This is a genomic window from Acinetobacter sp. KAM396, from assembly GCF_021602765.1.
GTDB classification, from domain to species: domain Bacteria; phylum Pseudomonadota; class Gammaproteobacteria; order Pseudomonadales; family Moraxellaceae; genus Acinetobacter; species Acinetobacter towneri_A.
Genome location: NZ_BPPH01000004.1, coordinates 57,672 through 115,342, shown reverse-complemented (window position 1 = coordinate 115,342; position 57,671 = coordinate 57,672). Strand labels below are relative to the sequence as shown.

The following is a 57,671-nucleotide window of genomic DNA, read 5'->3' as shown; positions in this document are numbered from 1 at the left end:
GTTTGAAAGAAAAACGTTAAAAGCTTTATTCTCACCCGATAAAATCCCATTAAACAAGAGGAAGCTTATTTAAGCTTCCTCTTGTGAAAAATTGTGGGACAGCAGTGGTGTAAAAGCCTCTTTTTTCATTTGTATCAACATGATAAATCTTGTTGAAGGTGTTCGGCTTTATTTAAACTCTATGCCAAACTACGAATTAAAAATAAGTTGTGAGAATAAAAGATGTATACGGGACGTTGTTTATGTGGACAGGTTAATTTTTCCATTCAACAGAAAATTCATACAATTTATCATTGTCATTGCAGTTTGTGCCGAAAGCAGAGTGGTACTGGTGCAAATGCTGCAACCTTAGTTCTTCAGCAAAATTTTAACTGGGAATCCGCTAAGAATACTGTCCATACTTATAAGAAGGACAGTGGCTTTACCTCATCTTTTTGTACTCAATGTGGATCCCCTGTACCTAATCAAGTGGGAAAAACGGATTATATGTGGATTCCTTTAGGTCTACTGGAAAATAATCTTCAACCAGAGCGGCGATTAAATTTTTGTCTTCAGTCGAAAACTGCTTGGATACCCACACTCGTTGCAGATCAGGATTATGCTGAATTACCAGAGTGGACGGTATTAGCATCACATTTTCAGTCGGATAGTTGATATTTTAGATATGCCATTTAAATTAGAAAAAGCCCAATAAGTTTATTGGGCATTGAATGAATTGAAACATTTTACAAAGATTTTAACTGCGCAGACCCAATCCAGTGCTTCGAGAATTGATAAGCGGCACGACCAGAACGCTGCCCACGCGCCTGACACCAGCGTAAAGCTTCGGCACGCGCTTCAGCGGTGAGCTCCATCTCCGCCTTTTGCAGATAATGCTCGACAATTTCTAAATACAGATTCTGATCCATTGGATAAAACGACAGCCACATCCCGAAACGATCGGACAGCGAAATTTTTTCCTCAATCGCTTCTTGGGGATGCAATTCAGTATATTGTGGTACATCTACACGAGTGACAGGTGTGTTTTCGTGCATAAATTCAGGCAGCAGATGACGTCTGTTACTGGTCGCATAGATAATAAAATTACTGGAACCTGATTGTAATGAACCATCTAAAACACTTTTTAAAGTACGATAATTTTCATCTTCTGCGTTAAAAGCTAAATCATCGCAATAGACAATAAATTTCTCAGGGCGATGCTGAATGATTTTTTGAATTTCTGGTAATTCAGACAAATCATCACGTTCAATTTCAATTAAACGTAATCCTTGATTGGCATACTCAGTCAGCAAGGCTCGTACAATAGATGATTTGCCCGTACCGCGAGAACCTGTAAGTAACACATCATTTGCAGGTAAGCCATTTAAAAACTGCAATGTGTTTTGAATGACTTTTTCTTTTTGCTTTTCGATCCCTTTTAAATCATCTAAATCTATTTTTCTTGGTTGTTGAATCGCCATCAATTGTTGATCTTGCCATTTGAATGCAATAGCAGAAAAGTCGGTTTCTTGTTTTAAAGCAGGTAAACTTTGCTGTAGTTGTTGGAGTACATGCGAAAGTGATAATAAAAAGTTGTCGGGTAAATCTAGGTTTGCCATGATAATTCAGCTTAAAAAATTCAGATCATATTGCTACACTTTAAGACTAGCGCAATTGACCTAGAGTTGACAATCAAAGTGTGTTGAGTCATTGACGCGTACGACAAATTTTTAGATATTGTTGTGTATAGTAGGCATAGGCAAGCGTAGTGCTGCGAATAAACTAAAGGATCGAGGAAGGCTATGTTATTTAAAGGTTTTACCGAAGATGTTAATCCGCATCAAGCCTATCGCATAAAAAAGCTCAAGCGCCAAATACAAAATGCCGAATCTTATGAAGAATGGAAAAGTATTGCCATTCGTATAGATGAAGAAACTGGTGCACAAGAATGGAAATATGACAACAGTTCACCATATTTTGACGCGGAAATTATTTCGCATCGTTTAAATTTATTACGCCGCTACCGCACTACCGACCGCAGTCGCGATTTAATTTATATATTGCGTGAAGGTTTAACTTTTGACATCGCCAATATTGCCCATCCAATGTTGTTCACTGCAACTTATGTGGGTACAAAAAAAATTATTGAAGATTATGTTGATGAGGTCAGCAAAAGTTTGGCTTTTGTCGCTTCAGATGAATGTCAGGCTTTCACCAAATCAGAAAAAATAGATTTTTTTCAGCAATGCCAAACGGCATACGGACAACCTGCATTGATGTTCTCTGGTGGTGCAACGCTAGGTTTATTTCACACAGGTGTTTGTAAGGCATTGTTTGAACAAGATTTAATGCCTAAAGTGCTATCGGGTTCGAGTGCAGGCGCAATAATGACTGCAATGTTAGGCATTTCAAAACCTGAAGAAGTACAACATATATTGGGGGGGGAGTCATTTTTCCACGAAGCATTTCAATTTAGACAAATGCGGGAAATTATTAAAGGCAATGGGGGAATTGCCGATGTGCATTATTTAAAAAAATTCCTCATCAAAAACTTAGGCGATACAACATTTCAAGAAGCTTTTCAAAAATCAGGTTTACATATTAATGTGGCGGTTGCGCCTTATGATGCATCACAAGACTCACGCATTATGAATAGCTTTACTGCGCCAGATTTATTGGTTTGGAGTGCAGTGTTGGCCTCGTGTGCTGTGCCAATTTTATTCCCACCAGTACGTTTAACCAACAAGCGCTATGATGGCGAACACACTCCGTATATGGGCAAAACCCGCTGGGTGGATGGCAGTGTGCGTAGCGATTTCCCGCAGGAAAAAATGGCACGTTTATATAATATTAATTACACTATTGCCAGTCAGGTTAATCCACATGTAGTGCCGTTTATGCAGGATGATATTAAGCGTTATCGCAAAGATATGCTGAGTTGGCCAGAACGGATTATTCGTCGTCAGGGCAAAGTGATTAGCCGTGGGGTAATGGATTTTGTACGTGAGCGTGCAGGTGCTGTACCGCCAGTGCGTCGTTTGTTAGATCATGGTTATGGCATTGTCGATCAGCGCTATTATGGTGATGTGAATATTGTAGGAAGCTACAACCTGCGCCATTACACATATATGCTGCAAAACCCGAAACCGCAATTGTTTAAAATTTTGCAGCGTGAGGGCGAACGCGCGACTTGGCCCAAAATTTCATCAATTGAAACGCATGCACGTGTTGGTAAAACTTTGCAACATTGCTTAGAGTTACTAACTGCACCTCAAAGAGCAGTATCTAGTGAAGTCTCAGCAGAAATTCGCCCTGGTGTAAGTGTTGTTTAATGTTTTGAATTTGGATATTGAACGGTTAGACTTTGCGCAGTTCGAGTTGCGTAGTAAAGCAAAAAGTTTGCAACATGGTCGGCATATCTATCGTTTTGAACACCAAGGGCAGTTTTATTGGCTTAAAGCCCAACAACCAGGTGTTCATGCGACAGTAGAGCAGGGCTTTGCACAAGAATGGAACTTTTATAAACAGTACGCGCAATCATTACATTTATCTTTTTTATTGCCATGTCAATTGATGGATGCTGTACCCATTCATATTCAGTCGCATGGTAATTCACATGACATTTCATTTCATTATTCACAGGTCTATTCACGTGCTTTGATTCTGCCTGAAGCAAAAGCCGTTCTTGCCATGGGTAATTTACCTGAGCATACAGAAGAGATTAAACACATATTTTGGCGTGTCTTTGAAGCGGTGGAAGCATTGCATCAATTGGATTGGATTCATGCCGACTTAAAAGCTGAACATCTTGTACAGTTTGATGGACAAATCAAGTTATTAGATTTCGAGCAAGTACAGAAAGTTACAGATATTCAATGTCAGGAGATAACCGCTACACTGCGTTATATGGCGCCAGAGTTATTTCACGGGCAGCCTAAAACTGCACAAAGTGATATTTATGCTTTAGGTATTATTTTTTATGAATGGTTAACGCAACAACGCTTACAGGCAAACAGTTATCATGATTGGGCGTATTTGCACTGTCAAAGATTGCATATTCAAATTCCTGCGCATCTACAAGCATTTTTACCACTACTGAATCACATGTTAGCAAAGCCCTATTCACAGCGTGCGTCGAGTATTGCTGAGTTGAAATTATGGCTTAGTGGCTGAATATTCAGAAGAAAAAATCAAAAAATAGGTTTTTGTTTTTTATTTAAACAGTCATTGTGCTTTTTTATAAAAAAGGCTTGTCATCAGGAAGTGATCTCTATAATATACACAGCCATCGGGGACGTGGCGAAATTGGTAGACGCACTGGATTTAGGTTCCAGCGCCGCGAGGTGTGAGAGTTCGAGTCTCTCCGTCCCCACCACTTAAACATCAAGCTAGCTTGATTTTAAGTTGCAGAGGATTGGTGTAATGGTAGCATGACGGTCTCCAAAACCGTTCGTCAAGGTTCGAATCCTTGATCCTCTGCCAAATCAAAATCCAACAACTGAGTTGGTACCCAATGTTGGGGACGTGGCGAAATTGGTAGACGCACTGGATTTAGGTTCCAGCGCCGCGAGGTGTGAGAGTTCGAGTCTCTCCGTCCCCACCATACATTAAAGAGCAAGGCAATGACCTTGCTTTTTTATTGCCTGTTATTTTAGCTTTGAATCCTTGCATCTCTTTGACAAAGCTTTGATACATTTCAAGATTTAAAATTCAGCATAAAAAACCCACAAACAGGTTATGGGCAAGATCATCTTTAAATGTTGATGAAATACGATTTGAATTTTTATTTTTGCATCCTATCAAGTTCAACCGTTATCGCATACTTATCGGTATTGTATCAATATTTATGCTTTTAAATGGTCTTCAAATTCCTCGCCTAATTTCATTGCTAAAGCGTTACCTGAAAGTTCACACGTAACCAAACCATACTCTTTTTGAAAGCTAAAAGTGAAACCGTGACCATCCGCCAAATTTTTGACTGAATAGCCTAATTTTTCTAACCAAATACGAAACGCAATTAAATTTTTTGCTTTAACAACTTTTTTCACGAGAGAACTCCCATCCATTCATTTAAATATTAATAGGGATATTTCTTGAATTTTTAAAGGGCAGCACTGTATATCTTTGATATTTTTTTCACTGATTTTGCGAAATCTAAAGTTCTTTTAAGAAAATAGAATATTTCAAAAGAATTCTAAATTTTTAAGATATTGATATTTATTATTTTTATTAAAATGGTGCAATTTATTTTAAGGTTTAAAATGTATTGCCTAAAGATGACTTGGAAATATTTTGTTAATAATTTTTAATTATAGACTGTATTTATTTTCAGCATTAACATAGAGGGGCTTTGTTGCATAAATATGTAAGCATCTGATTTAAATAAATTTAATTTTGGATCAAAAAGCAATCAAAACTTTTAAAATCATATAGTTATGAAATCTTTGTGCAACAAAGCCGCTGTAACATATGAAATATCGCACGTTTCATCAACTATTCGTCAATTTAAAAGTTATCTTTAAGTTCACGTAATTTCTGAAATTCTTCGACACTTTCGGCTCTTAAAAATGGATTGGTTGCCAGTTCTAGTTCGATGCTGCTCGGTAAAGTGGGTTGATTAAGCATGCGTAAACTTTCAATCTGTTGATAACGCTCTTGAATGGAAACATTGTCTGGTTCTACATGCAGTGCAAATTTGGCATTTGCCAATGTATATTCATGAGTGCAATATATTTGAGTACGCGGAGGCAGGGCAGCCAAACGGTTTAAAGATTGATACATTTGCAAATGTGTACCTTCAAAAACGCGCCCACAGCCCATCGCAAATAAAGTGTCGCCACAGAACAATACATCCAACGCATCTATAAAATACACTATGTGCCCCAAGGTATGTCCCGGAACGGAAATAACATCAACCTGTAAATCATGAAAATTAAAATGGTCTTGGTTTAGTAATGGATGTGTGATAAACGGAATTTTGCTTAATTCTTCACGTGGCCCATAAACGGGTAAATTGCGTTTTGCAATGAGTTCAGGCACACCGCCAATATGGTCTTGATGCCAATGCGTCAACCAAATTTGTGCAATATCTAAACCATGATTTTGACAAAAATTTTCAACAGGTTTGGCATCGGTCGGGTCAACGACCACCACTTGTTTGCTGGCACAATGTTCAAGCAACCAAATATAGTTTTGTGATGGCTTTTGCGCATCAATAAGATGGACTTGGTAGTGCATGCTCGATTCCTGGAACTTAATTGTTTGTGACTATTACAGCATGCTTTTACTGGTGTGTAAAAGTGTCTCCCAAAGTAGCATGTTATTGCTTTGCTGTGTAACTGTGTGGTGATGAATAAAACGTGTAAAGATAAAATAGAGATAAAAATCAAATCCATAAAAAATGCCGTGTTTAACACGGCATTTTACAACAGAGATTCGGTGAAGTCTTAGCGGATTTTTGCCAAGAAACGACCTAAACGTGTCATTGCTTCACGTAATTCATTTTCTGCTGGCAAGAACACCACACGGAAATGATCAGGCGTTGGCCAGTTAAAACCTGTACCTTGAACCAACAAAACTTTTTCTGCTTTGAGTAAATCGAGCATTAACTTTTCGTCATCTTCAATTGGATAGACGTTTGGATCAAGTTTCGGAAAGCAATACATTGCGCCTTCAGGTTTGACACAAGACACACCAGGAATGTCGTTCAGCATTTCCCATGCAATGTTACGTTGTTCGTATAAACGACCACCTGGACGAATTAAGTCATTGATAGACTGATAACCACCCAATGCCGTTTGAATCGCGTATTGCGCCTGATGGTTGGCGCACAAACGCATAGACGCCAGCATGTCTAAACCTTCAATGTAGTCTGCAGCACGTGATTTATCGCCTGTAATTGCCATCCAGCCCGAACGGAAGCCTGCGATGTGATACGATTTAGACAAGCCATTGAATGAAATACAGAGCTGATCACCTGCTAAAGCCGCAACTGCAACATGCTCAATGCCGTCATAAATAATTTTGTCATAAATTTCATCGGCAAATAAAATTAAGTCATATTTTTTTGCCAACGCTACAATTTGTTCCAACACATGACGTGGATAAACCGCACCCGTTGGGTTATTGGGGTTAATAATGACAATACCACGCGTATTTGGCGTGATTTTACTTTCCATATCAGCAATGTCTGGATACCAAAAGTTTTCTTCATCACATTTGTAATGAATGGCAGTACCGCCCGATAAATTTACTGCTGCAGTCCAAAGCGGGTAGTCAGGCATAGGCACCAGCATTTCATCGCCATCGTCCAACAAGCCTTGCATTGCCATAACAATCAGTTCAGATACGCCGTTGCCAATATACACATCATTGACATGCATATCGAAAATGCCTTTTTGCTGATAGTATTGACAAATTGCTTTACGTGCAGGGAAAATTCCTTTGGAGTCGGTATAACCAATTGCATTGGGTAAGTTCAATGCAACATCATTAATAATTTCCTGTGGCGCTTCAAAACCGAATGGGGCAGGGTTGCCAATATTCAGTTTAATAATTTTATGGCCGGCCTCTTCCATTTCATTGGCCGCTCGTAACACAGGTCCGCGAATGTCGTAGCATACATGCTCAAGTTTTGATGATTTTTTTATTTCGCGTGGTGTCGTGTTACCTAGTACGGACATAGTTGCATCCAATGATAAGAAGATAAATAAATTATAGATTACTGAAATATCACAATCTATGCTGAAATTTAGCTAGATATTTTGCAAGCTCTAGCGTAAATATAGAAGTACTGAAGCATGACACTGAATGTCAAAGATTTAAAGGAGTTAGTGATGGGAAAACTCAATAAAACAGACCGAGAATGGCAAAGAGAGTTATCACCAGAGGAATTTCGGATTACACGTCAAAAAGGTACAGAGCCTGCTTTTACGGGGAGATATTGGAATACTCAACAAGAGGGTATTTATACCTGTCGTTGTTGCGGTACAGCGCTTTTCTCATCAGAAACAAAATATGACAGCGGTTGCGGTTGGCCAAGTTTCTTTCGTCCCCTTCAGCCAGGGGTGATTGAGGAGCATCAGGATGACTCGCATGGTATGCAGCGTACCGAGATTGTTTGTCATCATTGTGACGCACATTTAGGGCATGTTTTTAATGATGGCCCACAGCCAACGGGATTACGCTATTGTGTCAATTCGGCTTCTTTAGAACTCAAAACAGAAGAAAAAAATGATGAGGAAAATTATCCATGACTAACATTTATCAATTTGAAGCCGAGTTGTTAGATGGACAAAATAAAGCCTTTAGTGATTATGAAGGGAAAGTTTTGTTGATTGTAAATACAGCCAGTAAATGTGGTTTTACGCCTCAATTTGCAGGTTTAGAAAAGTTATATCAACAATACAAAGATCAGGGGCTAGAAATATTGGGCTTCCCGTGCAATCAGTTTGGTGGGCAAGATCCGGGCTCCAATGAGCAAATTGGGAGCTTCTGCCAAAAAAACTATGGTGTCAGTTTTCCAATGTTTAATAAAATTGATGTAAAAGGTCCTGAAGCACATGCGATTTTCCGTTACCTGACCAACAACAGTAAAGGTATTTTGGGTAATGGAATTAAATGGAATTTCACTAAGTTTTTAATTGGTAAAGATGGCAAGGTATTGAACCGCTTTGCTCCGACCACCAAACCTGAGGATTTACAGGCGGAAATTGAAAAGGCTTTACGATAAAGGTTCGCGCTTGTGCAAATAAGATAATTAAGGCGATAAGATGATCGCCTTAAATATAATTGAAATCATTAACTTATAAAATTGCTTTAAGACGTTGAATTACTTGTTCACATTGTGCCAAATCTGCAACCAAAGCTAAGCGAACATGGTTTTCACCTGGGTTACCTTGTGCAGTTTCACGAGATAAATATCGCCCTGGAAGCACTTTAATATGCGCTTTTTCCATCAACATTTTCGCAAAGTTTTCATCATGATCGACTTTGAGCCAGTAATAAAAACCTGCATCTGGTTTTTTTAATGGCAATAAATGCCCAAGCTCCGTTTGAAATAATTCAAACTTGGCGCGATATTGTATACGGTTATCTTCAACGTGCTGTTCATCATCCCAAGCTGCAATAGAGGCTAATTGGTGTTGTACAGGCATTGCCGCACCATGATAGGTACGATATTGCAAATAAGGTTTTAATAAGTTGGCATCGCCCGCAACAAAGCCTGAGCGCATACCAGGTAAGTTTGAGCGTTTAGACAAAGAATGGAATACGATACAGTTTTTGTAGTCATCGCGTCCAAGTTCGGCACAGACTTCCAGTAAACCTGTAGGCGCTTGGTCAAACCATAATTCTGAATAACATTCATCGGATGCAATGACAAAATTATATTGATCTGAAAGGGCAATCAGCTTTTTAAATTGTGCTTTTGAAAGGACTGCACCCGTTGGATTTCCCGGTGTACAGACAAACAATAATGCGGTTTTCTCCCAGACTTCTGCAGGTACGGCATCAAAATCACCCAAGTAATTATTGTCTTCGGTGCAATTGATGAAATAGGGTTGAGCGCCTGCCAATAAAGTTGCCCCTTCATAAATTTGATAAAATGGATTGGGCATCACTACATAAGGTGCATCTTCACGTCGAATCAAGGCTTGTACGAAGGAAAAAATCGCTTCACGTGTTCCTGAAACTGGGAGAACTTGTGTGTCTGGATTAACTTGCTTTAAATGAAAGCGTTGTGTCAGCCAATTGGCAATGCTGTGACGTAACTCAGGCAGACCTTTGCTGTTTGGATAAGTTGATAAATGCTGAAAATTATCAATAATGGCTTGCTTGACAAATTCAGGTGCAGGATGTTTAGGCTCACCTATAGTCAGTGGAATTAACGGCAAATTTGCAGGTTGTACGTCCTGAAATAGTTTGTTTAGCTTTTCAAAAGGATAAGGATGTAATAAGGACAAACTTGAGTTCATGGATGTTCCGTAAATTGAAGTTAATGTTGACCACAGACCTGATTAGAGGCCTCATCTAAAGCAGCTTTGAGCTGGATTGCAAAGGTATCTGCTTCAGATTTATTCATTGGTTTGCCATCTTTTTTGGTGACAAAGAAAATATCTTCGGCACGTTCGCCCAAGGTGGCAATTTTGGCGGAGTGAATATCTAAGCCTTGCATCATAAACAAGCCACCAATTTTGGCGAGTAAACCTGGATGATCTAGTGTGGCAATTTCAACCATATTTTGATTCAGTGCTGCATTGAACGTCACTTCTACTGTGTTTTCAATGTCAAAATGACGTAATTGACGCGGAATACGACGTTGCATTAGACCCGGATATTTATCTGACTGGCTCAAGGCATTCACTAAAGCCTCAATCACCATTTCTTCACGTTCAGGGTCTGTTAAGAGTGTGCCAAAACGGTCTAAGACCACGTAAGTATCCAAACTAAAGGCTTTGGTCGCAGTAATAATTCGTGCATCCTGAACGTCAAGGTTCATGCGGTCTAAAATAGCGACAGTTGTGGCAAATAGGTTGGGTTGGTCTTGCGTGTAAATAAAGATTTGTACTGCGTCTTGTGCTGATTTTCGGTGCGCGCGCATGAGCACTAATGGTGCAGGATTATCGCCATGCTCCAAAATCGCGCGGGTATGCCATGCAATTTCATCGGCAGATTCTTTAATAAAGTATTCATCGCCCAGTTCTTGCCAGACTTTTTCAACAGCACTGAGTTCAAAATCTTTAACCAGTAACTCGCTTGCCGCAAATTTGGTGTCTTCAATCAGCATTTGATAATCGACGGGACGCCCAAGTCCTGAGCGAATGACATCACGCGCTTGCGTATAAAGTTGGCGCATTAAGGATGCACGCCATGAGTTCCAGAGTGTTGGATTAGTCGCATTAATATCAGCAACCGTTAAGGTATAGAGATAATCTAAATGCTCCATATCTCCCATTTTTTCGGCAAATTCCTTGACCACATCGGGGTCAGAAATATCTTTTTTCTGTGCTGTGACTGACATCAACAAGTGATTTTTGACTAACCATGCCACAAGGTTACATTCACGTTCAGTAAATCCGTGTTTACGGCAAAACTCAATCGCATCTACCGCACCAAGTTCACTGTGATCACCACGACGACCTTTAGCAATATCATGGAAAATCGCAGCCAAATAAATAATGTCACGACGGGCTAAACGCTGAAATACCGAACTGACCACAGGAAAATCTTTCGCGAATTCAGGTTCTTTGAAGCGGCTCAAGTTACGCACCAGCAGTAAGGTGTGGGCATCCACCGTATAAATATGGAACAGGTCATATTGCATTAAACCTGTAATTTGACCAAAAGCGGGGATGTAATTGCCCAATACACCTAAGCGTTTCATAGTCACCAAGGTATTATACAAGCGGTGCGGTGAGCGCAAAATTGCCATAAACAGCGCTTGATGCGTTGTATCATCACGGAAACTTTGATCAATACGCTTGGCTGCAAGTGTTAGCAGGCGCAGTGTTCGTGCGCGAATTCCTTCAATTTCAGGACGATTGGCCAATAAATAGAAAATTTCTAAAATTGCGCTTGGTTTTTCTGAGAAAATTTTATGGTGCTGCACGGCAAGTTTGCCATCGACCAGTTTAAAATTTTCATTAATTTCTTCAATGTTACGTTCATAATTAGGCAAACGCGGGGTAATGACCGACTCATTAAAATAGGCCAGCAACATTTCATTTAAAGTGGAAACTTGCTGTGCAGAGCGATAATAACGCTTCATAAATTGTTCAATCGGGTAATTTTGCGGTTTACCTTCCTCTCGAACATAGCCAAAAGTTGCTGCAATATCTCTTTGATAATCAAACAATAAACGGTTTTCATCACGTTTGGTCAAACGGTGGAGATGATGACGTATTTCCCATAAAAAGCTTTCAGCTTCTTCGAGTACACCTAATTCAAACTCTGAAATAAAACCTAAATGCACCAAGTCGTAAATACGATTGACCCGAAAATGGCGTTTGGCAATCCAGCCAATCTGATTGATGTCACGAATACCGCCGGGAGCATTTTTAATATCGGGTTCTAAATTACTTTCGGTGTCATTGTGCTGCGCGTAACGTTTGCTTTGTTCCTCCATTTTGGCATCAAAGAATGTTTTATCTGTCCAAGTTTGCGAAACAATACGACGCGGCCATTTGTTAAGTTGTTGATTTCCCGTAATTAAACGTGCTTCAATCAAGGCGGTTGCAACAGTCAAATCACTGGTTGCCTGAATCACACAGTCTTGAATAGTCCGTACGCTGATGGCAGGTTTGAAATTGCCAACATCCCATAAAGACGAAATAAAAGTCGAAATAAGTTGTTCTTGTTCTGCTGTGATTGCATCTTCCGACAACACCATAATATCGACATCGGAATAAGGGAGCATTTCTTTGCGTCCATAGCCACCCACCGCAAATAGGCTTAAATCGGTTTTGTCTAATTCGGCATGTTGCCATAAAAAGGTGAGCGCTTCATCAATCAGGTTAGAACGCGCCAAAATCACTTCACGAATGGATTGTCCATTTTCAAAACATTGTTGTAGCTGATTTTCGACATCGGTGCGCCATTGGTTAATGGCCTGAATGTCATGGTTGCTTTTTACATAATTCAGCAAGGGTAATGTAATGATCATGGACAATTCCGTTATGCAATGACGAGCTTAATTTTGATTTTCGTTTAAATGTACGCGAACAGTCTCCGCAGTATGCTGAGCTAGCTCACGCGCTTTCTCTGTGGTTTCTGCACGCGCAGTCGCAACACCCATACGACGACGTTCAAAACCTTGAGGCTTGCCAAATAAACGTAAATCTGTATCGGGATGTGCTAATGCAAGATTCAAGCCAGAAAATGAAAGATTTGTTGCATCAACACCTGCATAAATCACTGCACTGGCTGCAACGCTATGGCGTGTGGTATTGACAGGTAAGCCTAAAATTGCGCGGGCATGTAATTCAAATTCACTTTGGAATTGTGATGCCAATGTCACCAAACCTGTGTCGTGTGGACGTGGAGATACTTCACTGAACCAGACTTTATCGCCTTTCACAAATAGTTCTACACCAAAAATACCGCAACCACCTAATGCAGTAGTCACTTTGTGTGCAATTCGTTTGGCTTCAGTCAAGGCAGCATCACTCATAGCTTGAGGTTGCCAGCTTTCTACATAGTCGCCTGCATCTTGACGGTGACCAATTGGCTCGCAATATGAAGTTTCGATCGCACCAGTTTCTGGGTTTTTAGAACGTACGGTTAATAAGGTAATTTCAAAATCGAAGTCAATTTGTGATTCCACAATTACTGTGCCTTGATTGACGCGTCCGCCTGTTTGGGCATATTCCCAAGCGGTATCAACTTCATCAAAACAAGTGACACGTGATTGTCCTTTGCCTGAAGATGACATTACAGGTTTCACAAAGTTGGGATAACCAATGTCATCACACGCAGCACGGAAAGATTCGAGTGAATTGGCAAAGCGATAAGCTGATGTTGGTAAACCTAATTCTTCGGCAGCTAAACGACGAATACCTTCACGGTTCATCGTCAAATTTACTGCTTTGGCAGATGGAATGACCGTTGCAATATTCTGCGCTTCAATTTCCAGTAAAACGGATGTCGCAATCGCCTCAATTTCAGGCACAATTAAATTGGGTTGAATTTTTTCAATCAATTGTTTTAATTCTGTGGCATCTGCCATGTTTAAAGTATAAGCATAATGTGCGACTTGCATGGCTGGTGCATGGTCGTAGCGATCGGCAGCATGTACTTCTACGCCTAAGCGTTGCAGTGAAATTACCACCTCTTTACCGAGTTCCCCTGAACCCAATAGCAAAACTTTAAAAGCAGAAGATTGAAGGGGAGTACCAATGGTCACGCTCATGTGAATCGTCCTTGCTAAAGTGGGCTTTTAGCATAGCAGAACTGTTCTATGAGTTAAGCCCTGTTTGCAATAAACTCATAATTTTGTCATCTGCTTGTATTGCATTCAGTGCTTTAAAGTAGTTAAGAGTGAATCTTGAAATAGATCATTTGGGCGATTCAAGCTCTAAGCCATAGACACATTAGAATGAAAATGGCACATAGGTATAAATTAAACCATAGGTGATGGCTGCGGTAAGTGTGGCAGGTACGATTTTCTTAAACTTAAAATACAAACTTGTGAGTATTAAAAAGCCAATTAACATCGCAAAACTTTTATTGGGTGTTTCAAGCAAAGGTGGCAAGGTTGCAACTACGAGCATAGAGCTAATTGCGGCAATGCCAATACTGCTCAAAGCGATTTTGAGCCATAACGCACCACGTTGCCGTGAGCCTTGTTGAAACTTTTGAATCACAAAAAATGGCCCAAAACGTGAGGCGAAATTTGCGATACCGACCACAATCCCGACCAAAATAATTTCCAAACTCATGATTTTGCTCCTGTATGTTCAGGGTCGGGCTGTTTTAATACATAGTGTTTAAATAATCCCGCCAAAATACCTGAAGAAATCCCAATAAAAATTGCAGCAGATAAGTCAATAAAATAACAAGCCACGGCAGACACTAAAATGGTGATTCCCACAACAAAGGTGTGTTTCTTTTCAAAAGCGGCCAGTAAGAAGCTAAGGAATAACGCGGGTAATAAAAAGTCGAGTGCCGCTTGTAAAAACTGTGGCATTTTAGTGACTTGGTCGGCAAATAATCCACCTAACAAAGAGCCTAATGCCCAAGACAACCAACTAAATAAACTCAGTCCAAGCATCCATGATTCAGACCATTCCTGACGGCGTTGTGACAGTTTAATCATGCCTGAGGCAAAGACTTCATCAGTCAGACCCCATGACCAAATTGCAGTTTTTTTGAGATTTAAACGATCTTGAATCAGGTTTTGTAAGGCCGGGCCGTAAAGTAAATGTCGAATATCCAAAGCAATCACTGTTAAAGCAGTCATCCAAATTGAGGTTCCATTGCCCAATAATGCAACGACTAAAAATTGACTTGCTCCTGCATACATCGAGCAGGATAAAAATAAGGCTTCCCATGCGCTAAAGCCGAATTGAGTTGCAGAAACACCAAAAGCAAAAGAAACAGGCAGATAGGTGAAAATAATCGCCTGACTATCTTTTGCACCTTGCCAAAAACTTGCTGTGGGCGCAGTTTGAATATTGTGTACGGACACGACACACCTTGTGGGAGAAAGTTGAACGATGGGTCAAATGAAGATTGTGTATTATACTTGAATTCATTAGCATGATGCCGAATTGTTTGTATGGGCAAACCGATATGTTGAAATTGAAAACACCTGTAATCCTGCTTGTTTCAATGTTATGCAGTAGCCTGTTATTGCAAGCGTGTAGTAATGACAACAACCCGCAAAAAACAGTAGAAATTAAGCCTGCGCCAAAACTCACCAATGATGCGACCGTGTATGCACAAGCCGTGTGGGAGTTGATGAATGAAGTTGAGCCGTACGTGTATCGTAAACAGCGTAATTTAATTGAAGATAAAGTCCGCAAACCTGCCCGTAAATTAAGTACCGACTGGCGTATTAATGTCAAAATGACCGACTCTGTAACTGAAGGGAAATATGCGCTGTGTCGTAAAGCCCTGACTAGCTTGGAAATTTGGGCGCGTGCGACGATTGACAGTTCAAGTAGCCTAGCGCAAAAACAAGCTGATTATGAGCGTGATAAAAAACAATGTGCTGATGCTTTGGCGCACCCTGAATTGGGCAATACCGACCCGAAACAAAAGGGTAATGTGGTACAGTCTTAGTTGAGGTTGCTTTGCATTGATGTGATGCAGAATCTTCCATAAAAAACCTCGATGCTTACATCGAGGTTTTTTTGTTGAATCAATGCTTTGCTGCAAGGATTGTTCTAAAATTAAGCATTAAAACAAGTTAGACATTAAAGCGGAAGTGTAAAACGTCACCGTCTTGAACGATATAAGTTTTACCTTCCAAGCGCCATTTACCTGCTTCTTTTGCGCCTGCTTCGCCGTTGTATTGTACGAAATCATCATAAGCAATACATTCTGCGCGGATAAAGCCTTTTTCAAAGTCAGTGTGAATTACACCTGCCGCTTGTGGTGCAGTTGCACCTACTTTCACTGTCCACGCGCGGACTTCTTGTACGCCTGCAGTAAAGTAAGTTTGCAGACCTAACAGCGCATAACCTGCACGAATCACCACGTTCAGACCTGGTTCTTCCATACCAAGAGCTTCTAAGAACTCTGCACGGTCTTCATCTTCAAGCAATGAAATTTCGGCTTCAATTTGGTTGCATAAAGGAACCACAATCGCATTTTCTTCTGCAGCAAGTTGTTTAACTGCATCTAAGTGCGGGTTGTTTTCAAAGCCATCTTCTGCCACGTTGGCAATATACATGGTTGGTTTTAAGGTTAATAAACCAAAACCACGAACCAATTTGCGTTCATCATCATCTAAATTGGCTGCGCGCGCAGGCTTGCCATCATCTAGTAAAGGTTGAATTTTTTCTAAAACGGCTTTGGTCGCTACAGCTTCTTTATCGCCACCTTTGACAGATTTTGCTAAGCGTGTAATGGCTTTGCTTACCGTTTCTAAATCGGCCAAAGCAAGTTCGGTATTAATGGTTGCAATGTCATCTAATGGGTCAATTTTACCATTTACGTGAATGACGTTTTCATCTTCAAAGCAACGAACCACATGCGCAATTGCATCGGTTTCACGAATGTTGGCAAGGAATTGGTTACCTAAACCTTCACCTTTAGATGCACCTGCAACCAAACCTGCAATATCCACAAATTCCATCGTGGTGGGTAATACACGTTGCGGATTTACGATTTCCGCCAATTTGTCCAAACGTGAATCTGGCACAGGTACAATGCCTGTATTTGGCTCAATGGTACAAAATGGGAAGTTTTCCGCTGCAATTGCAGCTTTGGTTAAAGCATTAAAAAGCGTAGATTTACCAACGTTTGGCAGGCCCACAATACCACAATTAAAACCCATGAATAACTCACAACGTGTTATTTAAAAATTAGGCACGATTTTACATGAAAGGGCAGATAAAGTCAGGTCATCGAACATATGTTTCTCCAATCCAACGTGCTTGGCGTTGTTTGTTGAATTTCTAGCAGGAATTGATTTTGTAGTGTTGACTGTCTCGCCTGTATTTTGAATAAAAAGTACATTGTAATTATAAGAAGCTATGACTAAAGTATGACAAGCACAGTATTGATACTGCTTTGGATATCAAAATTTAAATATGGAGATTTTATGCGCATCTTATACCAGTTTCCTTTGTCTCATTTTTGTGAGAAAGCTCGCTGGTTATTGGATCATAAAGAGTTATATTATGAAGCGCAAAACTTAATTCCAGGTGTGCATCGCGCTTTTTCCCAATTAAAAACAGGGCAAAATAAATTACCTATTTTACGTGATCAAGAGCGCTGGATAGCAGACTCGACTCAAATTGCTTTATATCTGGATGATGTTTATCCTGAACATGCCTTGTTACGCAGTGATGCTGAGCAATATCAACATGCCTTAGCCATAAATATTTTGGCTGATGAACTGGGGCAGCATGTGCGTCGTTGGGGTTTGGCGCATGCACTATCTGAAAGTGAAGAACCTCTGGAAATTTTAATTGGTGAAAAAGGCTATTTGCGTCAATTTTCTAAATATTCCAAGCCAATTATTAAAGCTTTGGTATCTAAGGGTTATCAGCTTGATCAAGATAAGGTCGCAGAATCTAAACAGCGGATGGATGAATTAATTGTCACTTTAAATCAACATTTGATTGATAATTATGGACGCTATTTTGTAGGTGAGCGTTTAGGTTTAGCCGATATTTCAGTGTGTTCGATGCTTGCACCTATTTTAGAAATTTCAGGTACGCCGTGGGAAAAAGAACACGATGAAGTCATTTCTGTAGAATTTAAAAATTATAAAAAGTATTTGCTGGATTTGCCTTTAGGACAATATGTTTCTCGTATTTATCAAACTGAGCGTAATGCACGTGTAGATTGGCGCGGTATTTGAATGTTATTGCCTTAAATAAACCTACGCGCAATTTGCGCGTATTTTTTTTGGATACTGATGGCTAAAACCCTAGAGCCAAGAATTAGAACAAAGAATTTTAGTGATTCTAATTAAAATTCTTTACTGAGTTTGCCAGCGCATTGTGCTTATTGTTGAGCACATCTGTTTTTAATACATTTCTTAAACTTGCAAAAAGAGACGGCTAGGATTGTGACAATTTATGAACGAAGCCGTTATTGATTGGATTGTTGAGAATGTGAATCTTTCAAAACAATAGGTTCAATGAAATCCCCTTTGTCAATGTAGTTGCTCTAGCGATCAGCGGTTATTTCTAAAACATAAAGATTTTGCTTTACTCATGGAAAGAATTTTCATTAAAAATGCTTAGTCTGCAAAACAATTCAAGTATAATAGCGGTATATGTTTAATTTTTATCTGATTAAATTGAGTGCTTAAAATGGAATTGGATCGTTACGATAAGCATATTTTAGAAATTTTAAGCTATGAAGATGTCAATTTGAATGAGCTTTCCGAGCGGGTTAATTTGTCGGTAAGTTCAGTGCATCGACGTATTAAAAGTCTGATCGATCATAAAATTATTTCAGGTTTAAAGCGTGAAATTAATTATCAAAAACTGGGCTTTAGTTTGCATGTGTTGTTGCAGGTGTCTTTGAGCAAACACGATACCGATATTTTTGCCAAATTTTTGGATGAATTGGAAAGCATTCCTGAAGTGATACGTGCATTTTTGGTGACAGGACAGACTGCAGATTTTATTGTAGAGGTTGTGGCACGAGATATGGAAAATTACAGCGAAATTTTATTAAAACGGATTGGTAAAATTGAGCATGTGGCAGGTTTGCATTCTAGCTTTGTGATTAAAGAATATGATGTTTTAAACTGTCATGGTTTATTAAATAAAGTTTAATTTATTAGAATCTTAGAATTATTTTGACTGGATCTAAAAAAAAACGCACGAGAACGTGCGTTTTTAGGAATTGCAGTTAGACCGATTATGCGTCTAATTGTGCTAAAACTTCATCAGAGAATTCAACGTTGGTATATACGTTTTGAACATCATCTAAATCTTCAAGCATATCAATCATTTTCATAATTTTTTTCGCTTGATCGATGTCTGTAATTTCTGCTTTGGTCGATGGACTCATAACCACTTCAGCATTGTCAGATTTCAAACCTGCTGCTGTTAGCGCATCTTGAACTATACCAAAAGCTTCTGGCGTAGTAATAACCAAAATGCCATCTTCAGACACTTCAATATCTTCTGCGCCAGCTTCTAAAGCAACCTCCATCACTTGATCTTCTAAAGAGGAATCTTCAAATGAAATTTCACCACGTTTTGTGAATAGAAACGCTACAGAACCATTGGTGCCTAAGTTACCGTCAGTCTTAGAGAAACAGTGACGTACATCTGGCACGGTACGGTTTAAGTTGTCTGTCATGGTTTCTACAATAACAGCAACACCACCAACACCATAACCTTCATAGGTTACTTCTTTAAGATCGTCGTTATCTTCACCACCTGCACCACGCTGGATGGCACGGTTAATGACGTCACGTGTCATGTTAACTGAAAGTGCTTTTTCCACAACAGCACGTAAACGAGGGTTACTTGCCGCATCTGGACCGCCGAGCTTTGCAGCAGTTGTTAATTCACGAATAAATTTGGTAAACAACTTACCACGACTAGCATCTTGTTTGGCTTTACGATGCTTAATGTTGGCCCACTTGGAATGACCCGCCATGCGAACTTTGCTCCTTACAGATTGGCAGTATGCCTATCAAAATTGCGCCCATTCTAACATAAGCCCTTTTTTTAGATAAAGGGCAGAGTTTTAGGTTTTTAACCATCGCTTGGCGATGTTTTTGGCTCAGGGATAATAATGTCTAAGCCTACGTGCTCTTTATATAATTGTTGGATAAGTGCCATATCGTGATCTAAATCTGTCGGATAAATTTTTCCTAAAATTCCGCCTAGTTTAGTTTGTGAGTTGGCATATATTAAAACGATAGCACATTGGCTGCTTTGGCAATATGCCAAAAACTTGTACGAATTGGCTTGCGGGCTTCACCAGTTTTTGCAGGAGTTGCTTCGGTTGCAATGACCAAATTGAAATGTTCATTATGATCAAAAAGTTCAACCATTTGCGAAACTATATCTTTGCTAGATTTACGGTCGACTGGAATGCCGCCGATTTTTTCCAAAATAGATTTAAGCGGCCCTTTAAAAAGCTCTTTTTTAATTAATCGGAATCCTGCTTAAGCCGATGATTCCATAATTTTAATTATTGGCTTATTCCGATGGGTTAATTGATATGCACATAACGAAGCATATATTCCACTAAGAAATCCATGAATACTACGTGCTTTACTCGTTACTAAATTGTATTGATCTTTCAATAAGCTAAATAATGTTTCTATCTTATTGCGTTGCCGTAGGTGATATTAATCTGGTCAATGTTTGAGTTGTTTTTGGAAGTGAGTAAAGAGAAGCGTTTAAAATTTCATCGGGCAAATTTTCGGAAAGTGAAGGTGTATTTTTTTATTTCAATAATAATCAAATTTGTCTGATGATTATCTATACCGCAATTTCTGAAAATAGCTTGTTTTTTTAACAAAACTTCGCTAGTATTCTTTGCGCTTGAACTTGTTGAATTATAACAAATTCAATTTTAGGGCCTATAGCTCAGTCGGTTAGAGCAGCGGACTCATAATCCGTTGGTCGACAGTTCAAGTCTGTCTGGGCCCACCAAATTTTTGTAATGATATGCATAACTTTGCATTCTATTGATATTTAAAGCTATGAATTTTAAGGATTCATGGGTTTTTTATTTCAATTCTTTGCACAGTTATATACTGTTAAGCACAGCTATGATCAGCCCCATTGTGTATCCGATCTTGTATCCGCTAATCTTTCTGCATTATTCGGATACAAGGAATTTTATTGTGAAAAGATCTGTTCTAGATGGTGTTAAACGTAAGCGTCCGCTGAATCCCATACCTTTTTTTAATTCGATTTAGGTTTCCAGCAGTGCGGCAGCAATTCTTCAATTTGGGTCACTTTGTGTGTCGGCAGCCTTTGCAGCACATCACTTAAATAAGCATATGGATCCAGCCCATTCAGCTTTGCTGACTGGATTAAAGTCATGATATTGGCCGCTCGCTGACCACTGCGCAGCGAACCTGCAAACAGCCAGTTCTTGCGCCCCAACGCCCAGGGACTCATCTGATTCTCGACCCAATTGTTGCAAATTGGTAGATTGACATCATCTAGATAGCGGCTTAAAGCTGGCCAACGCTTCAGAGTGTAATTGTATGGATCAATCAAATGATGACTTTAATTTGACGTTTATGCTGATACATTTTTTCATCTGCTTCAATTACTGCCATTCGTAAATTTTTACTCGGTTCACGTGCCGCAACACCAACTGCAGCATTAATTCCAGCATTTTGTAAGGATTTTAAAAGCCGATTCACCAATTTCTGAGTATTTTCTAAATTCGTTTCAATATTTAGAATGCCAAACTCATCTCCTCCTAAACGCGCGACTAAATCATTGGAGCGTACATTTTTCTTTAAGATTTGGGCCGTTTTTTGAATCATTTGGTCTCCAGCCGAATGACCAAATTTATCGTTTATAGCTTTTAAGTCATTTAAATCTATAATAATCACTGTGGTTGGATGTCCGTAGGTTTTACATCGATCTTCCTCTAAATCCAAAAATGTATCCCAAGCACGACGATTAAAAACACCCGTTAAATGATCGGTTAATGAATCCATTTCAAGCTTTTCACTAACTCTTTTTTGTTCATTAATTTTAAGTTCATTTTGTAAAATTCGACTAAGTAATAAGCTGAATAGCTCTAATAGATCACTATATTGTTCTATACTTTGAGGCTGTACTGATGGATCAATAGCACATAATGTGCCGAAAATAGAACCATCTTCATTGAATAAAGGTTGCCCAATATAGGCGTTTATATCGACCAGTTTGTTGATGCCTGCTTCTACATACAGTGGAATCTTTTTCGAATCAGGTGCTATGCGTGGCCCTTTATCTAGTACCATCTTAGAGCAGTATGAGTCAGCCCAATTGAAGACCTGTCCTGCCTGTACTCCATATCCATGATCTTTAGCTTGCAAAACTATCCAATCATTACTTTCAGTACGAGTAATCATCCATAAAGTAAAGCCTAAGTGATTATGTAAATACTCTAAAATTTTTTCACCAGCATCTTTAAAATCTTTAAAGTTTTCATAAGAAGGGATCATAATTACTCGCTATTTTGATTAGGATTCAACCTAAAAAGTGGCAAAATGCCATTAAATAGGACCGATAGAAACTTTAATTCTCATCGTGTGAACCATACCGGGTTTGTCAGAGACGTTTTTATTTAAGGTAGGCCATTTAGAGGGGAACTCATCCTTTCAGGTATTTATGAAATAAAGCCTGTCTAAAATAACTTTTAAATCTTCTATAGAAACGGGCTTAGCAAAATAATAGCCTTGCAAGTAATTGCATTGGCTCTCTGTTAAAAACTTAGCTTGTTCTTCTGTTTCAACACCTTCAGCCACGACTTCTAAGTTTAATGTTTTTGCCATTTGAGTAATTGCTATAACAATTGCCGCATCATTTTTATGTTCTGGCAAATGTTGAATAAAACTACGATCTAACTTAATTTGATCAATAGGCAGTTGACGGAGGTAACTCAGGCTGGAATAGCCCGTACCAAAATCATCGATTGCTACTTTGATTCCAAGTGCTCGTATAGCTTTTAAAATTTCAACCGATCTTTCAATACCCATCAGTAACATCCCTTCTGTTACTTCTATCTTCAATAACTTAGCATCAAAGTTATTTGTTAGTAGGGTATTCCTTAACTCAGCCAAAAAATTAGTACGTTTAAATTGTATAGGAGATATATTTACAGCCACGCTAAGTTGATCTGGTCTATTCTTATTAAGCTCAGTAATATCTTTGCATGCCTGATTTAATACCCAATTTCCTATTGCTGAAATTTGTCCAGTACGTTCGGCTAAAGGTATGAAAGACAATGGAGAAATTAAACCACGCTCAGGATGGAACCATCGAATAAGTGCTTCAACGCCTACAATTTTATTAGTTAAACTATCAACGATAGGTTGATAAAATAATTTAAATTGCTCATCTTCCAAGGCCATAATGAGTTCATGGCGTAACTGGATGTCATTCACTTTGTGAACCGTATTTCTTTCACTTGTATACCAGTGCCAAGTGCTACGTCCTTCATTTTTGGCTTCATACATTGCATGAATTGCATGATGCAATAACTCTCTAAAATTTTCGACTTCCTCTGTATCAGTCGCAATACCAATACTTGCGCTCAGACGAATATGCTGCCCTTTTATATTAAAAGGTAAAGCTAAAATTTTTAAGATGCCTTCTACTGTTTGAGTTACTTTTTCCTGAGTATATTCTTTGTTTAATAATAGAGCAAAGCCATCAGCGGCAAAACGTGATAAAACATCATCTTCTTGTAAAATAGTCCGTAGACGCTGACTGACCAGCTTAATTAATTGATCCCCTTCAGCATATCCGAGATCTTTACTTATAGTACGGAAGTCATCTAAATCAATATATAAAACCGCTAATGTATTGTTCATTCCACCCTTTTTGTAAAAGGCAAGGTCCAATAACTCTTCAAAAACTTGACGGTTAACTAATTCAGTTAGACTGTCATGAGTACGCTGATAATTTATATATTCTTCATCTATACGTTTCTGGGTTACATCTTGCTGGGTTCCAATAAAATGAGTACATTCATTATTTTGATTCCATACTGGGCTAAGAGTAAGTTGATTCCAGAACCAGGTGCCATCTTTCCTATAGTTTTTTAAGGTAATTTGAACTTCTCGCTTATCTTTAAGCGCTTGGTGAATTTCCTGAACTGCATTAATATCTGTATCTTCTCCTTGTAGAAAGCGACAATTACGACCTAGAATTTCTTTCTCGGAATATCCGGTTAATTTTAGAAAAGCAGGATTAATGTATACAATTTGATGATTTGAAGTAGCATCAGTAATTACAATACCATTAGGACTTGCATCTAATCCCCGTTTTAATAATTGTAAATGCTCTTCTGTTTTATATCGGTCTGTAATATTTTTTACGATTGCAAATACACCTACAATTTTTCTATTTTGAAATAATGGTAAAAAGGTGAGATCTGCCCAATATTTTTCCTCTCTAACGTCATAAACCTGTATTTCTAGACGTTGAATATGACCTTCTGTAGCTTTTTTAAAAGCTTCTTCTGTTATTTTTTGATATTGAAGATGAATAAAATTTAAATAGTGTAGTCCTACAATCTGCTCTATCTCAAATCCATTAATCTTTTTTGATGTTATATTTAATTGGTTAATATTTCCATGTAAATCCAATTCATATACCGTATCAGGATGATGATCAAAAAAAGAATGATATTTATCATTCATAGCATTTTTATGCTGACGCTCATAATATAGATCGATCCCTAAAGCAGTCAGGTATGCCGCATGATTAAGCATTTTAATCTCATCATCTGTTGGGCTCTTCGGTTTTCGATAATAAGTTGCAAAAGTTCCATATAAAGTACCTTCAGCACTAATTATAGGAACAGACCAACAAGCAGAAATATTTTCTTCAATAAGAAATTTTTGATAGCTTATCCAGTTAGGATGAGTAAAAATATCTTCACAAATAACGATTTTACGATAATAGGCTGCTGCTCCACATGCACCAACATATGGCCCAATCTTTAAATTTGTTAATGCATTACGATATGCTGGAGTAAAATATTGTCCTCCACTGATTAAATTTAAATGTTTTTCTTTCTCTGAGAAAAACATAATAGTTACCATTGATCCAGGAATTAAGCCTTCCAACCACTTTGAAACTGTATGCAAAACAACTTTTAAATCAGTTTGTTTACCTAAAAAATCAAGAATAAATAAAGTATCAGGATTATTAGATTCTCTAGACATTACACACCATTCAATAGACGCAAACTCAAATCATAAGTGCGACACATTTGTAGTTAGTTGAATAAGTTAGGTGTATTCGTAGAACCATTAGACTTTTTCAACTCACAATTGGAAAGCGCACAATGAAGAAATGGCTTTGTTGCACAAAGATTTCATAACTATATGATTTTAAAAGTTTGATTGTTTTTTGATCCAAAATTAAATCTATTTAAATCAGATGCTTACATATTTATGCAACAAAGCCTATAAAATTAGACAATTAATTGTACCTTTATTTAAAATATTGTTCCAAACAAAATATGACTTTCTTAAAAGTTCTTAGCTGTTTTTAAGTATAAAAAACCCGACCAGGGGAGATCGGGCTAAAAAGAAACTACAGCACTAATTTCTGCAAGGAATATAACATAAATCACAAAAAAATAAAGATATGAGCGTTACTACACAGGTCGGGCTAGTTGTCCTTCGGATCAAACCAATTTCGTTACACTCATTGTTTTAAGCATAGCAAATTCAGGCAATTACACAATTTAATTTACAGTCTCCATTACTTAGTTGCGAACCACATTTAAGAAATATAAATGCCGCTCATATTGTTCCAAAATGTCTTGAAGTAAGTCTTCTTGTGTCCATTCCATCACATTGTAGTTTTTACCACCTTCCCGTAAAAACACTTCAGCAATATAAGACTGCTGAGTATCTTCATTTTGATCTTGAAGCATAAAGCTTGGAGCGAGAGTTTTACTTACAACTACTTGGTAAATAAAATTAATTTCATCATGATGATTGACTTTGAATAGTAAGCCTTGATCACTTTCGATAATAGATACATCCAGTTGGCGACGTTGAAATTCACGCTTTAAATTCTGAAATGCTTGACGTACATCCTGTTTAATATAGGCTTTGACTTCGGATTCACTGTGAGGCGAATGCATAATTAAACTTAAACGCTGTTGCCAACTTCTTGGATTATGTATAGCGCGTGGTGTGATTCGAGCACTTTGTAAAGCTTGCATCTTAGTCACATCTAAACGTAAGGCTTTGATGAGTCCGATGCACAATAGCAACATAATAAAAGTGAACGGTAGGGCACTCATAATAACTGCAGACTGCAAAGCTTCTAAGCCACCTGCAATCAATAAAATAATAGAGAGCACAGCAATAGTTGCTGTCCAAAACAGTCGTTGCCACGCAGGAGAATGTTCTGTTTTTGCTGTTAAATAATCGGTGATTAAAGACCCAGAATCTGCAGAAGTCACAAAGAATAGAAAAACTAAAACCGTTGCAAGTAAGCTAGAAGCACCAGAAAATGGCAAGTGCTTTAAAAACTCAAATAAGGCAACAGAAGAGTCTTTTTCTACAGCAGCCACTAAACCTCCCTGATTTTCAAAAAGAATACTAAATAGCGCGGCATTACCCATAAAACCCATCCATACCAAAGTGAAACCTGTGGGAATGAGTAATACCCCTACAATAAATTCACGGATGGTGCGTCCACGGGAGACACGAGCGATAAACATACCAACGAATGGCGACCATGAAATCCACCAAGCCCAATACATGATGGTCCAACCACCAATCCAGCCTGTAGGCTGATAGGCATACAGATTAAAGGTCATTGCAAATAAATTGGAAACGTATTGACCAATGTTCTGAATGGTGGTTTGTAAAATATAAATACTCGAACTGGCGAAAAATACAAATGCGAGCAGTATTACGGCCAAAATGATATTTAGTTCAGAAAGTCGTTTAATGCCCTTATCAAGACCAAGAAAAACTGAAAATGATGCGAGTGCACTGACTAAGATAATTAAGATAATTTGGGTTTGAATACTATTTTCAAAATCAAATAAATAATTTAGCCCAGAGCTAATTTGAGTTACACCAAAACCTAAAGTGGTTGCGATACCGAATATTGTGCCTATAGTTGCAAAAGTATCAATTCCATCGCCAATCGGGCCATAAATTCGCTTGCCAATAATTGGATATAAGCCTGAACGCACCTTTAAAGGTAAGTTATGTCTAAAAGAGAAATAAGCAAGACTTAATCCCACTAAAGCGTAAATAGCCCAGGCATGCAATCCCCAGTGAAAAAAAGTAATACGCATGGACTGTTGGGCAGATTGGATGGTTTCGGGTGTTCCAGTCGGTGGGCTAACATAGTGCATAACGGGTTCGGCCACACCAAAGAACATTAAGCCAATACCCATTCCTGCGGTAAATAACATGGCAAACCAAGAACTATTTTTATATTCAGGTTCGCTATGATCTGGACCTAATTTAATACGCCCCATTTTAGACAAGGCGATACAGGTAAGCGCGATCAGAAAAATGGCGACAGCAAGTACATAAAACCAACTAAAAGAGGCTGTGATCCATTGGTTTAACTGATTGGTGAGCAAGTTAAAAGCATCTGGTGTAAATATCACTAATGCTAAAAAAACAGAAATAATAATCACGGTGCTAAAAAATACATTTGGATTGACGTTATCAAACCAAGATGCTTTTTTGGAAGGCATAATTCCCCCGTATTTTGTCGTAGTTTGGTGCGTGTAGATAAAAGCAAAAATTTCAATTGAGTGAAAAGATAGGAAATCAATCTCTTGATGAGTGTGCTTGGTACAGAATTATCGGCAGAACAACTGATTTGTAATTATATCATTGGATTTACCTTTTAGTAAAACCTAGGGTGTAAAAATGCATTTCAGTATTTTATATACGGTAAATTTTTAGTTAGGAAAAGTGTGGCTAGTAAATCGATAGCTATTCATAGCTTATAAGGCTAATACTTCTCCTGCATAATCTGAAAGATCAACTAGCCCCACAGAGGCTTTGTTGTATAAATATGTAAGCATCTGATTTAAATAAATTTAATTTTGGATCAAAAAATAATCAAATTTTTAAAATCATATAGTTATAAAATCTTTGTGCAACAAAGCCTTTAAATTTTAACAACTTAGGAAAGCTCTATCTTTAAAATCTTTATGCAACAAAGCCAAAGTAAACTAGAAAAAATCACAAAAAATTCATGATTGTACTGTTATTCTTTTAGTCAAATTAAAGTCGTTAAAGCTTATTGACGCTTCATAATGATTAAAAACGAGAATAGTATGAATCAATTTTCTGTGGAAGACGTATCCAGAATTATAGAAATGGCTTGGGAAGATAGAACTCCTTTTGAAGCTATTTTATGTGAGTATGGTTTAAATGAAGCGGCGGTGATCCGCTTGATGCGGCAAAATATGAAAGCATCGAGTTTTAAAATGTGGCGTGAACGCGTCACCGGCCGAAAAACCAAACATCTGCAACTGCGTTCACCCGACGTGATACGGGCCTATTGTTCACGGCAATACAAGCGTTTCTAAGCGTTTGATTTTGACCGCTGTCTGGATTCACGTTTACATCGTTCAGAACAGTATCTGACTTCCTCCCAGCAGCGTTGCCATTTTTTGCGCCAAGTAAAAGGACGCAAACAGTGCATACAGATTTTTTCAGGAAGATGCTGTTTTTTCATGGTTTATAACTCATCAATCCGGCTAAGAAGTTGCTGGGCATGGCTGATAATCTGCGGCCGATCTTTAAGCTTGTCCAGCTGTCGATAGATCATGCCCATACGTGGATGAGTACGGAATGTCTCCTCATTCCTGATCATGAAATACCAGTACAGGCTATTGAACGGACAGCTATCTGGTTCGGTGCGAGTTTTGACATTGTAGCTACAGTGCTTACAGTAATCGGACATCTTATGGATGTAATTGCCCGAGGCCGCATAGGGTTTGCTGGCCATCAAGCCGCTATCGGCATGCATTACCATGCCCAAGGTGTTCGGTAGTTCTACCCATTCATAGGCATCGGCATAGACTGCCAGATACCACTCGCTGATCTGCTGCGGGTCTACACCAGTTAATAAGGCAAAATTTCCAGTCACCATCAAACGCTGGATATGATGTGCATAGGCATGCAGAAAAGTATTACGGAAACACTCAGCCATACAGTTCATCCGAGTACGTCCAGTCCAGTAAAATTGTGGCAATGGTGCTGAGTGCTGCAGTGCATTGCGATTGGCATATTCTGGCATGTACAGCCAGTAAATTCCGCGAACATATTCGCGCCAGCCTAAAATCTGTCGGATAAAACCTTCCACTGCATTCAGTGGTGCATGACCGGCATGGTAGGCAGCTTCTGCCGCATCACAGACTTCTTTGGGCAGTAACAGACCACAATTTAGATAAGGCGAGAGCAGGCTGTGAAACAGCATGTCTGCACCCTGAACCATGGCATCCTGATAATCTCCAAAATGCGGCAAACTGTGGGTAATGAAATGCTCCAGTGCAAGCAGAGCATTGCTACGTGTGGTGGCCCAGCGGAAGTTGTCAAGGCTGCCAGAGTGACGGGAAAACTCGCGCTCAACCAGCTTAAGTACATCCAGATCAATCTGATCTCGTTCAAAATGAAGTGCAGGAGGTAATGGTGGACTGCCTGACCAAGCCTTACGATTGGCGCTGTCATAATTCCACTGTTCTCCAAACGGTTGTTGTCCCTGCATCAAGTAGCCAGTCTGTTTACGCATTTCCCGGTAAAAATATTCCATGCGTAGCGTCTGGTAGTGATTGGCCCAATGCTGGAACTGCTCTGGACTACAGAAAAAACGTTCATCATTCAGGCACTGCACTGGCAGTTGCAGATGCTTGCTCCAATGCTGTTCAATCTGCTGCTGTAAACGATATTCTCCGCAGTGCGTAATGACTATTTCTGTGACTGGTAAGAGTTGCTGCTGTGACTCTATGAAATCCAGCAGTCTACGAATCGGACTATCAGATTGAAAAGCATGGTAACGTAAACGCCAGCCTTCTGCTTTGAGTTCTTTGGCAAAATGACGCATGGCGCTAAAAATCAGGGCAATTTTCTGCGGATGATGGGCGACATACGTGGCTTCCTCAACATCTTCGGCCATTAGGATCACATCCCGGGTACGGTCCAGCGCTTTGAGCGTAGCAAGCTGATGATGAAGCTGGTCACCCAGAATTAAACCGAAACGCATAGCCACTCTAGACCTGATCAAAGATAGCGCAGTGTAAATCTAGGCAGTTCAATTTTTTGTGAAAATAAAAATCAACCCACATGTTGAGCCAATTCAACTCGACCAGATGATCCTCTGACATCGCATAGGAATCATAATTGCTGCAATAAAAGACTGTTCATCTCTACAATGCTAAAGCCAGTTGATGAAACTTACTTTGCATGATTTCTGAGTTCATAATTGGTGTGAAAATTATGTGATTTTAATCAAAAAGATACAAATTATTATGCTTGTAATTTAGGTGGCGTGCACCTAGTATCTGGCTAGAAGTTACTCCATGTAAGCTTCCTTAGTTTTGTCCCATACATCCCCAGTATGGGATTTTTTTTAATCAGGGAATTCTCACGAGCATGCATTCAAAAGCGTATATTTTTAGACAGCAGCAATTATTGGTGGATGAGCATTTTCAGTTGCCGCAGGTAGCCAAACTGCAGCACGACTTGAACTTGACGGAAAATGGCGAGATCATTGCTCGTGACCTGAAAGAAGACGAACCGGTGCCTGAAGGTTATCAGCTGGTTCCGATCCGACAACTAGTGCAAGTCTGGAACAGACCACAATTTGAAGAGGCCAGCCGTGCGGTACAGTTACTGGAATGGCGCCGTAACCACCGCTTTTGCAGTAAATGCGGCCATGCCACCCAGCAACACGCCAGCCAGTATGCCATGGTCTGTCCATCCTGTGGCTATAACCAGTATCCACGGGTGAATCCCTGTGTGATTACCATCATTACCCGGGGCGAAGATGAAATTCTGCTGGCAAAAAATGCCCGCAATAAAACCCAAATGTACAGTCTGATTGCCGGCTTTGTTGAAGTCGGAGAAACCCTGGAAGAGGCAGTCCGCCGTGAAACCCTAGAAGAAGTTGGGCTGCAGATCAAAAACATTCAATATCTGGCCAGCCAGCCGTGGCCGTTTCCCAGCAATCTGATGATGGCCTTCAAGGCGGAATATCATACAGGGGACATTCAAATTCAGGAAAATGAACTGAGCGATGCGCAGTTTTTCAAATTTGATCAGTTACCCGAAATTCCGTTTAAGGGCAGTATTGCCTATGCCATGATTCAACATGTGATGCATGGAACGCCTGTAGCAGATGACAGTAAAGAATGGCTTTGAAATTTTGAACAAATAATATAGTGCGCATTCTCGTTCTTTTAAGGGCGAGTTAAGCCACTAGAAATTTAAAATTATTATATGAGTTATAAATAATATAAAGCGATAATATATAAATATTTTTATATTATCATCTTTGTTTTAGCTGTGAGTAGTTCATCGACTTAAATAATTTTGAAAATTTTTCCGCTTGAAGTACTTTGGAAAAACATTTCAAAACTGGGTCGAATATCTTCACCATCCACGGTAATATATTTGACATGGGAGCAAGACTGGCTAGCACTAAAATGGCGCTCAACCGTGGCCTGAATAGAATATTTGATACCAAATTGGTCTTTTACATTTAGATTTTGTTTAAACATTAGTTCACCTTTAACAAGATTATGGCAGAGCGGCTATTCAATTAATTAAGCAATATATTATTTTTTTAAACAACTTTTTGATTTAGCTTAAATAATTGATTTAAAGACGTATAAAATGTACGACCATCTAAATTTAAATCTACCTCAATTCCAGATTCCAGCAGAACTCTTTTACCCACTTCAATTTCTTTAAAACCTTGACGTGTATTCTGCATTTTATTTAAGGGAATTAAAGAAACGATAATTTCAGTACCATTTTTAGATTTTGCAATTAATTCATTAACTTTTAACAATTTATATCCTGTTTTTATGATTTTTTCCAATATGGAACAACAACTTTTCTTTAAAATTAAAAAAGCACTGAGTAGTGCTTTTTCAACTCGTATTAGTGCTTATATAGCAACAATATTGACCGCATTCGGTCCTTTTTGACCTTGAGCAATACTAAATTCAACCTGTTGGCCTTCGAATAAGGTTTTAAAACCTGAGTTAGCAATTTCACTGAAGTGCGCAAAAACATCTGGACCTGATTCTGGTTGAATAAAACCAAAACCTTTAGTTTCATTGAACCACTTAACGGTACCTTTAACAACATTTGAGTTTGACATAATAAATCCTACTGATTTTTTAATAATTTTTAGTCATTTTATTGACTGCATATAACTTTGAAAATAATAAAGAATGAAACTTAAAATCTGAAAAAAACGAAGAATTATGAATAAAACGACGATACTTAAGAGAGATTTAATGAAACAAGACTTTTTTCTAGTTGAGTTAACTATACCTTAAAAATAAAATTAATCAAGTTTTTTTATATGTATATTTAATTGCCTTATAAAAGATGATTGGTTCAGGAATTAATATGTTGATCTAGTTGACTTTTTTAAAATAATACTATCGACAATATTGCTACATTGAATCTAAAAAACCAATTTACCGCTTTAGAAGGGGATCCAAGAAGAAATGATTTTCCCCATTTTCTAAGGCAGTAAGATTGAAATTTCTCCTACCTTCATTCTGCATTTAATCTTCACACTTTGTTCACATCGACTTGGGTTATCTTAAGTCTCAAATACAACAAGGCTAAAAATGAAGATGCTATACAAGTCGGTTTTTGCAGTTACAGCGCTGGCCATCATCAGCTTAAGCTTTACTGCTAGAGCTGAAGCGGTTGCCCCTCGGGCAGTCGATCAGGTGGATATCCGGCAGTATGCGGGTAAATGGCATGAAATTGCGCATTTACCGATGTATTTTCAGCGTAAATGTGTTTCGGATATCTCGGCACAATACACTGTCAATGCCGATCAGACCATAGGCGTCTTAAATAGCTGCCGGACTGAAAATGGTGAAATGATCAGTTCTGAAGGGGTGGCCTATCCGCAAAATCAGGGCAACAGCAAACTGAAAGTCAGCTTTTTGCCGCCAGGTTTAAGATGGATTCCGTTTACCAAAGGGCATTACTGGGTATTACGCGTGGATCCTGAATATAAAGTGGCGCTGGTCGGTGGACCGAGTACCAAATACCTGTGGATTTTATCGCGCGAACCGCAACTGGATGAAGCCACCTATCAGTCCTATCTGGATACAGCAAAATATTATGGTTATGACATCACAAAGCTGATCAAATTGTCGCATTAATCTGTTACCCTTTTGCCGAACTGCTTAGTCTCTCTACAGTTCGGCTTTTTTTATTTCACTTCACATAAAATTCATATCTGACTGATTAGACTCATCAAATAGAATAAAGACAACCGCTTAAAAGTAGGATGAGTCCATGTTGAAAAGCCTGATGCGATGGATAGACAGCTGGTCCATACACACATCGCCTGAAACGCTGACCGCTGAAAACAGCCGGATTCAGTGGCTCCGGATTTTGCCCTTTATTCTGTTGCATCTGGCCTGTCTCGCAGTGTTCTGGGTGGGGGTGTCATGGTTTGCGCTGGGCTTTATGCTGCTGTTCTACCTGATCCGCATGTTTTCCATCACCGCTTTTTTTCATCGTTATCTGTCACATAAAACTTTTCAGACTTCGCGTCCGGTACAGTTCCTGTTTGTGTTAATTGGAACTATGAGTGCACAGCGTGGTCCGCTATGGTGGGCGGCCCATCACCGTTATCACCATCGCTATACCGATACCTTGCAAGACCCGCATTCCTCCACGCATGGTTTTTGGTACAGCCACGTTGGCTGGTTTTTAAATGAATATAACTTTGCCACGCGAAAAGAAGTCATTAGAGATTGGCTGAAATATCCGGAACTGATCTGGCTGGACCGTTTCAGTTTAATTGTGGTGGTGCTGACCGCGGGCGGTATTTATGCGCTAGGGGAGTGGCTGGCTATGACCTGGCCACAACTCGGTACCTCCGGCCTGCAATTGCTGGTCTGGGGGTTTGTGGTCTCCACTGTGTTGCTGCTCCATGCCACTTTGTGTATTAACTCATTGGCGCATCATTATGGCAGCCGGGATTTTGACACTGAAGATCACAGCCGCAACAACTTATTCTTGTCAATCATTACCTTGGGCGAAGGCTGGCACAACAATCACCATTATTATGCTGGCAGTACACGGCAGGGTTTTTACTGGTGGCAGATTGATGTGACCTATTACCTGCTGAAACTCATGTCTTTGTTCGGGCTGGTCTGGGGACTCAAGCCGATTCCGCCACGGGTCTATGATGTCAGTAAAATTGCCCGGGCTCGAAAACAGAAAAAAGCTGCCAAGACTGGCACTCCGACTATTCATTCAAAGGAATCGCCATGAAAATTGCAATTATTGGTTCAGGTATTTCCGGTCTGTACGCTGCCTGGAAACTCAGCAAAGCGCATGAAGTCACAGTATTTGAAAAGAAGAACTACTTTGGTGGTCATACCGATACCCATCAGCTGAATATCGATGGTGAACAGGTTGCGGTGGACAGTGGCTTTATTGTGTTTAACGAGCATAACTATCCGCTGTTCTGCGCCATGCTAAAAGAACTTGGGATTCAATCGCAAAGCAGTGACATGGGCTTTTCGGTGAATAATCAGGTCAGTGGCTTACAGTACAATCCTTCAAAAAAATTCTCGTTATTGTTCCGACCTCAAAACTTTTTTAATGCAGATTTTCGCGCGATGTTGTCGGATCTGTTCCGCTTCTATGCCGCCAATAAAGATCTGGATGTCGAGCATGTCGATGCACAGCTCAGTATAGATGAGTATCTGGATCGGCATGGTTATTCCGAAGCCTTCCGTCAGGAACATCTCTATCCGATGTGTGGAGCGCTGTGGTCCTGCCCGGTGGAGCAAGCTGGACAAATTCCCTATAAATTTGTGGTGAGCTTTTTCCAGCACCATCGCATGTTGCAATTAAAAGACCGGCCGTTATGGCTTACGGTCAAGGGGGGATCAGCGCGTTACGTTCGTGCCATTCAGTCCCAATCGAATATCACCTTCCGCAAGATGGGTGTTCTGCATGTATCCCGTAGTGCCAATGATGTGCTGGTTGAAACGACACACGGCAGCGAACGTTTTGACTGGGTTGTATTTGCCAGCCATGCTGATGATAGTCTGAAATTACTGAAAGACCCTTCTGCTCAGGAGTGGGACGTACTTGGTAAGTTCCGCTATCAGGATAACCGCATGGTGGTGCATTCAGATACTAGTATTATGCCCAAATCTCGTCGCCAATGGGCGAGTTGGCATGTACATGTAACCTCGAGTCAAGGATCTGAACAAACGCCATTCCAGCATAGTAATATGCACTATGGTTTTAGCTATTGGATGAACCAGTTGCAAAACCTGCAATGCAAAACTCAGGTCTTTGCGACCCTTAATCCTAATTTTAGACTTGATCCGAAAAAAGTCTGGGTGGAACGAAACTATCGTCATCCGGTGTTTGATGCAACTGCGATTGAAGCACAACAACGCTGGGTCGAGGTCAACGGCCAAAACCGCACCTCATACTGTGGTGCTTACTGGGGCTGGGGCTTTCATGAGGATGGCGCACGTAGTGCTTCCTGGGTAGTCGATCAGCTATTGCAGCAGACCGAGCAGGCAGCTAGGAGCGCATGATGCAGATGTATCCACTGGCGATTGCCTCTGCCGAAATCAGGCATCGCCGTTACCTGCCCAAAGCCCATGCTTTTGAGACCCAGCTAACCTATCTATGGTTTGATCCGGATCAACTCTCAAGCTTTACCCAAAAATCCTGGCTCTGGTCTTCCAGGCACTGGAATTTCTTGACCCTAGATGAGCGGGATTTTCTGACCATGGAATATGGTTCGATTCGGCAGAAGGTCTCACGTTTGCTCATCAAGCGGGAAAACTATCTATTACCGCATGCCGCATCTATCCGAGTAATGGCTTTACCGCGCACACTAGGTTTCCGTTTCAATTCCGTAGTATTTTATCTGGTCTTTGGTGCCACCGACCAATTGCTCTTTGTGTTGAGTGAAATCACCAACACACCGTGGAATGAACGACAGGTCTACATTCACGACTGCCAGAACAATGCAGACGAATATGCGCCGTACCAGAGTCACCAGTTTGACTTTAAAAAGGCCTTTCATGTGTCGCCGTTCATGCCGATGGGGCTGGATTATCGCTGGCGCTTCAGCTTTTCGGATCGGCAGAACGTGATTCATATGCAGCTGTTTGAGCAGGGAATCTTGCAATTCGATGCCACCCTGAAATTTTCCTTGCAGGCCATCACGGTTCCTTCACAGCAGCATCGCTATGCTGTAATGAAAGTTCTTGAACCCTTCAGGATGGTCAGCGGAATTTATCTGCACGCCTTTCGTTTATGGAAAAAGAAAGTTCCATTTTACCGACATCCTAAAAAAGAAAAAGGAAACACATTGCGATGAAGACACTATTCATGGGAGAGCAAAGCACACTGCCGGTGGTACTGCGCCACCTGCTGAAATTACGCCATGGTCAGCTGATTTTTAAAGGCGTCTGGAACGGGGCTGTCGGGGAAAATAGCGATTTACAGGCGGTGATACAGGTGCATGATGTTCGTCTGATGGATCTGCTGTTTCGTAATGGTGTACTGGGTGCTGCCGAAGGTTTTATCCGTGGCTACTGGAGCAGTGAAGATCTGGTCGATGTGATCCGCATTTTGGCACGTAACCGCGATGTGCTGGACCAGATGAATCAGAATGCAGTGGCCAAAGCCAGCCAGTTACTGTTAAAGGTCTGGTATAAATCGCGCAAGAATTCGATTGATGGCAGCCGCAAAAATATTGCCGAGCATTATGACCTGAGCAATGACTTCTTCAAGCTGTTCCTAGATTCCAGCATGATGTATTCCAGTGCGGTGTTTAAAGAGCCGGGCATGACCCTGGAACAGGCTTCGGATTATAAAAAAGAGCTGATCTGCCAGAAACTGCAACTCAAACCGATGGATCATTTGGTTGAAATTGGCAGCGGCTGGGGCGGTTTTGCCATTTATGCGGCTCAGCATTATGGCTGTAGGGTGACTACCATTACCATTTCCAAAGCTCAGTACGATGAAGCACTCGCCCGAGTTGCTGAAGCAGGGCTGTCTCATCGGGTGTCTGTACAGCTTCAGGACTACCGTTTACTCGAGGGTAAATACGACAAATTGGTGTCCATTGAAATGATTGAAGCAGTTGGTGAGCAATATTTATCAACTTATTTCCGAAAATGCCGCGAGCTCCTCAAGCCGAATGGTCTGGCCTTGATACAGGCGATTACGATTGAAGATGCACGCTATATTAAAGCTTTAAATACGGTGGATTACATCAAGCGTTATATTTTCCCCGGTAGTTTTATTCCATGTATCAGTGTTATGACGCAAACGGCTTCTGAGCAAAAACTTCGTCTCAAACATCTGGAAGATATTGGTCAAAGCTATGCACAAACCCTGAAGTGTTGGCGTCAGCGTTTCTTGCAGCAGCATGATCAGGTACTTGGGCTTGGCTTTGATGAGCGTTTTATCCGCATGTGGGATTTTTATCTGTGTTATTGCGAAGGTGGTTTTAGGGAAGGCGTGATCAGTGATGTACATCTGCTGTTCGAAGCCAGTGCCTACTAAGCCAAGATAAAACAGGAGGGCCGAAATGCTGCTGAATTTACTGATGCTGAATGTCTTTATCATGCTCTGTAGCTGGGTGTTGGTGACCTATAACCGCAGAGCAGGGCTGGTCGATGTCTCTTGGAGTTTCAGTGTTGCCCTCAATGTGATTATTGCCGCTTGGGCGATTGACAGTGCACCGATGTTGGTTCGCTTATTTCTGGGACTGGCAAGTGGGATCTGGTTTTCACGACTGACTTGGCATCTGTTACGGCGCTATGCCAATGAAACCCAAGAAGACACGCGTTATGCCAACATGCGCCGGGCCATGGGCCGTTATCAGCATCTTGGTTTTCTGGTGTTTTTTATATTTCAGGCAGGTTTGGCGCTACTGTTTTCTTACCCAATGCTGAAGTTGTTAAGTATCTCGACCGAGGAATGGAATGACTGGACTTTGGTCACTGTTATTTTGGCGGGCATGATCATGCTATCCGCTTTGATAGGCGAAAGCACTGCCGATCAGCAACTTTACCGTTTTAAGCTAGATCCACAGAATCAAGGTAAAACCATGGATCAGGGTTTGTGGAAATATTCGCGCCATCCGAATTATTTTTTTGAATGGCTGCATTGGTTTGCTTATCCAGTGCTCGGTCTGGCAGCAGGATGCTATGAATTATGGATTTATCCACTGCTGATGTGGCTGTTTCTGTACTACATCACCGGGATTCCCTTTAGTGAACAACAGGCGCTGGCACATCGCGGCGACAACTATAAAGACTATCAACGACGAACTTCAATGTTTATTCCGTGGCCACCCAAAGAGTAGGTAAATACATGGACTTTATGATTAAAAAAACCTTAGAACTGATCGAAAATGGCAAGGTGCCAGACCCAGTGATTCGTGCAGGCATTCGTACTTTAAGCAAAAAACGTTTGGCACAAGAAGGTCGGTTTAACCCCGCATTGGCAGCGCAGCGCTATATGGATGTGCTGACCATGCTGAAAAACAGCGAAATTGCCATTGAGACAGACAAAGCCAATGAACAGCATTATGAACTGCCGACCGCATTTTTTCAGGCAGTACTCGGTAAGCGTTTGAAATATAGCGCGAGTCTCTTTGAACATGCCGATACAACGCTAGACCAAGCCGAAGAAGCTGCTCTTGCATGCTATTGCCAGCGAGCACAACTGAAAGACGGGCAGGATATTTTGGAAATTGGCTGCGGTTGGGGTTCTTTAAGTCTATATATGGCCGAGCGTTATCCAAGGGCCCGTATTACAGTCGTGTCAAATTCTTCAACGCAGCGCGAGTATATTCAGGAACAAGCCCGTTTAAAAAAACTGGATAACCTGACGGTGATCACTTGTGATGTCAATGTGTTGCAACTTGAACCTGCCTCTTTTGATCGTGTGGTGTCAGTGGAGATGTTTGAGCACGTGCGTAACTATCAAAAACTATTTGAAAATATCAGTATTTGGCTCAAACCAAATGGCTTATTGTGGTGTCATATTTTCTGTCATCGTTTCTTGCATTATCCTTTTGAAGTCAAAAATGAGTTTGACTGGATGTCGCAATATTTCTTTAGTGGTGGTTTGATGCCAGCAGCCTCAACTTTCCTACATTTTCAGCAGCATTTACAGCTAGAACAGCACTGGCAATGGGCGGGCACGCAGTATGAACGTACCGCAAATGCTTGGCTAGAAAATATGGATGCTAAACAGGCCGAGCTAAAGCCCTTATTTGAACAAACTTATGGCGCGGATGCCGCAATCTGGTGGCAACGCTGGCGGATTTTCTTTATGGCCTGTGCCGAGCTGTTCGGTTATGAGCATGGACGCGAGTGGGTGATCGGTCACTTTCTGTTTAAAAAGAAAACCGTATAATTGAATGGCGAATCGGATGGGGTAGCGGGGAATGCACCAATGTTAAAGCTGTTCAGGGACAAACACGATCATCCTCTGGGTGAGGTGTTTAACCGCTATTACTGGCTGCAAATCGGATTCATTGCCTTGTCTGTGGTGATTGGGATTGGTTTCAGTGCCTGGGTAATTAAAGGTTCTTTGCTCAGAACGGCGCTAGAACAGGAAATGTCTCACTACTGGCAACGATTAGAACGTAATCCTGCCGCAGAATTGCCCGACACCAAAAATCTGTATGGTGGTTACCGCTGGAACACTGTGCCACCACCCCAATTTAAGACTATGCAGCTTGAGCAAGGAGTGAATCGGCATTTTGTCGATGGCAAGGAGCGCATGACTGTGTATGGTGAAAAAGACGGACAGCATGTCCTGTTGGTCTTTGGCGAAAGCAACGTCAACAAGCTGGTGTGGCTGTTTGGTCTGGCACCGCTGATGGTCAGCCTGTTTGTGCTATATAGTGTGCTGTGGTGGTGGAACCGTCGGGCCCGGCGCTATTTTTCCCCGATTACCCGTCTGGCCAATGCGCTGGAATATATCGACTGGGAACATCAGAAAAATCAGGCTTCGCCTTTTCAGGACATCCGCACCGACTCTAATCTGGAAGCTGAATACCTCAAGCAGGCGCTGGAAAAATATCATCAGGTATTAAGCGAATTTATTCAGCGTGAGCGTGAATTTACCGGAGATGTCAGCCATGAGCTGCGCACGCCACTGACCATTTTAAAAGGGAATGTGCAGCTGTGTCAGGCACGCTATGGCGACAACAAGTCCTTTACCCGCCTGCATAACACCATTGAAGACATGCAGCTGCTGGTCGATACCTTGCTGGCAATTGCCCGCAATACCACCAACACTTTAACTGCTGAACCGACCATGCTTTCAGAATGTCTGGACAATCTTGTGCAGGATCTGGAGAGTGTCAGTCATAACAAAGGCATGCAGATAGACCTGCAAAAAGACCTCGATGAACAGCCGCGTAAACTTTATCCATCCATGACCAAAATGGTGTTTGGCAATATTCTGCGCAATGCGCTGAACTATTCACAGGGCACAGAAATTGATGTGATTATGGAAAAAAATAAAGTACTGATTGCTGACAATGGAGTCGGCATGCCTTTACCTAACAATTCTAAAGTTCAGGAACTGTCTGGTCAGCAGCTACAACTGGAAATCAAAGGGCATGGTATTGGATTGCAATTGGTGCAAAAGCTATGCAAACAGCTAGGTTGGCGTGTGGAGCTGTTTGACAGGCAATATTATCTTGACACTCATCAGAATGTTGATCTAGCAATGACCACTGGACTGATTGTTGTTGTGTACCTAAATTAGGCTTCATCTTCGAAAGCAATCTTTAAACCAATCCCAGATATGGTGTGAATCAGCTTTTGTTCAAAGGGTTTATCGACCATTTTGCGTAAATTATAGATATGACTGCGCAGAGCATCACTTTCTGGCTCTTCGTCACCCCAAAGCTGCATCATAATTTCCTGTTTGGTCAGTACTTTAGGAGAATGTCGCATTAGTAGCTTCAAAAGTTTAAACTGAATCGGAGGCAATTCAATGTTCTGCCCAGCTCGAGTTAGCTGTTGTGTTGCTGGGTCCAAAATTAGGTCATGAATTTGCAGACGACTGCTAGATACTTCACCCAGGGAACGTTTGATCAGGGCCTTGACCCGAACCACTAGCTCGTTAAAGTCAAAGGGCTTGACCAGATAATCATCCGTGCCGGAATTGAAGCCTTTAAGTTTGTCATCCAAGGTATCCCGAGCGGTAAGCATCAAGACAGGTAAGTCCAACCCCTCTTCATTGCGTAACCACTCGCACAATTCATAACCAGAACCATCAGGCAAATTAATGTCTAGTAGCAAGATATGGTAGCGTTGCTGTTTCAGTAATTGTCTAGCAGCACTCAGATTGCGGGCGTGATCGACCACAAAGCCATGTTCTTCAAGAAACTCGCATAGGGTAGAGGCCAGTTCATAATGGTCTTCAAGCATCAGGATAAAATGTTTCGACATAGCGGCAGACACTAATTTAATAATTGCTGTTTTAATTTAGCACTAAATGGCTGGGGACCCAGCCATATATTAAAATATTGTTGTGCCAGAGGATGTTTAAGCTGCCCTAAACTTTGCTGGTTCAAAGATAAGCTCAGGGTCTGTGTAGCATGGTTGTATTTTAAACGGTAGAGGTCGCCTGATCTGACCGGACGATACAAATCGGTGATTGGGTTGAATAGAGCATGTATTTTTGCGTCTTTAACATTACGTTTCAGTAAATGTGTGGCCGCACGCTTAAATGCCCATTCCGGAATATTCTGTGTATAGGAAAAGTCCATCTGTATATTTTGTTTTTCCCAGGACTGGCTACAGTTTTGGGCAAAATAACTGGCCATACCGACCTGTTTTTGACCCACCATCAGCGGACCATTGCCGCATTGATTCAGGCTTTGTGCCTGTGCCCATGGACAGAAGCTACATCCCATCACTAACGCTGTACTAATCGCTATTTTTTGAAAGGCAGTAGCCATGAGTAGACCCCTCCAACATAAGGCAGGGAACGGTACAGGCCATTCGCAGGGTCCCAGAAATCCTGCTGGAAAATAATCTTGTTGTTTTCGTTGATCTTGATTTCACTGATACCGTAAGAGTCCATACTGCGGGTCGTGCCGAACAATTTAAAATCATAGGCCATATGCCAGTGCACATAGGCAGAGTCCTGATGATAAGAAGCGTTTAACAGCTTGACGCTGACCTTGCTGACCCGTTTGTTCATGCCTTGAAAGTGCTCGAGTAGATTTTGACGGGATGAAAATTGCGATAGCGTATCGTTAATAAACAGCTGGTCGGCATACAGTGCTCCAGCATTTTCAACGAATTCAGGTGTGCCCAAGGTATTAAAGGCTGAGGTAAAGCGGAGGCCGATATCCTGAGCTTTAGCCTGATCCAGCGCTATCCCCTGAATACCATTTCTGGATTGGGCGTAATCGGCTGAATAACTGGGAATACTTTTACATCCGGCTAACAACAGAAGCGGCAAGGATAAGGCTGTAGCAATTAGTGTTTTTACAAGTCTCATCATCAGTGTCCGTATGAAGTGTATGTTTATACCTTAGGCAGCACAGCGTGAATAGAATGTGAAATAGACGTTATAGATGAGCAATTGAATAGAATTTTTCAAATCAAAGATTAAATGTTTAACTTTTTTCTTCGGCCATTAACCAATTAATGATATTCATAACATCACGATTTTCATTATTTTTTCTGACCATTGCATAAAAATTATAGTCACAATAGATAAAACCAAAAGGGGCAATGATCTTTCCATTTAACATTTCTTTTTCTACTAGAATTTGAGGTGCTATGGCAATTCCTAACCCAGACACGGCAGCTTCTATCATTAAATTCAGACTATCAAAATAACGGTCATTGGATTTTGGGCAAAAGCTTATTTGAAACTGATCAAACCATGTATGCCATGCACTTCTATTTGAGTGGGTATGAAGTAATGGATAGTTTAAAAGATCATTTACGGAATGAAGAAGATTTATTTCACGATTACAAATAGGACCCATGTTATCGGGAAATAACAGATATTTATTCAAAAAGTTAGGAAGTAGATGATTCTCACTGATGCTATTGATCAATATGTCAACTTTCTCTTTTTCTAATAATTTTAACTCATTACATGTCATTAATTTGATATGGATATTGGGATAAATGACTTCGAGCTTTTCTAATCGGGGAATCAGCCAATTTGCCATAAAACTATGAGAAGCGCCTATGACAACTTCTACTTCTGAAGTTTTATTTGTTAACTCAAAGACGCATTGTTCTAAACGATTAAAAAGCTGCGTACAAACGAGCGACAATTCTTCGGCATCCGCCGTCAGAGAGATGGTCGAGGAATGTCGAATAAACAATTTTTTATCCAACCATTCTTCTAACTGCTTTATTTGATGGCTAATCGCGCTATGGGTTACACATAATTCTTCGGCAGCTAAGCTGAAACTTTTATTTCTGGTGACAGCTTCGAAAGCTTTTAAAGCATTAAGAGGAGGTAATGTTCTGCGTTTCATGTTGTAAAATTTTCTAACATCATAAGTTCAAAATATATCAATTATCATAAAAATGAAAATATTTTAAGATCAAACAAGTTTTGATAGTAAAAGAGATATGAGATGACAACCCCTTATACAGGTAATGGTCCTGATGACTTGGGATTTTTTGGTAAATTTGGCGGATGTTACATGCCAGAGAGCTTAATGCCAGCACTTCAAGAATTAGAGCAAGCCTTTAATACAGTTCGGCACAAACCTGAATTTTGGGCTGAATATCAGCAGATTTTAACGGACTTTGTTGGTCGTCCTAGCCCTCTTTTTTATGCAAAAAACCTAACAGCTTATGCAGGCGGCGCTCGAATATATTTCAAGCGAGAAGATTTGAACCATACGGGTGCGCATAAGATCAATAATTGTGTAGGGCAAATCTTATTAGCCAAATTTATGGGTAAAACCAGAATCATTGCGGAAACGGGTGCTGGGCAACATGGTGTTGCAACAGCAACGGTTTGCGCGCTGTTTAAGATGAAATGTACCATTTTTATGGGAGAAACAGATATTCAGCGCCAACAAATGAATGTTGAACGTATGAAGTTACTCGGTGCTGAAGTCAGAAGTGTTCAAAAAGGTCGTGGGACTTTAAAAGATGCCATGAACGAAGCATTACGTGACTGGATTCATCATGTGGATACAACCTATTACCTATTGGGTACGGGTGCAGGCCCTCATCCATATCCCACCATGGTCAGAGAATTTCAGAAAATGATTGGTTTAGAAGCCAGAAACCAAATACTCCTGAAAGAAAATAAACTGCCTGATGCTCTAGTTGCTTGCGTTGGTGGGGGATCAAATGCATTAGGGTTGATGCATCCTTTTCTAGAAGATCTGAATGTCAAAATGTTTGGCGTTGAGGCGGGTGGAAAAGGAACAAATAGCGGTGAACATGCCGCCTCTATTTGCAAAGGTCAAGTCGGTGTGCTGCATGGCAATTTAACCTATTTATTACAAGACTTAGATGGGCAGATTTTAGAAGGGCACTCTATATCAGCTGGCTTAGATTATCCTGGCGTTGGTCCTGAGCATGGCCTTCTCTTTGAAACAGGGCGTGTGATATATACGGCGATCACCGATCAAGAAGCGGTAAATGCCTTTCAGCTTTTAAGCCAACAGGAGGGTATTATTCCTGCTCTTGAGAGTTCTCATGCGATTGCATATGCGATTCAACTTGCTCAAGAAATGTACCCAGAACAGATCATTATTGTCAATTTAAGTGGCAGAGGAGACAAAGACTTAAACACGGTCAAAAAATATCTTACAAGAGCTACAGCATGAACCGTCTAGATCAAACATTAGAGCAATTGAAACTGGAAAATCGAAGCGGTCTGGTCTGTTATTTTACTGCTGGAGATCCTAATTTTACAGAAAGTTGTCGTCTGTTAAGCCAATTGGGTCAAGCAGGGGCTGACATTATTGAAGTGGGTATTCCATTTTCTGATCCAGTGGCAGATGGAGAGATCATTCAGGCAGCGCATCTTCGGGCTTTAGATGCAGGTCAAACGGTAAAACAGACCATTGAGTTGGTAAAAGTAATCAGGCTGCATGATGACCAGACACCAATAATTTTCATGACTTATTTAAATCCGATGATGCAATATGGTTTTGAGACACTTATCGCCGAAACAGAAAATCTTATAGATGGAATATTGATTTTAGATGCTCCATATGGATATCGAGAAAACTTTGAAGTGCAATTAAATGAAAAAAATATGCATTTAATTGCAATGACCGCGCCGACGACCCCAGTTGAAAGGTTAGAGCAAATTTCAGCGCGCGCGACAGGGTTTTTATATCATGTTGCAGAAAATGGATTAACAGGAGGAGACTTCAATCTATCTAATCTTGAGAAAAAGATGACTGAAATTAAGCCGATTTTTAATATTCCTGTTGCAATTGGTTTTGGAATCAAAAATGAAAACCATGTTAAAGCACTAGCCAATAAAGTAGATCTTATTATCATTGGTTCAGCGCTTGTCGATACTTTTTTTAATAAGGGAATGAATCCGACTTTAGAAAGAGTGACGGTTTTTGCACAGATATTGAGACAAAATAAAGAATAGTCAGGCACCTTTCATAAATCTTCTTTAAAACCATAATTTAATATAAAACAATATTTTATCTTTACCTTCTCCCGAAAGGGAGATGGAACTTTATACGTGGATTTTTTTCTTAAAGTGATCGCTTTTTAAAAATCACTATTATCATATAGATGTGACATGCGTTTTTGCTTTGTTTCAAGATAAGCTTTGTTAAAGATATTTAAACCAACTTTTAAAGGAATACGTTCAACAACATTAATTCCTAAATCAGTTAAAGATTTAATTTTAAGGGGGTTATTTGTAATGAGTTTTACATTATTTATTTTTAAATAATCTAACATAATGGTACACATATCATATTTACGAGCATCTGCTGGTAAATTTAATAATAAATTGGCGTCAAGAGTATCATGTCCTTGGTCTTGAAGGGCGTAAGCTCGGATTTTATTGGTTAGTCCTATGCCGCGACCTTCTTGGCGCAAGTATAAGATCACACCTTGACCTGCATCATTAATCATTTTCATGGTTGAATGTAATTGGGGGCCACAATCACATTTGAGTGATCCAAAAGCGTCACCTGTTAAGCACTCTGAATGAATTCTAACGAGTACAGGTTGATTAGAAATAGTACCCATGCCTTTAGCAAGAGCGATATGTTCTTCACCAGTACTTTGGTCTTGAAACGCTATAATTTCAAAATCACCAAATGCAGTCGGTAGTTTTGATTTTGAAACAAACTCTATAGCCATTGAAGAATACACCTATATAAATTTATATTTGGTACAATTTACTTAATCTAACTTGAAAGCATTGGCTAATTTTTTTCAGTCATAAATTTCAGCATTTAACTTCCAAGTAAAGAGTATGTATTTAATAGTGAATTTTTTGTGAAATATTAAGTTGACAAAATAACTAACCAAGCTAAAAAAATTTAGTTAGCCCAGGCTTTGTTGCATAAATATGTAAGCATCTGATTTAAATAAATTTAATTTTGGATCAAAAAATAATCAAAACTTTTAAAATCATATAGTTATGAAATCTTTCCACAACAAAGCCGAACAGATGCCAAAATAATTGATCTGGTACAGCGTATTACACCAACAGGCTATACGCAGGCCATGAACTTTTTGGCAGGAAAAAAACGCCGCAAATAAAGACGAATTCACATGAAAGATGATTTTATCGTTTTAACCGAGTATGATGAATCGAGTAATTTTTAAATTAATAATAGCTTCGATTTCAATGCTGAAGCATTTCGTTAAATAAAATGATAAGGAGCCCTACATGAGTGGTTCTCATAACCATGATCACAGTCATGTTGAAGTGACTGCAAAAAATGCCAAGAAATTAACCATTGCACTTACCTTGACGTTCACCTTCTTAATTGTGGAAGTGGTTGCAGGATTTATCACACAAAGTTTGGCCTTACTGTCCGATGCAGCGCATATGTTTACCGATGCCGCTGCTTTAGCCATTGCTTTAGCAGCCATCAAAATTGGGCAAAAGCCTGCCGATGATAAACGTACTTTTGGCTATCAGCGGTTTGAAATTTTGGCAGCTTTGTTTAATGCCATGATGTTATTTGTGGTGGCGATTTACATTTTATATGAAGCCTATCAGCGTTTTAGTCAACCACCTGAAATTCAAAGCTTCGGCATGCTGATTGTTGCGGCTTTGGGTTTAATCATCAATCTGATTTCAATGAAAATTTTGGTGTCGAGCAGCCAAGACAGTTTAAATGTGAAAGGGGCTTATCTTGAGGTGCTCAGTGATGCATTAGGCTCAGTGGGTGTGATCATTGGCGCACTTGTGATTTATTTCACAGGTTGGATGTGGGTAGATACCGTTATTGCGGTGTTGATTGGCTTTTGGGTCTTACCTCGAACTTGGGTGCTACTGAAACAAAGTATCAATATTTTGCTCGAAGGTGTGCCAAGTGAAATTGATATTGAATCTTTACGTAATGACTTGCTGGCTTTAGAGGGTGTACAAGGCATTCATCAGCTGAAAGTTTGGGCGATTACTTCTAAAAATGTGCATTTAACAGCGCATTTGATTGCACCCGATGTAGATCAGAGAGCTTTATACCACAAAGCTGTGGAGTTATTGGGGCATGAGCATGGGATTACACAAGTGACTTTACAGATTGAAGAAGATGAATGCCATCCACACCAACACGAACATAGTCATTAAAAAGACTTGACCTTAGACTTAGTCCAGGCTTTACAATAGCGTCACTTTATTTCAGTACGACATTATGCGTTCTACCACGTGGATTAGCCTCTTAGTTGCTTTATTCATGTTCCAAAGTCTATGGAACGTGGCGGCAGTGAACCGTACCGGGTTTGTCGGAGACTTTTTTATTTAAGTTAGGCCACATGACCTAACGGGTTAATCTTATTATAGTACATTGCTTCAAACTCAAAAGGCGATACATAACCCAGTGCACTGTGTACACGCTTTTTATTGAACCAATCTACCCAGTTTAGTGTCGCAAGTTGTACATCTGCTAAACCTTGCCAATCTGTTTTTAAATATTCAATCACCTCTGTTTTGTATAAGCCATTCACCGTTTCAGCCAAAGCATTATCGTATGAATCACCAGTCGTACCGACTGATGCTCGTAAATTTACTGCTTCTAAACGATTGGTATAACGAATGGAAAGATATTGCACACCTTTGTCGGAATGATGAATCACATTCTTTGGCATGCCTCGATCGTGCAATGCTTGCTCAAGTGCATCGAGCACCATATCTGTATTCATCCGTGTAGATACTTTCCATCCAACAATTGCTCGTGAGAACACATCAATAATAAAGGCGGTATAGACCCAGCCTGAGTGAGTTTGAATATACGTAAAGTCACTTATCTGAGAAGCACTGCTTTGCAAGGGAATGAACCATAAGCAAGTGATCCCTGCCGATGAAACGCCCGTCACCATCATGCGGAGGGTGAGAATGATAAAAAACCGATTGCATGCGAACAGATCAAGACATCATCGCATCAGTAGGCATTAAGTGCCTAAAGGTGTAGATAGCTATGCCTTTTGGTTAGGGAGAAGGTCAATCATCATCTATAACGCTCCAAATTGCTGCCAAGTTTCACCATTGTGCAGCGAGTTATAGTAGTTTTGTAGTTCAACCAACTCATAATATTGGCTATATGCCAGCAGCAGCAGACCCTGCACAAGTCCAATTTTTAATAGCATCAAGCGAGTTGGATGTTTATATATACTATCAAGACCAAATAGTGTCAGCATGAGCGCTGGAATTAATATAATCGCTTTTAAATGACTCAAAAAATCCAGCCCGTGGTTATATAACAATCCTAGAATCAGCAATACCAGTCCTAAACTGGCGTAAATGCGACTATTAAGCGAAGTTCGCAAGGCAAAAATAAGCTGTAGAACCAGTAGAAAACTGGCAAAGAGATAGAATGTCGTACCCCCAATAATCACGGTATACATTGCATTCAGCAGACAATACGCCATGATGACAAAGATGATCACAAAATAAATGAGTGTGCAAAGTCGGTGAGTTAATTCGGTTGTTTTTGCCATAAAATCAATCCTTATCTAAACTCATTACGCATGAAATAAGTATGGGCAAATTTTGTGTAAGCTTCTATTTTTCTATTATAGGTATTTATACTTCTCATAACTTGATGGTGTTTTGAGTAAATCTCTATTACGAAAAAAGCTGAAAAGACAAATGCTTAAACATAGGCTTCCTCCGATCAGTATCGCAGGCGTGATGGAAAAATAACGTGATGCCATACTGCTGTTTAACGCACCCAAGTGGTTGCCTGTAGTGACCCATATCCCATTGAGTGCCGCCACACGACCATGTAAGTCTTGAGGAGGAAGTTGCTGTAACAAACTCTGGCGAATCACCATACTGATGCTATCTAAAGCGCCAATCAGTATAAGCAGAGCGATACTTAGCCATAGTGATGTCGATAAAGCAAATACACATGTCGTGATTGCAATTCCTATACTGGCAAGTAACATATTGCGCCAAGCTTTTTGGCTTGGCGAAAAATGCAGTAATACACCCATCATTAGAGCCGTGCCGATAGCTGGTGCTGCTCTTAGTAAGCTTAAGCCTTCGGCACCTAAATGCAGAACATCGTGAGCGACGATTGGGAGCAACACGATAACACTACAAAATAATGCTGTCACAAAATCCAATAACATACTCCAAAACAGCACACGTTGTTGCAACATAAATCTAAAAGTATGTTTTAAACTTTGCAACACTTGGCCGTGTATCGAGATGGGAAAACTACGTGGACTGAGTTGCCAAACAGCAAGGCTGCCAATACAACTCAACATAAAGATGATACCTAACGTTGCAACAAGTCCCACATGGCTCAGTAATAATCCAGCACATAGCGGAGCCGCAATGGCTCCAAATTGCCAGATCGAAGTCGTCCACATGGAAGCATTGTTTTCTGCTTGCCGAGAGATTAAAAATGGGCGTATTGAATTAAATGCAGGGCTGTATATTCCCCGCAAAATGCCTAAGCAAAAAATAAGAAAATAAACTAAACAGAGCAGCGTGTTTTGCTCAATCTGTTTGGTCTGGAAAACATAAAAAACAACAATCATTAATAACGGAATGCCGCTACTCAGACTAAAGCTCCATTGCAGCAGCTTTTGACGGTTATATCGATCTGCCCAATGCCCGCCGAAAAAAGACAAGCCAATAAAAGGCAGCAGTTCTACGACGGCAATGAAGCCTAAACTGAGCGGATCTTGGGTTATTTGATAAAGTGCAAAACCAATCGCGACTTCCTGCATGACCACAGCAAGCACCAAACAAAGTTGATTGAGGCTTAGTAAAGAGAAATCACGACAACGAAAAGCAATAAAAGCTTCAGACTGAAGATAAGACATAAACAAAGATAGGAATAATATGAAAAGCAAAAGGATGAACCGTAGTTCATCCTTCCGATAGAAAAGAAATTATTGCGCTTTGCTTAGAGCAGGTGTTGAATCATTTGCTGCTTGCGCCATAGGCGTATATTTCAATCCTAAAGTTTGGCTGGTGTATTGACGTACTTGGTCAAGTAACACAGGGTTTGTGCTTAACTCTTGTTGGTACGATTTTACAATTTCATGTAATTTCGGATTCCATTCACCTTGTACTTGTTGTGGGAAGGCTTTTTCAAGCAAACTCAACATGATGTAGGGTGAAGTCGAAGCACCAGGTGATGCACCCAGTAGGGCCGTTACAGCACCATCTTTAGAAGCGAAGATTTCTGTACCAAATTGGAGTTTGGCTGGTTTACCATCTTCTTTTTTGATGATTTGTACCCGTTGACCGCCTTGGCTTAAACGCCAATCTTCAGGTTTTGCATCTGGATAGTATTTTTTCAGTTCATTGAAACGATCTTCATCCGTCATCATCACCTGACTCACTAAGTATTTAACCAAGTCCAGATTTTCCAAACCGACAGCGGTCATAGGTAAGACATTGTTTTTGTTGGTCGATTTTAATAAATCTAGCTGAGAACCTTGCTTCAAAAACTTGTTTGAATAGGTCGCAAATGGTCCAAATAACACATATTTTTTACCATCAATATAACGCGTATCAATATGTGGAACAGACATTGGCGGTGCACCGAGTTCAGCACGACCATATACTTTAGCTGTATGCCCAGCAGTCACTTTAGGGTTGTCGGTCATCAAGAACACGCCACCCACAGGGAAACCTGCATATTGCTTAGATTCAGGAAGATCAGTCATCTGCAATAATTTAATTGCAGCACCGCCCGCACCAATAAATACGAAGCGTGTTTTCACATGGTTAGTTGCATCTGTTTTCAAATTCTTGAAAGAAACTGTCCAAGTTTTGTCATCATTTTGGCTAATGCCCGTGACTTCTGTTGAGGTTTCTAATTTGAAGTTGGGTTGTTTGTTTAGGTGATTAACCAATTGCGTGGTAATCGCACCATAGTTGACGTCTGAACCAACATCCATACGGGTTGCAGCAACTTTTTGCGCAGTATCGCGACCATTCATGACCAATGGCGCCCATTGTTTAATTTCAGCAGGATTTTCTGAAAACTTCATGCCGTAGAACATTGGATTTTGAACCATTGCGGCATAACGTTTTTCTAGGAAATTAACATTGTCACCCCAGACAAAAGCAATGTGCGGAACAGGGTTAATAAAGCTTGTTGGTTCGCCTAAAACACCTTGTTTAACTTGGTAAGACCAGAACTGTTTTGCAACTTCGAACTGTTCAGCCACTTGTACCGCTTTAGTAATGTCCATCTTACCGTCTTTCTCAGAGGTATAGTTCATTTCCATAAAGCCTGAGTGACCTGTACCCGCATTGTTAAAGCCATTCGAGCTTTCTTGAGCAACTTGATCGAGTCGTTCGTACATGCGGATTTTCCAGTTCGGTTCCAGTTCGGTGAGATAAGTGCCTAAGGTTGCACTCATAATGCCCCCACCAACTAAAACGGCATCAACAACAGGTTCATCATTTGAGGTTTGAATTTTTTTAGACGCAGTTGAACGGAATAAAAAAATCAACACTGCAAGCAAAAGCAGTACGATAAATACCGCGAGGTATTTTAAAAAAGTTTTCATGCGATTTTGACCTTGTGAGCAGGTGTTTTGTATCGCTTTAGAGCGAATAGAGAGCAACAAAATATAAAAAAGAGGGTGACAGAAATGGTCGTAAACTAAAAGTTTAGAAGAGAGGGAGTGAAATACATGAATTCTAAACATTAAGAAAAATGTAGCATTTAGTTTAACTAGACATTTCTAATCGGTTGCCATTTTAGACGAAATAAGTATTGACTATATAATTTTTATTATAAATGTAGATATAATGTATATAAATTTGAGTGATGATTATTTTAATTTTTATTAATTTCAGTGATTTATAATAAATTTTTTGCACTTAAAGATACAAAGAATTAAAAAGACCACATTAATTCATTGAAGTAATGTGGTCTGATTGCTGATGAGTGTGAGAAAGTTATGCAGATGAACGGGCTTGATAAAAACCTGCATCGGAACGAGCTAATGCTGGTAGTCCACGAATTTGATCGGCAATTTTCTCAGCCATCATAATGGTTGTAGCATTCAAATTCCCTGTGATAATTAACGGCATAATAGAGGCATCAACCACACGTAAATTGTGCAGACCATGCACACGCCCTTGACCATCGACCACGGCCATTTCATCTTCGCCCATTTTGCAGCTACAAGAAGGGTGGTAGGCCGTTTCAGCATGATTGCGTACGAAGTCATCCAATTCTGCATCACTGCTTAAATGTTTACCCGGACTAATTTCTTCACCGCGATAAGGATCTAATGCAGGTTGTTGCATGATTTCACGTGTAATCCGAATAGCATCGCGGAATTCGCGCCAATCTTGCTCTGTAGACATATAGTTAAACAGAATGCTTGGATGTTCAAATGGATCTTTAGATTTTAATTTGATGCGTCCACGCGAGGGTGAGCGCATAGAACCGACGTGGGCTTGAAAGCCATGTTCTTTGACTGCGTTGCTACCATTGTAGTTAATCGCAACAGGCAGGAAATGAAACTGAATATTGGGCCAAGAAAATTCATCGGAAGAGCGAATAAACCCCCCTGCTTCAAATTGGTTGCTGGCGCCAATCCCAGTTCCATTGAATAACCATTCGGCACCAATGGCAGGCTGGTTATACCATTTCAAGGCGGGGTAGAGCGAAACAGGTTTTGTGCATTTATATTGCAGGTACATTTCCAGATGGTCTTGTAAATTTTCCCCAACACCAGGTAAATCATGGACAAGTTCAATATCTAGATCACGCAGTAACTCGCTAGAGCCTACACCTGAACGTTGTAAAATTTGCGGAGATGCAATTGCACCTGCACAGAGCAAAACTTCTTTATTCGCATAGACCTGATGTAACTGTTGCCGATTTGCACCTTGCAGGTATTCCACCCCAATTGCTTGTTTGCCACTAAACAGAATTTTATGGGTGGTGGCATGCGTCATGATGGTCAAGTTGGGGCGCTGCTTTGCCATATCCAGATATCCGCGGGCTGTACTAGCACGTCGACCCTTGGGCGTGACGGTTCGATCCATAGGACCAAAACCTTCTTGTTGATAGCCATTTAAATCATCTGTACGTGGATAACCTGCTTGTACGCCAGCTTCTACCATGGCATGAAACAGCTCATTATTATTGGCTTTCGGTGTCGCAACGCTTACAGGTCCATGTTCACCATGATAGTCGTTGGCGCCAATATCACGACTTTCTGCTTTGCGATAGTAAGGCAAGCAATCGGCATAGCTCCAGTTTTCCAAACCTTTTAAAGTCGACCATTGTTCTAAGTCCATGGCATTGCCACGGATATAGCACATGCCATTAATCAGTGACGATCCACCCAAACCTTTGCCGCGTCCACATTCCATGCGGCGGTTATTCATATGCGGTTCGGGGTCGGTCAGATATGCCCAGTTGTAACGTCGCCCTTGCAGTGGATAAGCCAGTGCAGCAGGCATTTGGGTACGAAAATCGAGTCGGTAGTCAGGTCCGCCTGCTTCTAGTAATAAAACAGAGACATCGGCATCTTCGGTTAAACGAGCGGCAAGAACATTACCCGCAGAGCCTGCGCCAATAATAATATAATCGTAGTGAGTAGAATGCATAATGATCCTTTTCTATGGCAGTACAACGCCGGATTAGAGCGTGGCAACATGTTGAGTTGAGGATGTAAAAACAGAAAAATAAAGAATAAATGTCAGTATTTAGCGTTTAGAAAATACTGTGATAATCGCCCAATTCGACTTGAATGGATTTAATGCGGGTATAATGTTGCAAAGTAGACAAACCGTTTTCACGTCCCACACCCGATTGCTTATAGCCCCCGACAGGCATTTCAGCAGGGGATTCGCCCCAAGTATTAACCCAGCAAATGCCCGCTTCAAGTTGGTGAATAATGCGGTGTGCCTGCGAGATATCTTGTGTTACAACCCCTGCTGCTAGACCATAAGGGGTCTGGTTAGCACGTTGAATGACTTCTTCGATGCTGTCATAAGTCAAAAGACTCATCACAGGTCCAAATATTTCATCTTGTACAATTCGCATGTCGTCATGACAGTCTGTAAAAACAGTTGGCATGACATAAGCGCCCTGAGCCAGTTCCGCAGAGGTCGCTCGTTCCCCCCCAATTAAAAGTGTCGCACCTTGCTGTTTGCCCAATTCAATATAAGACAAGACTTTTTCCATATGTGGGAAACTGGTGAGCGGACCAAAATTGGTTTCTGCCAACATTGGGTCACCTACACGAATACGTTTAACACGTTCGAGTACAGCCTGTTCAAACTCGACTTTTAGGTGGCGTGGAATAAAGACACGCGTACCGTTGGTGCACACCTGACCCGAACTAAAGAAATTTGCCATCACTGCAATGTCGGCAGCGCGGTCAAGAGGGGCATCAGAGCAAATGATCAGTGGAGACTTGCCGCCGAGTTCCATGGTAATTTCTTTTAAACTAGATGCAGCAGCACTGGACATGACTTTTTTGCCTGTTTCCACGCCACCTGTAAAGGAAATTTTGGCAATTTCTGGATGTTCAGTCAGCCATTGACCGACTTCATGTCCAAGCCCTTGAACCACGTTAAAGACCCCAGCAGGCAAACCCGCTTCGGTATAAATTTCAGCCAACTTAAAGGCCGTCAGTGGGGTAGTTTCACTGGGTTTGAAAATCATGGCATTCCCCGCAGCTAAGGCAGGTGCAGATTTCCACAGTGCAATTTGAATAGGGTAGTTCCATGCGCCTATACCCGCGACAACGCCCAAGGGTTCGCGACGGGTATAGAAAAAACTACTTTCACGCAGGGGTACTTGTTCGCCCTGAATCGCAGTTGCAAGACCTGCATAATATTCGAGAACATCCGCGCCAGTGACAATATCGACACTAGAGGTTTCGCTATATGCTTTACCCGTATCGAGCGTTTCTAGACGGGCAAGCTCATCATTACGTTTACGTAAAATATCCACGGCACGAAGCAGAATACGTGCCCGTTCAACAGCCGTCATGGCAGCCCAAACTTGTTGCCCTTGTTGGGCACTTTTAACCGCCGCATCTACATCGGCTTGACTGGCTTGCTGCACGCTCGCAAGGATTTGACCTGTAGCAGGGTTAATCGTATCGAAGGTTTTACCACTAGTTGCATTGACATACTGTCCATGGATATACAATTGATGTAATTGTGCATCATTCATTTTGCTGTTCCTGCCGTATCTGTTGTATTAAGCGAAGTTGCATATCGACATAGTCGTATGCAATAGAACGTGCCAAGTCACGATCAAATGCTTGATGACCACTTAAACTGCCGCGTAACCAAAGACCATCAATCAAAGCAGCAAGACCTTTGGCGACATGGCTGGCTTGGTCTTTGGACATCATCTGCAGTAAATGAAATTTTAAATTTGAATAAAGACGTTGGTCATTTATTCGCTGCAAGCGACCTAAATCGGGCATGTGCATGCTGGCCGACCAAAAATCTAACCAGACACGCATCGCTGTTTGATTCACCTGACTGATGTCAAAGTTGGCATCAATAATTGCCTTAATTAAATTTTCTGGTGTGGGCTGACTAACTTTGGCTTTATAAGTTGCCGCAGTTTCACGTAAGACAAAGAGCATTTGTCGCATACAGCTTTCAATCAAACCCTGCTTATCACCAAAATAATGACTCACAATGCCTGTAGAAAGTTGGGCTTTTTTTGCAATCTGAGCAATAGTGGTATTGGATAAACCTACCTCGTAAATGACCTCATAGGCTGCGCGAATGATTTCTTCACGACGTTCATGCTCAGGTTTAACTCTACGTTTATTCATGATAATCCAGAAAATTTACCTTAGATTTAAAGGTGTTAGATTCAATTATTGACATGGAAAACATCATAGCAATTTATTTATGATACTTTTAATTGATTGAACGTTCAATCAATTAAAAGTATCATGTTGTATAAACTGAATGCAGTTTTGCAAAGGTTTACCTCAATTTTTTTAGCATTAATTCTTATTTATCATGAAGGTAGATTAGTAGTTTGCTTTGGATGAATGCATATCGGTGTAAGTAAATTTTTATATTTTTGCTTGGAGCATCAGATACAACACCTAAAAGCTTCTACAAAAATTGAGTTTAAGGAGAAGAACCGTTTATTTATGTCGTTCTCATGTTGGAATTGGTTGTGTAAGCAGGGCAAATACAGGGAATTTGTTACACTGCCACACATCTTTATATTCTAGCTAAGCATTCGGTTACACGAAGATAGCATTTTTGTCGGAGGCAAAAGTACTGTCGTATAGCACTTGTCGATTTTTAAGCTCTCGACAGCGAGAAGTTTAAAAATTGATTTTCAACGTATATTTACTTCCTTGAGGATTGTATGGCAACAGATAATCCAAGAGCAGTTGATGATCAAACATTAGCGCCAAAAGACCGTTTAAATGGTGTGGTCTTTTATATTTCAGCTCTCATTATTTTAATTTTTTCAATTACCACCATTTTGTTTAATGACTTCGCCAATCAAACGCTGAATGCAGTTTTGGCATGGGTCAGTTCCACCTTCAGTTGGTACTATTTACTGGCTGCCACACTGTATATGGTGTTTGTGATTTTTATTGCCTGTTCACGCTATGGCGATATTAAGCTCGGCCCCAAACATTCCAAACCCGAATTTAGTTTACTCAGTTGGTCTGCCATGCTGTTTTCAGCAGGGATTGGTATCGATTTGATGTTCTTCTCGGTCGCTGAACCTTTATCCCATTATATGCATCCACCAGTAGGTGAGGGACAGACCTTTGAAGCGGCACGCCAAAGTATGGTCTGGACTTTATTCCATTATGGCCTGACAGGATGGTGCATGTACGCCTTGATTGGCATGGCACTGGGATATTTCAGCTATCGTTACAATTTGCCACTCACCATCCGTTCCGCGCTTTATCCGATTTTTGGTCAAAAAATT

The 57,671-nt window shown here is 40.4% G+C and carries 53 protein-coding genes, 4 tRNA genes and 5 pseudogenes (2 of these 62 cut by a window edge); 28 read left to right on the top strand and 34 right to left on the bottom strand.

Translation table 11 applies throughout. The features are described from left to right. Together L6C30_RS04175 and L6C30_RS04170 are read left to right on the top strand one after the other, a co-directional pair. On the top strand, positions 1-73 hold the final stretch of the coding sequence (locus L6C30_RS04175; protein ID WP_236162406.1) for an IS4 family transposase. The gene continues 1,067 nt to the left of window position 1, outside the view; 73 of the gene's 1,140 nt are visible here — the last part of the coding sequence; its start codon lies beyond the left edge, outside the window; the stop codon is at positions 71-73. Positions 74-222: 149 nt separating this feature from the next. Then, on the top strand, positions 223-654 hold the full coding sequence (locus tag L6C30_RS04170; RefSeq protein WP_070155986.1) for a GFA family protein: 432 nt from the start codon (positions 223-225) through the stop codon (positions 652-654). 71 nt (positions 655-725) lie between these two features. Here L6C30_RS04170 and L6C30_RS04165 read toward each other — a convergent pair whose 3' ends face one another. After that, a complete protein-coding gene (locus L6C30_RS04165) occupies positions 726-1,598 on the bottom strand; it encodes an ATP-binding protein (RefSeq protein ID WP_236162407.1) in 873 nt (290 codons plus the stop codon). 183 nt (positions 1,599-1,781) lie between these two features. Between L6C30_RS04165 and L6C30_RS04160 the strand changes: the two genes are divergently transcribed. The 5 genes from L6C30_RS04160 (at position 1,782) to L6C30_RS04140 (ending at position 4,582) form a co-directional block, all read left to right on the top strand. After that, on the top strand, positions 1,782-3,311 hold the full coding sequence (locus L6C30_RS04160; protein ID WP_236162408.1) for a DUF3336 domain-containing protein: 1,530 nt from the start codon (positions 1,782-1,784) through the stop codon (positions 3,309-3,311). Continuing rightward, complete coding sequence (locus tag L6C30_RS04155) at positions 3,301-4,152, top strand: protein kinase (protein WP_236162409.1); 852 nt, start codon at positions 3,301-3,303, stop codon at positions 4,150-4,152. The genes L6C30_RS04160 and L6C30_RS04155 overlap by 11 nt, the downstream gene beginning before the upstream one ends. 117 nt (positions 4,153-4,269) lie before the next feature. After that, positions 4,270-4,354: transfer RNA gene (locus L6C30_RS04150), tRNA-Leu, on the top strand. 33 nt (positions 4,355-4,387) lie between these two features. Beyond that, positions 4,388-4,461 (top strand) — tRNA-Trp (locus tag L6C30_RS04145). Between the two features lie 36 nt (positions 4,462-4,497). Further along, a tRNA-Leu gene (locus L6C30_RS04140) sits at positions 4,498-4,582 on the top strand. A gap of 241 nt (positions 4,583-4,823) precedes the next feature. On the opposite strand, the gene L6C30_RS04135 is transcribed toward L6C30_RS04140, so the two are convergent. The 3 genes from L6C30_RS04135 to L6C30_RS04125 form a co-directional block, all read right to left on the bottom strand. Next, a complete protein-coding gene (locus tag L6C30_RS04135; protein WP_004971452.1) occupies positions 4,824-5,027 on the bottom strand; it encodes a hypothetical protein in 204 nt (67 codons plus the stop codon). A gap of 457 nt (positions 5,028-5,484) precedes the next feature. Then, complete coding sequence (gloB, locus tag L6C30_RS04130) at positions 5,485-6,216, bottom strand: hydroxyacylglutathione hydrolase (protein WP_236162410.1); 732 nt, start codon at positions 6,214-6,216, stop codon at positions 5,485-5,487. A 209-nt stretch (positions 6,217-6,425) separates the two neighbouring features. After that, the gene (locus L6C30_RS04125) at positions 6,426-7,661 is read right to left on the bottom strand and encodes a pyridoxal phosphate-dependent aminotransferase (protein ID WP_236163409.1); all 1,236 of its coding nucleotides are present in this window, start codon (positions 7,659-7,661) and stop codon (positions 6,426-6,428) included. 153 nt (positions 7,662-7,814) lie between these two features. On the opposite strand from L6C30_RS04125, the gene msrB reads away from it, so the two are divergent. Next, the gene (msrB, locus tag L6C30_RS04120) at positions 7,815-8,234 is read left to right on the top strand and encodes a peptide-methionine (R)-S-oxide reductase MsrB (RefSeq protein ID WP_070155976.1); all 420 of its coding nucleotides are present in this window, start codon (positions 7,815-7,817) and stop codon (positions 8,232-8,234) included. Then, positions 8,231-8,710, top strand: a complete 480-nt coding sequence (locus L6C30_RS04115; RefSeq protein ID WP_070155973.1) for a glutathione peroxidase — start codon at positions 8,231-8,233, stop codon at positions 8,708-8,710. The genes msrB and L6C30_RS04115 overlap by 4 nt, the downstream gene beginning before the upstream one ends. A gap of 73 nt (positions 8,711-8,783) precedes the next feature. On the opposite strand, the gene dapC is transcribed toward L6C30_RS04115, so the two are convergent. From dapC to L6C30_RS04090, 5 genes are all read right to left on the bottom strand, one after another. Beyond that, positions 8,784-9,953, bottom strand: coding sequence for a succinyldiaminopimelate transaminase (dapC, locus tag L6C30_RS04110; RefSeq protein ID WP_236162412.1), 1,170 nt, complete (start codon positions 9,951-9,953; stop codon positions 8,784-8,786). A gap of 20 nt (positions 9,954-9,973) precedes the next feature. Further along, entirely contained in the window at positions 9,974-12,640 is a 2,667-nt protein-coding gene (gene glnD / locus L6C30_RS04105) for a [protein-PII] uridylyltransferase (protein WP_236162413.1), read from the bottom strand. Positions 12,641-12,667: 27 nt separating this feature from the next. Beyond that, entirely contained in the window at positions 12,668-13,885 is a 1,218-nt protein-coding gene (gene purT / locus L6C30_RS04100) for a formate-dependent phosphoribosylglycinamide formyltransferase (protein ID WP_070155963.1), read from the bottom strand. Positions 13,886-14,066: 181 nt separating this feature from the next. After that, positions 14,067-14,414 (bottom strand): L-valine transporter subunit YgaH, encoded by a 348-nt coding sequence (ygaH, locus tag L6C30_RS04095; protein ID WP_236162414.1) that lies wholly within the window; start codon positions 14,412-14,414, stop codon positions 14,067-14,069. Beyond that, positions 14,411-15,148 carry an AzlC family ABC transporter permease gene (locus L6C30_RS04090; protein WP_236162468.1) on the bottom strand — a complete coding sequence of 246 codons (738 nt, stop codon included), beginning with the start codon at positions 15,146-15,148 and terminating at the stop codon, positions 14,411-14,413. Before L6C30_RS04090 ends, ygaH begins: the two co-directional genes overlap by 4 nt. 119 nt (positions 15,149-15,267) lie before the next feature. On the opposite strand from L6C30_RS04090, the gene L6C30_RS04085 reads away from it, so the two are divergent. After that, positions 15,268-15,759: a hypothetical protein gene (locus tag L6C30_RS04085; RefSeq protein WP_236162415.1), complete on the top strand. Its 492-nt coding sequence runs from the start codon at positions 15,268-15,270 to the stop codon at positions 15,757-15,759. A gap of 127 nt (positions 15,760-15,886) precedes the next feature. Here the strand turns inward: L6C30_RS04085 and ychF are convergent, their stop codons facing one another. Further along, the gene (ychF, locus tag L6C30_RS04080; RefSeq protein ID WP_236162416.1) at positions 15,887-16,978 is read right to left on the bottom strand and encodes a redox-regulated ATPase YchF; all 1,092 of its coding nucleotides are present in this window, start codon (positions 16,976-16,978) and stop codon (positions 15,887-15,889) included. A 267-nt stretch (positions 16,979-17,245) separates the two neighbouring features. On the opposite strand from ychF, the gene L6C30_RS04075 reads away from it, so the two are divergent. Both L6C30_RS04075 and L6C30_RS04070 read left to right on the top strand, forming a co-directional pair. Then, on the top strand, positions 17,246-18,010 hold the full coding sequence (locus L6C30_RS04075) for a glutathione S-transferase family protein (protein WP_236162417.1): 765 nt from the start codon (positions 17,246-17,248) through the stop codon (positions 18,008-18,010). A gap of 457 nt (positions 18,011-18,467) precedes the next feature. Next, positions 18,468-18,938, top strand: a complete 471-nt coding sequence (locus L6C30_RS04070; RefSeq protein ID WP_178318523.1) for an Lrp/AsnC family transcriptional regulator — start codon at positions 18,468-18,470, stop codon at positions 18,936-18,938. An 85-nt stretch (positions 18,939-19,023) separates the two neighbouring features. On the opposite strand, the gene L6C30_RS04065 is transcribed toward L6C30_RS04070, so the two are convergent. The 3 genes and pseudogenes from L6C30_RS04065 to L6C30_RS04055 all read right to left on the bottom strand — a co-directional run. Further along, entirely contained in the window at positions 19,024-19,773 is a 750-nt protein-coding gene (locus L6C30_RS04065) for a YebC/PmpR family DNA-binding transcriptional regulator (RefSeq protein ID WP_070155957.1), read from the bottom strand. A gap of 98 nt (positions 19,774-19,871) precedes the next feature. Next, a pseudogene (locus L6C30_RS04060) lies at positions 19,872-20,275 on the bottom strand (1-acyl-sn-glycerol-3-phosphate acyltransferase); the annotation flags it as partial. A gap of 12 nt (positions 20,276-20,287) precedes the next feature. Continuing rightward, a pseudogene (locus L6C30_RS04055) lies at positions 20,288-20,473 on the bottom strand (IS982 family transposase); the annotation flags it as partial. A 230-nt stretch (positions 20,474-20,703) separates the two neighbouring features. Between L6C30_RS04055 and L6C30_RS04050 the strand changes: the two are divergent. Further along, positions 20,704-20,780, top strand: a tRNA-Ile gene (locus tag L6C30_RS04050). A gap of 255 nt (positions 20,781-21,035) precedes the next feature. Here L6C30_RS04050 and L6C30_RS04045 read toward each other — a convergent pair. The 4 genes and pseudogenes from L6C30_RS04045 to L6C30_RS04030 all read right to left on the bottom strand — a co-directional run. Continuing rightward, a pseudogene (locus tag L6C30_RS04045) lies at positions 21,036-21,341 on the bottom strand (transposase domain-containing protein); the annotation flags it as partial. 11 nt (positions 21,342-21,352) lie between these two features. Then, positions 21,353-22,300: a sensor domain-containing diguanylate cyclase gene (locus L6C30_RS04040; protein WP_236162418.1), complete on the bottom strand. Its 948-nt coding sequence runs from the start codon at positions 22,298-22,300 to the stop codon at positions 21,353-21,355. 156 nt (positions 22,301-22,456) lie between these two features. Further along, complete coding sequence (locus tag L6C30_RS04035) at positions 22,457-25,030, bottom strand: EAL domain-containing protein (RefSeq protein ID WP_236162419.1); 2,574 nt, start codon at positions 25,028-25,030, stop codon at positions 22,457-22,459. A gap of 548 nt (positions 25,031-25,578) precedes the next feature. Beyond that, entirely contained in the window at positions 25,579-27,546 is a 1,968-nt protein-coding gene (locus L6C30_RS04030; RefSeq protein ID WP_236162420.1) for a BCCT family transporter, read from the bottom strand. 591 nt (positions 27,547-28,137) lie between these two features. Here L6C30_RS04030 and L6C30_RS04025 point away from each other — a divergent pair. Continuing rightward, complete coding sequence (locus tag L6C30_RS04025; RefSeq protein ID WP_034607416.1) at positions 28,138-28,392, top strand: TIGR03643 family protein; 255 nt, start codon at positions 28,138-28,140, stop codon at positions 28,390-28,392. On the opposite strand, the gene L6C30_RS04020 is transcribed toward L6C30_RS04025, so the two are convergent. Continuing rightward, positions 28,389-28,508 carry a DUF2256 domain-containing protein gene (locus L6C30_RS04020; RefSeq protein WP_236162469.1) on the bottom strand — a complete coding sequence of 40 codons (120 nt, stop codon included), beginning with the start codon at positions 28,506-28,508 and terminating at the stop codon, positions 28,389-28,391. The two genes, L6C30_RS04025 and L6C30_RS04020, sit on opposite strands and share 4 nt — an antisense overlap. A gap of 36 nt (positions 28,509-28,544) precedes the next feature. Further along, positions 28,545-30,068, bottom strand: coding sequence for a cryptochrome/photolyase family protein (locus tag L6C30_RS04015; RefSeq protein ID WP_236162421.1), 1,524 nt, complete (start codon positions 30,066-30,068; stop codon positions 28,545-28,547). 389 nt (positions 30,069-30,457) lie between these two features. Between L6C30_RS04015 and nudC the strand changes: the two genes are divergently transcribed. Further along, the gene (gene nudC, locus L6C30_RS04010; RefSeq protein WP_019837893.1) at positions 30,458-31,225 is read left to right on the top strand and encodes an NAD(+) diphosphatase; all 768 of its coding nucleotides are present in this window, start codon (positions 30,458-30,460) and stop codon (positions 31,223-31,225) included. Between the two features lie 161 nt (positions 31,226-31,386). Here nudC and L6C30_RS04005 read toward each other — a convergent pair whose 3' ends face one another. The 3 genes from L6C30_RS04005 to L6C30_RS03995 form a co-directional block, all read right to left on the bottom strand. Beyond that, positions 31,387-31,584: a hypothetical protein gene (locus L6C30_RS04005; RefSeq protein WP_019837892.1), complete on the bottom strand. Its 198-nt coding sequence runs from the start codon at positions 31,582-31,584 to the stop codon at positions 31,387-31,389. Positions 31,585-31,649: 65 nt separating this feature from the next. Further along, positions 31,650-31,877: a hypothetical protein gene (locus L6C30_RS04000; RefSeq protein ID WP_019837891.1), complete on the bottom strand. Its 228-nt coding sequence runs from the start codon at positions 31,875-31,877 to the stop codon at positions 31,650-31,652. A 99-nt stretch (positions 31,878-31,976) separates the two neighbouring features. After that, positions 31,977-32,192 carry a cold-shock protein gene (locus L6C30_RS03995; protein WP_019837890.1) on the bottom strand — a complete coding sequence of 72 codons (216 nt, stop codon included), beginning with the start codon at positions 32,190-32,192 and terminating at the stop codon, positions 31,977-31,979. Positions 32,193-32,673: 481 nt separating this feature from the next. On the opposite strand from L6C30_RS03995, the gene L6C30_RS03990 reads away from it, so the two are divergent. The 8 genes from L6C30_RS03990 (at position 32,674) to L6C30_RS03955 (ending at position 40,849) form a co-directional block, all read left to right on the top strand. Then, positions 32,674-33,222: a lipocalin family protein gene (locus L6C30_RS03990; RefSeq protein ID WP_236162422.1), complete on the top strand. Its 549-nt coding sequence runs from the start codon at positions 32,674-32,676 to the stop codon at positions 33,220-33,222. A gap of 136 nt (positions 33,223-33,358) precedes the next feature. Next, entirely contained in the window at positions 33,359-34,345 is a 987-nt protein-coding gene (locus tag L6C30_RS03985) for an acyl-CoA desaturase (protein WP_236162423.1), read from the top strand. Further along, on the top strand, positions 34,342-35,634 hold the full coding sequence (locus L6C30_RS03980; RefSeq protein WP_236162424.1) for an NAD(P)/FAD-dependent oxidoreductase: 1,293 nt from the start codon (positions 34,342-34,344) through the stop codon (positions 35,632-35,634). The genes L6C30_RS03985 and L6C30_RS03980 overlap by 4 nt, the downstream gene beginning before the upstream one ends. Then, positions 35,634-36,428 carry a DUF1365 domain-containing protein gene (locus tag L6C30_RS03975; RefSeq protein WP_236162470.1) on the top strand — a complete coding sequence of 265 codons (795 nt, stop codon included), beginning with the start codon at positions 35,634-35,636 and terminating at the stop codon, positions 36,426-36,428. Before L6C30_RS03980 ends, L6C30_RS03975 begins: the two co-directional genes overlap by 1 nt. Next, on the top strand, positions 36,425-37,621 hold the full coding sequence (locus L6C30_RS03970; RefSeq protein WP_179995330.1) for a cyclopropane-fatty-acyl-phospholipid synthase family protein: 1,197 nt from the start codon (positions 36,425-36,427) through the stop codon (positions 37,619-37,621). The genes L6C30_RS03975 and L6C30_RS03970 overlap by 4 nt, the downstream gene beginning before the upstream one ends. A 25-nt stretch (positions 37,622-37,646) precedes the next feature. Continuing rightward, positions 37,647-38,426 carry a DUF1295 domain-containing protein gene (locus tag L6C30_RS03965; protein ID WP_236162425.1) on the top strand — a complete coding sequence of 260 codons (780 nt, stop codon included), beginning with the start codon at positions 37,647-37,649 and terminating at the stop codon, positions 38,424-38,426. An 8-nt stretch (positions 38,427-38,434) separates the two neighbouring features. Further along, positions 38,435-39,484 (top strand): cyclopropane-fatty-acyl-phospholipid synthase family protein, encoded by a 1,050-nt coding sequence (locus L6C30_RS03960; RefSeq protein ID WP_087549556.1) that lies wholly within the window; start codon positions 38,435-38,437, stop codon positions 39,482-39,484. Between the two features lie 39 nt (positions 39,485-39,523). After that, positions 39,524-40,849 (top strand): sensor histidine kinase, encoded by a 1,326-nt coding sequence (locus tag L6C30_RS03955; protein WP_374706584.1) that lies wholly within the window; start codon positions 39,524-39,526, stop codon positions 40,847-40,849. On the opposite strand, the gene L6C30_RS03950 is transcribed toward L6C30_RS03955, so the two are convergent. From L6C30_RS03950 to L6C30_RS03935, 4 genes are all read right to left on the bottom strand, one after another. Further along, positions 40,846-41,538 carry a response regulator transcription factor gene (locus tag L6C30_RS03950; RefSeq protein ID WP_236162426.1) on the bottom strand — a complete coding sequence of 231 codons (693 nt, stop codon included), beginning with the start codon at positions 41,536-41,538 and terminating at the stop codon, positions 40,846-40,848. The genes L6C30_RS03955 and L6C30_RS03950 overlap by 4 nt on opposite strands. Before the next feature lie 11 nt (positions 41,539-41,549). Further along, a complete protein-coding gene (locus L6C30_RS03945) occupies positions 41,550-42,050 on the bottom strand; it encodes a chalcone isomerase family protein (protein WP_005177287.1) in 501 nt (166 codons plus the stop codon). Further along, positions 42,026-42,598 (bottom strand): nuclear transport factor 2 family protein, encoded by a 573-nt coding sequence (locus L6C30_RS03940; RefSeq protein WP_171065058.1) that lies wholly within the window; start codon positions 42,596-42,598, stop codon positions 42,026-42,028. The genes L6C30_RS03945 and L6C30_RS03940 overlap by 25 nt, the downstream gene beginning before the upstream one ends. Before the next feature lie 118 nt (positions 42,599-42,716). Next, the gene (locus L6C30_RS03935; protein WP_236162427.1) at positions 42,717-43,598 is read right to left on the bottom strand and encodes a LysR substrate-binding domain-containing protein; all 882 of its coding nucleotides are present in this window, start codon (positions 43,596-43,598) and stop codon (positions 42,717-42,719) included. Between the two features lie 102 nt (positions 43,599-43,700). Between L6C30_RS03935 and trpB the strand changes: the two genes are divergently transcribed. Together trpB and trpA are read left to right on the top strand one after the other, a co-directional pair. After that, positions 43,701-44,912, top strand: a complete 1,212-nt coding sequence (gene trpB, locus L6C30_RS03930; RefSeq protein WP_236162428.1) for a tryptophan synthase subunit beta — start codon at positions 43,701-43,703, stop codon at positions 44,910-44,912. Beyond that, positions 44,909-45,697 (top strand): tryptophan synthase subunit alpha, encoded by a 789-nt coding sequence (gene trpA, locus L6C30_RS03925; RefSeq protein WP_236162429.1) that lies wholly within the window; start codon positions 44,909-44,911, stop codon positions 45,695-45,697. Before trpB ends, trpA begins: the two co-directional genes overlap by 4 nt. A gap of 125 nt (positions 45,698-45,822) precedes the next feature. Here the strand turns inward: trpA and ribA are convergent, their stop codons facing one another. Further along, positions 45,823-46,425, bottom strand: a complete 603-nt coding sequence (gene ribA / locus L6C30_RS03920) for a GTP cyclohydrolase II (RefSeq protein WP_019837879.1) — start codon at positions 46,423-46,425, stop codon at positions 45,823-45,825. A gap of 535 nt (positions 46,426-46,960) precedes the next feature. On the opposite strand from ribA, the gene L6C30_RS03915 reads away from it, so the two are divergent. Further along, positions 46,961-47,869, top strand: a complete 909-nt coding sequence (locus L6C30_RS03915) for a cation diffusion facilitator family transporter (protein WP_236162430.1) — start codon at positions 46,961-46,963, stop codon at positions 47,867-47,869. A gap of 64 nt (positions 47,870-47,933) precedes the next feature. Next, positions 47,934-48,005, top strand: a pseudogene (locus L6C30_RS14935) (cation transporter); the annotation flags it as partial. A gap of 40 nt (positions 48,006-48,045) precedes the next feature. Here L6C30_RS14935 and L6C30_RS03910 read toward each other — a convergent pair. From L6C30_RS03910 to betI, 7 genes and pseudogenes are all read right to left on the bottom strand, one after another. Then, positions 48,046-48,546: pseudogene (locus L6C30_RS03910) on the bottom strand (IS3 family transposase); the annotation flags it as partial. A 204-nt stretch (positions 48,547-48,750) separates the two neighbouring features. Next, complete coding sequence (locus L6C30_RS03905) at positions 48,751-49,236, bottom strand: hypothetical protein (RefSeq protein WP_019837876.1); 486 nt, start codon at positions 49,234-49,236, stop codon at positions 48,751-48,753. Between the two features lie 75 nt (positions 49,237-49,311). After that, the gene (locus L6C30_RS03900; protein ID WP_236162431.1) at positions 49,312-50,574 is read right to left on the bottom strand and encodes an MFS transporter; all 1,263 of its coding nucleotides are present in this window, start codon (positions 50,572-50,574) and stop codon (positions 49,312-49,314) included. Positions 50,575-50,643: 69 nt separating this feature from the next. Beyond that, positions 50,644-52,278 (bottom strand): malate dehydrogenase (quinone), encoded by a 1,635-nt coding sequence (mqo, locus tag L6C30_RS03895; RefSeq protein ID WP_236162432.1) that lies wholly within the window; start codon positions 52,276-52,278, stop codon positions 50,644-50,646. Positions 52,279-52,672: 394 nt separating this feature from the next. Further along, positions 52,673-54,340, bottom strand: a complete 1,668-nt coding sequence (gene betA / locus L6C30_RS03890) for a choline dehydrogenase (RefSeq protein WP_236162433.1) — start codon at positions 54,338-54,340, stop codon at positions 52,673-52,675. A 106-nt stretch (positions 54,341-54,446) separates the two neighbouring features. Beyond that, positions 54,447-55,919, bottom strand: a complete 1,473-nt coding sequence (betB, locus tag L6C30_RS03885; protein ID WP_236162434.1) for a betaine-aldehyde dehydrogenase — start codon at positions 55,917-55,919, stop codon at positions 54,447-54,449. After that, on the bottom strand, positions 55,912-56,538 hold the full coding sequence (gene betI / locus L6C30_RS03880) for a transcriptional regulator BetI (RefSeq protein WP_236162435.1): 627 nt from the start codon (positions 56,536-56,538) through the stop codon (positions 55,912-55,914). The genes betB and betI overlap by 8 nt, the downstream gene beginning before the upstream one ends. Positions 56,539-57,092: 554 nt before the next feature. Between betI and L6C30_RS03875 the strand changes: the two genes are divergently transcribed. Continuing rightward, positions 57,093-57,671, top strand: partial view of a choline transporter gene (locus tag L6C30_RS03875; RefSeq protein WP_236162436.1) — the 5' end (the start) only. It continues 1,482 nt past the right edge of the window; the window shows 579 of its 2,061 coding nt (coding positions 1-579); the start codon lies at positions 57,093-57,095; its stop codon lies off the right edge, out of view.

Excerpts from the sequence above, each read along its gene's own strand:
- L6C30_RS04170 (WP_070155986.1), top strand. The coding sequence starts at position 223 with ATGTATACGGGACGTTGTTTATGTGGACAGGTTAATTTTTCCATTCAA.
- L6C30_RS04165 (WP_236162407.1), bottom strand. The coding sequence starts at position 1,598 with ATGGCAAACCTAGATTTACCCGACAACTTTTTATTATCACTTTCGCAT.
- L6C30_RS04160 (WP_236162408.1), top strand. The coding sequence starts at position 1,782 with ATGTTATTTAAAGGTTTTACCGAAGATGTTAATCCGCATCAAGCCTAT.
- gloB (WP_236162410.1), bottom strand. The coding sequence starts at position 6,216 with ATGCACTACCAAGTCCATCTTATTGATGCGCAAAAGCCATCACAAAAC.
- L6C30_RS04125 (WP_236163409.1), bottom strand. The coding sequence starts at position 7,661 with ATGTCCGTACTAGGTAACACGACACCACGCGAAATAAAAAAATCATCA.
- msrB (WP_070155976.1), top strand. The coding sequence starts at position 7,815 with ATGGGAAAACTCAATAAAACAGACCGAGAATGGCAAAGAGAGTTATCA.
- L6C30_RS04115 (WP_070155973.1), top strand. The coding sequence starts at position 8,231 with ATGACTAACATTTATCAATTTGAAGCCGAGTTGTTAGATGGACAAAAT.
- dapC (WP_236162412.1), bottom strand. The coding sequence starts at position 9,953 with ATGAACTCAAGTTTGTCCTTATTACATCCTTATCCTTTTGAAAAGCTA.
- glnD (WP_236162413.1), bottom strand. The coding sequence starts at position 12,640 with ATGATCATTACATTACCCTTGCTGAATTATGTAAAAAGCAACCATGAC.
- purT (WP_070155963.1), bottom strand. The coding sequence starts at position 13,885 with ATGAGCGTGACCATTGGTACTCCCCTTCAATCTTCTGCTTTTAAAGTT.
- ygaH (WP_236162414.1), bottom strand. The coding sequence starts at position 14,414 with ATGAGTTTGGAAATTATTTTGGTCGGGATTGTGGTCGGTATCGCAAAT.
- L6C30_RS04085 (WP_236162415.1), top strand. The coding sequence starts at position 15,268 with ATGTTGAAATTGAAAACACCTGTAATCCTGCTTGTTTCAATGTTATGC.
- ychF (WP_236162416.1), bottom strand. The coding sequence starts at position 16,978 with ATGGGTTTTAATTGTGGTATTGTGGGCCTGCCAAACGTTGGTAAATCT.
- L6C30_RS04075 (WP_236162417.1), top strand. The coding sequence starts at position 17,246 with ATGCGCATCTTATACCAGTTTCCTTTGTCTCATTTTTGTGAGAAAGCT.
- L6C30_RS04070 (WP_178318523.1), top strand. The coding sequence starts at position 18,468 with ATGGAATTGGATCGTTACGATAAGCATATTTTAGAAATTTTAAGCTAT.
- L6C30_RS04065 (WP_070155957.1), bottom strand. The coding sequence starts at position 19,773 with ATGGCGGGTCATTCCAAGTGGGCCAACATTAAGCATCGTAAAGCCAAA.
- L6C30_RS04040 (WP_236162418.1), bottom strand. The coding sequence starts at position 22,300 with ATGATCCCTTCTTATGAAAACTTTAAAGATTTTAAAGATGCTGGTGAA.
- L6C30_RS04035 (WP_236162419.1), bottom strand. The coding sequence starts at position 25,030 with ATGTCTAGAGAATCTAATAATCCTGATACTTTATTTATTCTTGATTTT.
- L6C30_RS04030 (WP_236162420.1), bottom strand. The coding sequence starts at position 27,546 with ATGCCTTCCAAAAAAGCATCTTGGTTTGATAACGTCAATCCAAATGTA.
- L6C30_RS04025 (WP_034607416.1), top strand. The coding sequence starts at position 28,138 with ATGAATCAATTTTCTGTGGAAGACGTATCCAGAATTATAGAAATGGCT.
- L6C30_RS04020 (WP_236162469.1), bottom strand. The coding sequence starts at position 28,508 with ATGCACTGTTTGCGTCCTTTTACTTGGCGCAAAAAATGGCAACGCTGC.
- L6C30_RS04015 (WP_236162421.1), bottom strand. The coding sequence starts at position 30,068 with ATGCGTTTCGGTTTAATTCTGGGTGACCAGCTTCATCATCAGCTTGCT.
- nudC (WP_019837893.1), top strand. The coding sequence starts at position 30,458 with ATGCATTCAAAAGCGTATATTTTTAGACAGCAGCAATTATTGGTGGAT.
- L6C30_RS04005 (WP_019837892.1), bottom strand. The coding sequence starts at position 31,584 with ATGTTTAAACAAAATCTAAATGTAAAAGACCAATTTGGTATCAAATAT.
- L6C30_RS03995 (WP_019837890.1), bottom strand. The coding sequence starts at position 32,192 with ATGTCAAACTCAAATGTTGTTAAAGGTACCGTTAAGTGGTTCAATGAA.
- L6C30_RS03990 (WP_236162422.1), top strand. The coding sequence starts at position 32,674 with ATGAAGATGCTATACAAGTCGGTTTTTGCAGTTACAGCGCTGGCCATC.
- L6C30_RS03985 (WP_236162423.1), top strand. The coding sequence starts at position 33,359 with ATGTTGAAAAGCCTGATGCGATGGATAGACAGCTGGTCCATACACACA.
- L6C30_RS03980 (WP_236162424.1), top strand. The coding sequence starts at position 34,342 with ATGAAAATTGCAATTATTGGTTCAGGTATTTCCGGTCTGTACGCTGCC.
- L6C30_RS03975 (WP_236162470.1), top strand. The coding sequence starts at position 35,634 with ATGCAGATGTATCCACTGGCGATTGCCTCTGCCGAAATCAGGCATCGC.
- L6C30_RS03970 (WP_179995330.1), top strand. The coding sequence starts at position 36,425 with ATGAAGACACTATTCATGGGAGAGCAAAGCACACTGCCGGTGGTACTG.
- L6C30_RS03965 (WP_236162425.1), top strand. The coding sequence starts at position 37,647 with ATGCTGCTGAATTTACTGATGCTGAATGTCTTTATCATGCTCTGTAGC.
- L6C30_RS03960 (WP_087549556.1), top strand. The coding sequence starts at position 38,435 with ATGGACTTTATGATTAAAAAAACCTTAGAACTGATCGAAAATGGCAAG.
- L6C30_RS03955 (WP_374706584.1), top strand. The coding sequence starts at position 39,524 with ATGTTAAAGCTGTTCAGGGACAAACACGATCATCCTCTGGGTGAGGTG.
- L6C30_RS03950 (WP_236162426.1), bottom strand. The coding sequence starts at position 41,538 with ATGTCGAAACATTTTATCCTGATGCTTGAAGACCATTATGAACTGGCC.
- L6C30_RS03945 (WP_005177287.1), bottom strand. The coding sequence starts at position 42,050 with ATGGCTACTGCCTTTCAAAAAATAGCGATTAGTACAGCGTTAGTGATG.
- L6C30_RS03940 (WP_171065058.1), bottom strand. The coding sequence starts at position 42,598 with ATGAGACTTGTAAAAACACTAATTGCTACAGCCTTATCCTTGCCGCTT.
- L6C30_RS03935 (WP_236162427.1), bottom strand. The coding sequence starts at position 43,598 with ATGAAACGCAGAACATTACCTCCTCTTAATGCTTTAAAAGCTTTCGAA.
- trpB (WP_236162428.1), top strand. The coding sequence starts at position 43,701 with ATGACAACCCCTTATACAGGTAATGGTCCTGATGACTTGGGATTTTTT.
- trpA (WP_236162429.1), top strand. The coding sequence starts at position 44,909 with ATGAACCGTCTAGATCAAACATTAGAGCAATTGAAACTGGAAAATCGA.
- ribA (WP_019837879.1), bottom strand. The coding sequence starts at position 46,425 with ATGGCTATAGAGTTTGTTTCAAAATCAAAACTACCGACTGCATTTGGT.
- L6C30_RS03915 (WP_236162430.1), top strand. The coding sequence starts at position 46,961 with ATGAGTGGTTCTCATAACCATGATCACAGTCATGTTGAAGTGACTGCA.
- L6C30_RS03905 (WP_019837876.1), bottom strand. The coding sequence starts at position 49,236 with ATGGCAAAAACAACCGAATTAACTCACCGACTTTGCACACTCATTTAT.
- L6C30_RS03900 (WP_236162431.1), bottom strand. The coding sequence starts at position 50,574 with ATGTCTTATCTTCAGTCTGAAGCTTTTATTGCTTTTCGTTGTCGTGAT.
- mqo (WP_236162432.1), bottom strand. The coding sequence starts at position 52,278 with ATGAAAACTTTTTTAAAATACCTCGCGGTATTTATCGTACTGCTTTTG.
- betA (WP_236162433.1), bottom strand. The coding sequence starts at position 54,340 with ATGCATTCTACTCACTACGATTATATTATTATTGGCGCAGGCTCTGCG.
- betB (WP_236162434.1), bottom strand. The coding sequence starts at position 55,919 with ATGAATGATGCACAATTACATCAATTGTATATCCATGGACAGTATGTC.
- betI (WP_236162435.1), bottom strand. The coding sequence starts at position 56,538 with ATGAATAAACGTAGAGTTAAACCTGAGCATGAACGTCGTGAAGAAATC.